Annotated in this window: 46 protein-coding genes and 1 pseudogene (1 of these 47 cut by a window edge); 35 read left to right on the top strand and 12 right to left on the bottom strand. The window is 47.4% G+C overall.

What is annotated here, in order from left to right; translation table 11 throughout:
• The 4 genes from T538_RS0114620 to T538_RS0114605 form a co-directional block, all read left to right on the top strand.
• Nucleotides 1–782: the 3' portion of an AAA family ATPase gene (locus T538_RS0114620; RefSeq protein WP_031534934.1), read on the top strand. 784 nt of this gene lie to the left of the window's left edge; 782 of the gene's 1,566 nt are visible here — the last part of the coding sequence; its start codon lies off the left edge, out of view; its stop codon occupies nt 780–782.
• Entirely contained in the window at nt 769–2,166 is a 1,398-nt protein-coding gene (locus tag T538_RS0114615) for a VWA domain-containing protein (RefSeq protein ID WP_031534932.1), read from the top strand. Before T538_RS0114620 ends, T538_RS0114615 begins: the two co-directional genes overlap by 14 nt.
• A 15-nt stretch (nt 2,167–2,181) precedes the next feature.
• On the top strand, nt 2,182–4,674 hold the full coding sequence (gene hrpB / locus T538_RS0114610; protein WP_031534930.1) for an ATP-dependent helicase HrpB: 2,493 nt from the start codon (nt 2,182–2,184) through the stop codon (nt 4,672–4,674).
• A gap of 181 nt (nt 4,675–4,855) precedes the next feature.
• A complete protein-coding gene (locus T538_RS0114605) occupies nt 4,856–6,541 on the top strand; it encodes a SulP family inorganic anion transporter (RefSeq protein ID WP_031534928.1) in 1,686 nt (561 codons plus the stop codon).
• A gap of 77 nt (nt 6,542–6,618) precedes the next feature.
• On the opposite strand, the gene T538_RS0114600 is transcribed toward T538_RS0114605, so the two are convergent.
• The 3 genes from T538_RS0114600 to T538_RS0114585 all read right to left on the bottom strand — a co-directional run bounded on the left by T538_RS0114600 (nt 6,619) and on the right by T538_RS0114585 (nt 9,364).
• On the bottom strand, nt 6,619–7,827 hold the full coding sequence (locus T538_RS0114600; RefSeq protein WP_031534926.1) for an L-serine ammonia-lyase: 1,209 nt from the start codon (nt 7,825–7,827) through the stop codon (nt 6,619–6,621).
• Nucleotides 7,828–8,176: 349 nt separating this feature from the next.
• Nucleotides 8,177–8,590: a hypothetical protein gene (locus T538_RS0114590; RefSeq protein ID WP_031534924.1), complete on the bottom strand. Its 414-nt coding sequence runs from the start codon at nt 8,588–8,590 to the stop codon at nt 8,177–8,179.
• Between the two features lie 15 nt (nt 8,591–8,605).
• On the bottom strand, nt 8,606–9,364 hold the full coding sequence (locus T538_RS0114585) for a TrmH family RNA methyltransferase (protein WP_031534922.1): 759 nt from the start codon (nt 9,362–9,364) through the stop codon (nt 8,606–8,608).
• Between the two features lie 170 nt (nt 9,365–9,534).
• Here T538_RS0114585 and T538_RS0114580 point away from each other — a divergent pair, with 170 nt between their 5' ends.
• On the top strand, nt 9,535–11,832 hold the full coding sequence (locus T538_RS0114580; RefSeq protein ID WP_031534920.1) for a translocation and assembly module lipoprotein TamL: 2,298 nt from the start codon (nt 9,535–9,537) through the stop codon (nt 11,830–11,832).
• A 287-nt stretch (nt 11,833–12,119) separates the two neighbouring features.
• On the opposite strand, the gene T538_RS0114575 is transcribed toward T538_RS0114580, so the two are convergent.
• Both T538_RS0114575 and T538_RS0114570 read right to left on the bottom strand, forming a co-directional pair.
• Complete coding sequence (locus T538_RS0114575) at nt 12,120–12,917, bottom strand: hypothetical protein (protein ID WP_031541485.1); 798 nt, start codon at nt 12,915–12,917, stop codon at nt 12,120–12,122.
• A gap of 111 nt (nt 12,918–13,028) precedes the next feature.
• Nucleotides 13,029–13,496 carry a hypothetical protein gene (locus T538_RS0114570; RefSeq protein ID WP_031541483.1) on the bottom strand — a complete coding sequence of 156 codons (468 nt, stop codon included), beginning with the start codon at nt 13,494–13,496 and terminating at the stop codon, nt 13,029–13,031.
• A 97-nt stretch (nt 13,497–13,593) separates the two neighbouring features.
• Between T538_RS0114570 and T538_RS0114565 the strand changes: the two genes are divergently transcribed.
• Together T538_RS0114565 and T538_RS0114560 are read left to right on the top strand one after the other, a co-directional pair.
• Entirely contained in the window at nt 13,594–14,394 is an 801-nt protein-coding gene (locus T538_RS0114565) for an MBL fold metallo-hydrolase (RefSeq protein ID WP_031534914.1), read from the top strand.
• 18 nt (nt 14,395–14,412) lie between these two features.
• On the top strand, nt 14,413–14,769 hold the full coding sequence (locus T538_RS0114560) for a hypothetical protein (RefSeq protein ID WP_031534912.1): 357 nt from the start codon (nt 14,413–14,415) through the stop codon (nt 14,767–14,769).
• A 20-nt stretch (nt 14,770–14,789) separates the two neighbouring features.
• On the opposite strand, the gene T538_RS17890 is transcribed toward T538_RS0114560, so the two are convergent.
• Entirely contained in the window at nt 14,790–15,410 is a 621-nt protein-coding gene (locus T538_RS17890) for a hypothetical protein (RefSeq protein WP_051656151.1), read from the bottom strand.
• 108 nt (nt 15,411–15,518) lie between these two features.
• Here T538_RS17890 and T538_RS0114550 point away from each other — a divergent pair, with 108 nt between their 5' ends.
• From T538_RS0114550 to T538_RS0114525, 5 genes are all read left to right on the top strand, one after another.
• Nucleotides 15,519–17,486 (top strand): alpha-L-arabinofuranosidase C-terminal domain-containing protein, encoded by a 1,968-nt coding sequence (locus tag T538_RS0114550; RefSeq protein ID WP_031534908.1) that lies wholly within the window; start codon nt 15,519–15,521, stop codon nt 17,484–17,486.
• A gap of 98 nt (nt 17,487–17,584) precedes the next feature.
• Nucleotides 17,585–19,228, top strand: coding sequence for a DUF2207 family protein (locus T538_RS0114545; RefSeq protein ID WP_031534906.1), 1,644 nt, complete (start codon nt 17,585–17,587; stop codon nt 19,226–19,228).
• 341 nt (nt 19,229–19,569) lie between these two features.
• Nucleotides 19,570–20,850: an SEL1-like repeat protein gene (locus tag T538_RS0114535; protein WP_197028326.1), complete on the top strand. Its 1,281-nt coding sequence runs from the start codon at nt 19,570–19,572 to the stop codon at nt 20,848–20,850.
• A 64-nt stretch (nt 20,851–20,914) separates the two neighbouring features.
• Nucleotides 20,915–22,462, top strand: a complete 1,548-nt coding sequence (locus T538_RS0114530; protein WP_051656149.1) for a tetratricopeptide repeat protein — start codon at nt 20,915–20,917, stop codon at nt 22,460–22,462.
• 236 nt (nt 22,463–22,698) lie between these two features.
• Nucleotides 22,699–23,994: a tetratricopeptide repeat protein gene (locus T538_RS0114525; protein WP_051656148.1), complete on the top strand. Its 1,296-nt coding sequence runs from the start codon at nt 22,699–22,701 to the stop codon at nt 23,992–23,994.
• Between the two features lie 371 nt (nt 23,995–24,365).
• On the opposite strand, the gene T538_RS0114520 is transcribed toward T538_RS0114525, so the two are convergent.
• The 3 genes from T538_RS0114520 to T538_RS0114505 form a co-directional block, all read right to left on the bottom strand.
• Nucleotides 24,366–24,569, bottom strand: a complete 204-nt coding sequence (locus T538_RS0114520; RefSeq protein WP_031541480.1) for a hypothetical protein — start codon at nt 24,567–24,569, stop codon at nt 24,366–24,368.
• 252 nt (nt 24,570–24,821) lie between these two features.
• Entirely contained in the window at nt 24,822–25,028 is a 207-nt protein-coding gene (locus T538_RS0114515) for a hypothetical protein (RefSeq protein ID WP_031534893.1), read from the bottom strand.
• A 672-nt stretch (nt 25,029–25,700) separates the two neighbouring features.
• Entirely contained in the window at nt 25,701–26,606 is a 906-nt protein-coding gene (locus T538_RS0114505; protein WP_031534891.1) for a putative 2-dehydropantoate 2-reductase, read from the bottom strand.
• 229 nt (nt 26,607–26,835) lie between these two features.
• Between T538_RS0114505 and T538_RS0114495 the strand changes: the two genes are divergently transcribed.
• From T538_RS0114495 to T538_RS0114465, 7 genes are all read left to right on the top strand, one after another.
• Complete coding sequence (locus T538_RS0114495; protein ID WP_031541477.1) at nt 26,836–28,428, top strand: zinc ribbon domain-containing protein; 1,593 nt, start codon at nt 26,836–26,838, stop codon at nt 28,426–28,428.
• A complete protein-coding gene (locus T538_RS0114490) occupies nt 28,428–29,168 on the top strand; it encodes a glycoside hydrolase family 25 protein (protein WP_081835017.1) in 741 nt (246 codons plus the stop codon). The genes T538_RS0114495 and T538_RS0114490 overlap by 1 nt, the downstream gene beginning before the upstream one ends.
• A 14-nt stretch (nt 29,169–29,182) precedes the next feature.
• Nucleotides 29,183–30,130 (top strand): aspartate carbamoyltransferase, encoded by a 948-nt coding sequence (gene pyrB, locus T538_RS0114485; RefSeq protein ID WP_031534883.1) that lies wholly within the window; start codon nt 29,183–29,185, stop codon nt 30,128–30,130.
• A 22-nt stretch (nt 30,131–30,152) separates the two neighbouring features.
• A complete protein-coding gene (gene pyrI, locus T538_RS0114480) occupies nt 30,153–30,605 on the top strand; it encodes an aspartate carbamoyltransferase regulatory subunit (RefSeq protein WP_031534881.1) in 453 nt (150 codons plus the stop codon).
• Nucleotides 30,605–31,174 carry a flavin reductase family protein gene (locus T538_RS0114475; RefSeq protein WP_031534879.1) on the top strand — a complete coding sequence of 190 codons (570 nt, stop codon included), beginning with the start codon at nt 30,605–30,607 and terminating at the stop codon, nt 31,172–31,174. Before pyrI ends, T538_RS0114475 begins: the two co-directional genes overlap by 1 nt.
• Before the next feature lie 124 nt (nt 31,175–31,298).
• On the top strand, nt 31,299–32,582 hold the full coding sequence (gene glyA / locus T538_RS0114470) for a serine hydroxymethyltransferase (RefSeq protein WP_031534877.1): 1,284 nt from the start codon (nt 31,299–31,301) through the stop codon (nt 32,580–32,582).
• A gap of 150 nt (nt 32,583–32,732) precedes the next feature.
• Entirely contained in the window at nt 32,733–33,866 is a 1,134-nt protein-coding gene (locus T538_RS0114465) for a hypothetical protein (RefSeq protein ID WP_031534875.1), read from the top strand.
• 399 nt (nt 33,867–34,265) lie between these two features.
• On the opposite strand, the gene T538_RS0114460 is transcribed toward T538_RS0114465, so the two are convergent.
• Nucleotides 34,266–34,610: a hypothetical protein gene (locus tag T538_RS0114460; RefSeq protein WP_031534874.1), complete on the bottom strand. Its 345-nt coding sequence runs from the start codon at nt 34,608–34,610 to the stop codon at nt 34,266–34,268.
• 42 nt (nt 34,611–34,652) lie between these two features.
• Between T538_RS0114460 and T538_RS0114455 the strand changes: the two genes are divergently transcribed.
• Nucleotides 34,653–35,129, top strand: a complete 477-nt coding sequence (locus tag T538_RS0114455; RefSeq protein WP_031541474.1) for a hypothetical protein — start codon at nt 34,653–34,655, stop codon at nt 35,127–35,129.
• Between the two features lie 34 nt (nt 35,130–35,163).
• Here T538_RS0114455 and T538_RS0114450 read toward each other — a convergent pair whose 3' ends face one another.
• Entirely contained in the window at nt 35,164–36,789 is a 1,626-nt protein-coding gene (locus T538_RS0114450; protein WP_031534869.1) for an ABC-F family ATP-binding cassette domain-containing protein, read from the bottom strand.
• A 167-nt stretch (nt 36,790–36,956) separates the two neighbouring features.
• Here T538_RS0114450 and T538_RS0114445 point away from each other — a divergent pair, with 167 nt between their 5' ends.
• The 14 genes and pseudogenes from T538_RS0114445 to T538_RS19250 form a co-directional block, all read left to right on the top strand.
• A complete protein-coding gene (locus T538_RS0114445) occupies nt 36,957–37,553 on the top strand; it encodes a nucleotide exchange factor GrpE (protein ID WP_031534867.1) in 597 nt (198 codons plus the stop codon).
• Between the two features lie 16 nt (nt 37,554–37,569).
• Entirely contained in the window at nt 37,570–38,721 is a 1,152-nt protein-coding gene (dnaJ, locus tag T538_RS0114440; RefSeq protein WP_031534865.1) for a molecular chaperone DnaJ, read from the top strand.
• A complete protein-coding gene (locus T538_RS0114435) occupies nt 38,721–40,007 on the top strand; it encodes a bifunctional folylpolyglutamate synthase/dihydrofolate synthase (protein WP_031534863.1) in 1,287 nt (428 codons plus the stop codon). The genes dnaJ and T538_RS0114435 overlap by 1 nt, the downstream gene beginning before the upstream one ends.
• 138 nt (nt 40,008–40,145) lie before the next feature.
• Nucleotides 40,146–41,231: an aldose epimerase family protein gene (locus T538_RS0114430; protein ID WP_031534860.1), complete on the top strand. Its 1,086-nt coding sequence runs from the start codon at nt 40,146–40,148 to the stop codon at nt 41,229–41,231.
• 51 nt (nt 41,232–41,282) lie between these two features.
• Nucleotides 41,283–42,557: an MFS transporter gene (locus T538_RS0114425; RefSeq protein ID WP_031534858.1), complete on the top strand. Its 1,275-nt coding sequence runs from the start codon at nt 41,283–41,285 to the stop codon at nt 42,555–42,557.
• 36 nt (nt 42,558–42,593) lie between these two features.
• Nucleotides 42,594–43,748 (top strand): galactokinase, encoded by a 1,155-nt coding sequence (galK, locus tag T538_RS0114420; RefSeq protein ID WP_031534856.1) that lies wholly within the window; start codon nt 42,594–42,596, stop codon nt 43,746–43,748.
• A gap of 152 nt (nt 43,749–43,900) precedes the next feature.
• A complete protein-coding gene (locus T538_RS0114415; RefSeq protein ID WP_031534854.1) occupies nt 43,901–45,919 on the top strand; it encodes a transketolase family protein in 2,019 nt (672 codons plus the stop codon).
• 72 nt (nt 45,920–45,991) lie between these two features.
• On the top strand, nt 45,992–47,764 hold the full coding sequence (locus tag T538_RS0114410; protein ID WP_231497125.1) for a glycoside hydrolase family 9 protein: 1,773 nt from the start codon (nt 45,992–45,994) through the stop codon (nt 47,762–47,764).
• A 427-nt stretch (nt 47,765–48,191) separates the two neighbouring features.
• Complete coding sequence (locus T538_RS0114405) at nt 48,192–49,133, top strand: hypothetical protein (protein WP_031534850.1); 942 nt, start codon at nt 48,192–48,194, stop codon at nt 49,131–49,133.
• Nucleotides 49,108–50,046, top strand: coding sequence for a hypothetical protein (locus tag T538_RS0114400; protein ID WP_155993256.1), 939 nt, complete (start codon nt 49,108–49,110; stop codon nt 50,044–50,046). The genes T538_RS0114405 and T538_RS0114400 overlap by 26 nt, the downstream gene beginning before the upstream one ends.
• A 316-nt stretch (nt 50,047–50,362) precedes the next feature.
• Nucleotides 50,363–53,017 carry a KAP family P-loop NTPase fold protein gene (locus T538_RS0114395; protein ID WP_197025801.1) on the top strand — a complete coding sequence of 885 codons (2,655 nt, stop codon included), beginning with the start codon at nt 50,363–50,365 and terminating at the stop codon, nt 53,015–53,017.
• A 1,456-nt stretch (nt 53,018–54,473) separates the two neighbouring features.
• The gene (locus T538_RS0114380) at nt 54,474–54,812 is read left to right on the top strand and encodes a hypothetical protein (protein ID WP_031534843.1); all 339 of its coding nucleotides are present in this window, start codon (nt 54,474–54,476) and stop codon (nt 54,810–54,812) included.
• A 210-nt stretch (nt 54,813–55,022) separates the two neighbouring features.
• Nucleotides 55,023–56,336 (top strand): hypothetical protein, encoded by a 1,314-nt coding sequence (locus T538_RS0114375; RefSeq protein WP_031534841.1) that lies wholly within the window; start codon nt 55,023–55,025, stop codon nt 56,334–56,336.
• Nucleotides 56,329–56,529: pseudogene (locus T538_RS19250) on the top strand (CHC2 zinc finger domain-containing protein); the annotation flags it as partial. The gene T538_RS0114375 and the pseudogene T538_RS19250, both read left to right, overlap by 8 nt.
• A gap of 380 nt (nt 56,530–56,909) precedes the next feature.
• On the opposite strand, the gene T538_RS19055 reads toward T538_RS19250, so the two are convergent.
• Entirely contained in the window at nt 56,910–57,101 is a 192-nt protein-coding gene (locus tag T538_RS19055) for a hypothetical protein (protein WP_231497123.1), read from the bottom strand.
• A 141-nt stretch (nt 57,102–57,242) separates the two neighbouring features.
• On the opposite strand from T538_RS19055, the gene T538_RS0114365 reads away from it, so the two are divergent.
• On the top strand, nt 57,243–57,464 hold the full coding sequence (locus T538_RS0114365; protein ID WP_031534837.1) for a DUF4248 domain-containing protein: 222 nt from the start codon (nt 57,243–57,245) through the stop codon (nt 57,462–57,464).
• Nucleotides 57,465–57,671: the final 207 nt, after the last annotated feature.

Below are 57,671 nucleotides of genomic sequence, written 5' to 3'. Positions count from 1 at the left end.
TCGGGCTGATGCGCACCGCCGCATTCATCAACAACGAAACAAGCATCCATTATGCCGACTGCTCGCTGATGATGTACTGTCTGTGGGACAATCCCGAGCAGCTCGACGACATTGAGGAGATTGTAAACAAAGGCATTCACCAAGGAATGAGAATAGGAATAGGGCTCGAAGGCCTGCGTCAGGAAGTGCTTCGTATTCAAGATGATATGCGTTCGTTTACAAGTGTAAAGGAGATGACCGACCACAGCATAAAGACGGTAAACTCGTTCTTTCACCAGATTAACGGCTACTCAACACGCGGCCGGGTGCTAATCTACGCCGCAGAATACGAGGCTCTGAAGATGAACGAAAGCACGATGTTCTATTTCAGCAAGCCTAAGAACATGACAAACACCTACGTCATGAAGCGATACGACCGCACAAAACTGCTCAACATCGACCCTCGCAACATCATTCAGATAAGCAAGGGCGTGCGCTCCGTAATCATCTCCGGAACATCATATCCGCTTGAACTTGAGCAAGATGCAAAACCTCTCGACCTAAACCATACCGACAAGGACATTGAGAACCGCATCGGAAAATGTATCGACCATTATCAGTTTCTGCTCGACGAATACAAGCGTCTTGAAGCCGAAGAAGCCGACTACATCAACGGCAGTCTGTTCATCGACAACCGCCAGAAACGCGCCCTCAGAAAGGCTTTCAAAGAGATGCGTACCGAAATTACCGACTACAACAACGAGATAAAGGAAATTCAGCAGACGTATTATGGACAAGGCTGACGAACGATTAGCATACGAATATCTGCTGGAACTGTATCGCGACATGCTGATGAGACGCGTGAGAGAAGACGAGAACTCGCTCATCAGCAACGGCATAGCCACCGAGATGGAACTAAAGTCGCAGGCCGACAGTTATTTCGGTCGCACGTGCCAGTCGCTGCAATCGCTCTACTCTAAATATAACGGGCAGTGGAACACGCTGAACCAGTGTGAGTTAAAGAACGACCAAGAAATGCTCATCTTCCTTTCGCAGATGCGCTACAACTTCGTACGCTTCTACGACGTTGAGGAATTCAACATAGACTTCCATCTGCAAAACCTGAAACGATACCGCATCCGTACAGCCGAATTTGCCACCCAACGCAACATTTTCATGCAGAAATGGCGACGGCTCTTGTACGACATGGAGTTCAACTTCCAGATGCAGCACATAAACCGTCTGTGCGACGAATTCTGTGCCGAGCAAGCCCGAATCTACAAGAAAGTCAGACTGAAATTTGCCATCGGAAGCGGCGGAAAGCTGTCGCGGCTGATGTATCTTCTGCGCGACGAGAAGGAAGAGGTCATAGACGAGATTTTCGAGTACAAGCGATATGCCGAGAAGAGCAGCAAGGTCAAGGAGATTGTCGAAAAAATAGGTCGGGAGCAATCAGTAAGAAAGCGTAACCACGCGGCAAAATCGGGCTCTAAAAACGGCTGGACAACTCGCCATGCCACCCACAGCGACATCGTCGGAATTGTAGAAGGCAGCAATATAACATCTTTATTGCCAATAGAATATGCGTTTTTAATCGACAAAGAACTTCAACCGATTTTTATGCGCAAGATGCGCGAGAAAAAATTGCAGGTTTTCGAATACGCAAGCAAGGAACGAGCGCGCCTCGACCGCACAATCCAGAAAGGCAACGAGGCCGAAGAGCCCGAACGCAAAGGTCCTTTTATCATCTGCATAGACACATCGGCATCCATGATGGGCTATGCCGAGGTTATGAGCAAAAGCATAATCCTTGCCATTGCCGAGATGAACGATGCGCGTCAGCGACCGTTCCACATAATCAATTTTTCAGAGAACATTTCTACAATAACAATCCGCAATCTCGAACTTGACTTCAAGAAACTCGTACACTTTCTCTGCATAAGTTTTCACAAAGGCTCGGACATCGCCCCTGCGGTCGAGGATGCCGTGAAGAAGATGGAAGAAGCCGATTTCAACACGGCCGATTTGCTCATCCTCTCCGATTTCCGTCTCGACCCGATGCGCGACGATACTTGGGCACGGCTCAAAAGGCAGAAACAGAAGGGAATGAGAATTTTCGACATCGCCTTCGACCCTCCCGAATCGAACGATTATCTGAAATGTGCCGATGAGATTTTCAACTTGTAAAAGATTATTATACTGATGATTACAATAAAATATGCCGATAATCTGCCAGCCATGCAGATAGCCGGCAAGGTTAACGAAATTCTGAAAACCGACAGTCGCGTTGTGATTACCGCCCCTCCGGGAGCTGGAAAGTCGACTGTTCTGCCGCTCACGATTATGCAAGGTCTGCCCGACGATGGCAAGATTCTGATGCTCGAACCGCGCCGACTGGCTGCAAGACAGATAGCCGCACGAATGTCGCAGATGATTGGCGAGCCTGTGGGCAAGACTGTTGGCTACCGCGTGAGATTCGACAACAAGGTGTCGGATTCTACTCGTATTGAGGTACTTACCGAAGGCATCCTAACCCGAATGATTGTTGCCGACTCAACGCTCGAAGGCGTCTCGGCAATCATCTTCGACGAGTTTCACGAACGCAACTTGGCATCCGACATCGCCCTTGCCCTTTCGCTCGAGGCTCAACAGATTATCCGCCCCGACCTCAAAATCATCATCATGTCGGCAACGATAGATGCCGAGGGCATCAGTCGCACGCTCTGCGCGCCAATCGTCGAGAGTGAAGGCAGAATGTTCCCTGTCGACGTCATCCACAGCACAGACGAGGCAACCGAGCAGAATGCCGCCGAAGCCGTAGCCCACGCCATCAGACAGGCGCACAAGGAGCACAACGGCGACATTCTGGCATTTCTACCGGGCGAAAGCGAGATTCTGAGATGCAAGGAGATGCTTGGCGACTCGCTCGGAAAAACGAGCGTCTACCCTCTCTACGGACTTCTCTCGCAACGCGAGCAGAACCTCGCCATTGCGCCAAGTGCCGAGGGCGAGCGCAAGGTCGTTCTCGCCACGTCGATTGCCGAGACATCGCTCACCATCGAGGGCGTGCGCATCGTCATCGACTCAGGACTGCATCGCACAATGGAGTTCGACCCTCGCAGCGGACTCAGCCACCTCAAAACCAAGCAGATAAGCCTGGATATGGCAAACCAGCGCACCGGTCGCGCCGGCAGAACGGCTCCGGGAGTTTGCTATCGTCTGTGGTCGCTCGCAACCGAACATCGCATGGACGAGAACCGCCTGCCGGAGATTCTTACAGCCGACCTCACACCGATGGTGCTCGACATCACGGCATGGGGCGAGAAGTCGCTCGAAAGCATCGCTTGGCTCACCACTCCGCCCGTAAAGCAAGTTGAGCAGGCGCGCGAACTACTGAAAATGCTTGGCGCGATAGCAGATGACGGCAAGATTACGGCTCACGGACGCAAGATGTCGGCTCTGCCATGCCATCCGCGAATTGCGCAGATGCTCGCCACCGCTGAAACGCCCGAGATGAAGGCTCTCGCCGCCGACATCGCTGCCCTTCTCGAGGAGCGCGACCCTCTTTCTGTACGCAACTCGTCCGCCACCGCCGATGCCGACATCAACACTCGCCTTTCTGCCTTGCGAAGGGCACGGAAAGGCAACGCATCTGGCAAGGTATGGCAGCGCATAATGATGGCAAGCGAGCATTACCGCCACATCGCCAAGACGAAGGAAGACAATGCCGAGCCCGACATCTACGCCACCGGAATGTTGCTTGCATCTGCCTATCCCGAACGCATAGCAATGGCTCTGAAAGGCGAATACAACACATTCATGCTGTCGTGCGGCGACAAAGCCGTAATAGACAAGGATGATGCTCTGTCGGCCTACGACAATCTTGCCGTGGCACAGGTCGTAAACAACAGAATTATTCTTGCTTCTCCACTGAATATTAAAGACTTAAAAAGTTTTGCTAAAGTAAAAGATAATATATCATGGGATAACCGCCAGGGCTGCATCGTGGCACAACGCGAATACAAAATCGGCTGTCTGCTGATAGATTCCAAGCCTATTTCCGACGGAAATTCCGAAGCAATAAAGCAAACCATCTGCAACGCCGCGCAGAAGTACGGCACAAGTATGCTCAACTTCTCGGACGAGGTGCAGAACCTACAGCGGCGCGTGGCGGTAGTGGCAGAATGGCATCCCGAGATGCAATTGCCCGACCTCTCTACCGAGGCGGTTCTAAGGCGAGCCGACGAGTGGCTTCCGTTCTATATCGGCAACAGTACAACCACCGCCGAACTGAAGAAAATAGACCTCTGCGAGGCTCTGTGGTCGCTCCTTGCCTACGAACAGCAGACCGAGGTAGAGCGACTTGCACCTACCCACATTAAAGTGCCGACAGGCAGCCGCATAAAGATTGAGTATCGCGTGGGAGCTGAGTTGCCAATCCTCCGCGTGCGCCTTCAGGAATGTTTCGGGATGGACTCCACACCACGCATAGACGACGGCAAGCGAGCCGTGCTTATGGAACTTCTCTCGCCCGGATTCAAGCCCGTTCAGCTAACGCAAGACCTAAACAGCTTTTGGCAAAACACTTATTTCGAGGTGCGCAAGGAACTGAAACGCCGATACCCAAAGCATTCGTGGCCAGACAATCCGCTCGAATCGGAAGCCGTGCGAGGCGTAAAGCGCAATCGCCAATAATTAACATAAAGCAATAAAACAGCAGTTTAGAGCCAAAATCAAAGTCAAAAATTGGATTTCTGAATTTTATGAAGTATTTTTGCACTTTATTTTTTGCGGCAAATTAAGACTGGAGATAGATAAGAGATAAAAAGAGAAATAATATAAGTGTTTAAAGACAAAAAAAATTAAATTAGGGTAAATGAAAGGTTTTGTATTTAAGCCACGTTTATTTTCGACGTTGCGCAATTACAACAGACAAACATTCATGGCCGACCTCATGGCCGGTATCATTGTGGGTATCGTGGCTTTGCCGCTGGCAATCGCCTTCGGTATTGCATCGGGAGTAACTCCTGAGAAGGGAATCATAACCGCCATCGTAGCCGGTTTCCTTATCTCGGCATTCGGTGGAACGAAAATCCAGATTGGCGGTCCTACCGGCGCGTTCATCGTAATCGTGTACGGAATCATTCAGGAGTACGGAATGAGCGGACTTGCAATAGCCACCTTCATGGCTGGTATCTTCCTTCTTCTGCTTGGTATCTTCCGTCTCGGAACAATAATCAAATACATTCCTTATCCTATCGTTGTGGGCTTTACCAGCGGTATCGCGCTTACAATCTTCACTACTCAGGTGAAGGATTTGTTCGGTCTTACAATCGAAGGCGGAATACCTGCCGACTTTATCGCTAAGTGGGGCGTTTACTTGCAGAATTTCGCAACGATTGACCCTTGGTGTACTGCCGTTGGAATTCTCAGCATCATCATCATCGCCGTTACTCCTAAGTTCTCGAAGGTTATTCCGGGCTCGCTCATCGCCATCGTTGTTATGACAGCTGCCGTATTCTTCCTTAAGCAGAACGGCATGGGAGCAAGCATCGAGACCATCGGCGACCGCTTCAGCATCAGTTCTGAAATTCCTGAGGCTGCGTTGCCAGCCATCAACTGGGAGGTTATAAAGAAACTTATCTCGCCTGCCATTACCATCGCGGTACTCGGCGCAATCGAGAGCCTTTTGTCTGCCGCTGTTGCCGACGGTTGCATTGGCGACCGCCACAACTCAAATCAGGAGCTTATCGGTCAGGGTATTGCAAATATCGTATGTCCTATCATCGGCGGTATTCCTGCAACAGGCGCAATTGCACGAACAATGACCAACATCAACAACGGCGGTAAGACCCCTATTGCCGGAATTGTTCACGCAGTTGTCTTGCTGCTCATCTTCCTGTTCTTGATGCCGCTTGCAAAGTACATCCCGATGAGCTGTCTTGCCGGCGTTTTGGTTATCGTTTCTTACAACATGAGTGGCTGGAGAACATTCCGCGAGATGTTCAACAATCCAAAGTCCGATGTAAGCGTGCTTTTGGCAACATTCCTGCTTACAGTAAATTTCGACCTTACCGTAGCAATTGAAGTTGGATTGGTTCTTGCGTGCCTTCTTTGTATGCGCCGTATGGCAGAGACTACTCAGGTTTCGGTTATTACAGATGAGATTGACCCTAACGCAGACACAGATGCCGATACTCACGAGGAGCATTTGGCTGTTCCAGAAGGCGTTGAGGTTTACGAGATTAACGGTCCTTACTTCTTCGGAATTGCCAACAAGTTTGAGGAGATGATGGCTGATTTGGGCAACGACCGTCCAAAGGTTCGAATCATCAGAATGAGAAAAGTTCCGTTCATCGACTCAACCGGTCTGCACAACCTCGAGAACCTCATCTCTATGAGCAAGAAGGAGAACATCAAGGTTATCCTTTCGGGCGTAAACGAGAAGGTTCAGTCGGTTCTTATCAAGAATCACTTCGATACTAAGATTGGCAACGCCAACATTTGCAGCAACATCAACATAGCTCTTGAGCGTGCAAAAGTTGTTATTGCTGAAGCGTAAATCCTGCCAAATACATAAAAAACTCACAAGTCCGCATCTGGATTTGTGAGTTTTTTTGTATTATGTAAGGAAATTGGCTATATGTCCTCAACGAGCGATGCCATTCCGCCTTGGCTCGTTTCCTTGTAAAGCGACGGAAGGTCGTGCCCCGTCTGCTTCATAACCTTCACAATCTTGTCGTACGACACATGATGATGTCCGTCCGACTGGAGCGCGAACTGAGCCACGTCTATCGCGCGAGAGGCGGCAAAGGCGTTGCGTTCTATGCACGGAATCTGAACCATTCCGCACATCGGGTCGCAGGTCATTCCAAGATGATGCTCCAAACCCATCTCGGCGGCATATTCAATCTGCGACTGACTACCGCCCAGCAACTGACAGGCAGCCGCGGCAGCCATAGCGCAAGCCACTCCCACCTCGCCTTGACAGCCAACCTCTGCTCCGCTTATCGAGGCATTCTGCTTGGCAACGTTTCCGATTAGTCCGCCGGTAGCAAGGGCTCGCAGAATACGAATCTCCGAGAAGCCCTGCGTCTGCTCCAAATGATAGAGCACCGCCGGCATCACTCCGCACGAGCCGCACGTCGGAGCAGTAACCACCGTTCCGCCCGAAGCGTTCTCCTCGCTCACGGCAAGCGCGTAGGCATAGATGAGCGAACGTTCCTGAAGCAGCGGCTTGTAGCTCGTTGCCTTGGTGTAGTAGTTTGCCGCCTTGCGAGGCAGTTTTAGCGGTCCGGGCAGAACGCCCTCGTTAGTAAGACCATTGGAGATGCTCTGCTTCATGGCGTTCCACACCTCGCCCAGATAGTCCCAGATGTTCTTCTGCTCGCACATCTCAACATATTCCCAGTAGTTGCGGCCGTTGTCGTAGCACCATTTCATTATCTCCGTCAGATTGGGATAGGCGTATGTCTCTGCCACGTCGAATTTGTCGAAGCCCTTGCCTTCGGACAGCGCGCCGCCGCCCACGCTGAACACCGTCCAGTCGTTTAGCAGATTCTGCTGCGAGTCGTAAGCCTGAAAGCGCATTCCGTTGGGATGATATGGCAGAAACGTCTGCGGTTCCCAGCGTATTTCGAGCTGTCCGTGACCTTTCAGAACATCGCCAATGGCTTGGTCGGTCATGTGCCCCTTGCCCGTGGCTGCCAGACTGCCGTAAAGCGTTACAACATACTTGGCGGCATCGCTACATCTCTCCAGAAATATCTCTGCCGCATGCTGTGGCCCCATCGTGTGACTGCTCGACGGGCCTCTTCCAATTCTATAAAGTTCTTTCAGAGTTTTCATGGAACAAAGGTATTATAAATACAAAAAATATGCATTATCAGTTGGGGCAATTCTGAATGTTTTGTTCCTTATTCTTTCATAGTAGAGGATATTATCGAGAAAAACTTCTGTTTTGAAAGCCTTTCTTCGGCATTTATAATGAAATGGCAGATAGGCAGATTATGACTTTTTTCAGCGATGATTCATCGTTTTTTCGACGACTTGCTTTGTTATTATTTTTTCTTGCCATATTTTTTGTTTTTAAAGAATTGTTGTATATTTGCGGTATGAAGATGTGAGTTGCATATAGGCACGATAACTTCAAGCTCCGCAGCCGTCTTTAATGATTAGGGTCTTTTTTTCTAAGACCCTATTTTTTTTCCTTATCAACTTTCTTTAATTTCTTTCGTTCTCTTATATAGCAGAATATCAGAACCAAAGGCATGGCAAAAAAAATTAGAGTACAATAATATTCAGAAACAGCCTCATGCGATTCGAACATTGAATCATGTTCTGCATCGTAATATAGCTTGAGCGATTTTATAGAATCAAAACTACAATACGATTTTTTCATATGTACCCTATAAGTTTTCCCATTATAGAAAACTTCTGCATGAGCACGTCTTCTGCCCTTATTAAACTCCTTAACCTCAAAACGCCCCACAGGAATAGGTTCTCCCTGCTCCATTACTTTCTTCTCTTTATTCCAATTATGGAGCCCGATAAAACCTATATACACGCAAAAGCAACAACCAAAAAATACAACCTTTTTACTTAATTCCATAACCGCAAACCAACCTTACCCTCTTCTTCTAAACTCAGCACACACAACGGCAGTGGCGATGGCAACATTTAGGCTCTCGGCACATTCCGAGCCTTCGGGATAGTTCGGGATATAAAGTTTGTGCGACACGCGTTTGCGCATCTCCTCGCTTAACCCCTTGCCCTCGTTGCCCATAACGATAAGTCCGCGTTGCTGAAGGTCTTGTGTGTAGATGTTTCCGCCGTCGAGCAGAGTGCCGTAGACAGGCACGTCGTTGTCGAGCGAATCAACAAGTTCGGGAAGCGATGTATAATGAACACGCACGCGCGCCATTCCGCCCATGGTAGCCTGAACGGTCTTTGGGTTGAAGATATCGGCAGTATCGGCAGAACAGAACACATCGCTGATGCCAAACCAGTCGGCAAGGCGCACGATTGTTCCGAGGTTGCCCGGATTCTGCACGCCATCGAGAGCTATGCACAGATTTTCGGCTATGGTCTTGCGCGCATCAACATCGTAGTCGGGCTGTTCGAACACGGCCACAACCTCTTGCGGCGTTTCCAGAAAACTAATCTTGCGCAACTCGTCTTGCGTGGCATCCTTAACTGTAACGCCGTTGAGCGATGCCTCATTAGCCTCAATCCATTGCTGAAGGGCATAGACGGCGCGCAGTCTGAATGTGCCAATCAGTTCGCCAACAAGTTTCGGTCCTTCGGCAACGAAGGCGTTCTCTTCGCGGCGTTTCTTCTTCAGTTCGAGCGAGTGTACGAATTTTATGTCGTTCTTACTAATCATATCCAATAAAAATAACGGTCGCCGCCGCGCAAAATGAAAATCGGCAAAGCGCACGGACGAAGCCGTCTGAAGGGTTGTCGTTATTAAAATACATGCAAAATTACATAAAATTTTCACAAATCAAAATAATTAAGTACCTTTGCTCTCCGAAACAAATTATTTACTCTAAGATGCGTAGGACAACCCACTATTTCTTGCTTTCGGCACTCGCCACGCTGTGTTCTTGCTCGGTATCCAAGTTCATTCCCGAGGGAGAGCATCTGCTCGACGAGGTAAGCGTCGTTTCGGAAAGCAAGGACGTAAAGGCAGGCAATCTGCACGGATATGTTAGGCAGAACCCTAACGCATCGTGGTTCAGCACTTTCAAAGTGCCGCTGCACATCTATTCGATGTCGGGACTCGACTCAACAAAGTGGAGAAACCGCACGCTGCGCAAGCTGGGCGAGGCTCCGGTAATCTATGATGCCGAACTTGCCGAGCGTTCTGCCAACGACCTCAGGATTGTTATGCAGAACATGGGATACATGGGCGCATCGGTAGATGTAGACACCACTACGAACAAGCACAAGATTAAGGTTAAGTATCTGCTCAAGCCGGGCGAGCTGTATTATGTGCGCAACCTTAACTTCAACATTCCCGACACGGCGGTAGCCCGCGTGCTGCGCAACGACTCGGCAAACTCTCTGCTCAGACCGGGAATGGTATTCAGCATCAACACTCTTGAGCAGGAGCGAAGCAGAGCCGCAACGCATCTGCAAAACTCTGGCTACTATCACTTTAACAAGGAATTCATATCGTTTACAGCCGATACTTGCAGCGGCTCTAAGATGGTAGACCTGACCTTAAACTTGAAGCTGTACAAGCAGACTAACAGTTCGGAACCTACCATGCACCGCAAATATACGGTAAACAGCGTTAATATACTTGCCGATATTGACAACGCGCGTCCGCGCCGCATCGACACGATAAAATACAACGGCTACAACGTTCTGTACGAGAAAGGCAGACTGAGATACCGCCCTAAGGTTCTGACGCGCCACACGCACATCAGACCGCAATATCCGTATCGCGAGAGAGCCGTACAGAGCACATACACGTCGATGGGACGACTTCAGTATCTGAAATATACGACCATCAACTTCCGCGAGAACAGCGCAGACTCCACGCTTCTCGACTGCTACATCAACCTTACGCACGGACGCTCAAAATCGTTCAGTTTCGAGGTTGAGGGAACAAACTCGGCAGGCGACCTTGGAGCGGCATCTGCTGTTACATTCCAGCACCGCAACCTGTTCAAGGGCTCGGAGCTGTTACAGATAAGAGTGCGCGGCGCATACGAGGCTATCAGCGGTCTGGAGGGATACAGCGACAACAACTATACCGAACTTGGCGCTGAGGCTTCAATCCGATTCCCGTCGTTCCTCTGCCCTTTCCTGAAGAACGATTTCCGCCGCAGGGTGAATGCCACATCGGAGCTGAGCCTTCAGTACAACACGCAAAACCGCCCCGAATTCAAGCGCAGGGTGGCAACTGCCGTATGGCGATACCGCTGGAACCAGTACCGCCGAAAGGCGCAGCACAAGGTCGATGTGCTCGACCTGAACTATGTTTACATGCCGTGGATTTCAGAGAAGTTCAAGCACGACTATATCGACAGCCTCGGCAACCAGAACGCCATTCTGAAATACAACTACGAAAATCTGCTCATCACCAAGGCGGGCTACACATACAACTACAACTCGCTCGGAATGGCAAACTCTAACGCGTCTTACGGCACAAACGCCTACAATATACGCTTCAACGTAGAGTCGTCGGGCAACCTGCTGTATGCCGTTACATCAACCTTCAAGACAGCCAAGAACGAGCATGGACAGTACAAGGTGGGCAACATAGCCTATGCGCAGTTTCTGAAGGGCGACTTCGACTTCTCCAAGGGTTTTGTGATAGACAAGAAGAACTCCGTAGCGGTTCACATCGGCTTCGGAATAGCCTATCCTTACGGCAACTCCACGGTTCTTCCGTTCGAGAAACGTTACTTCTCGGGTGGCGCAAACTCGGTTCGCGGATGGTCGGTCAGAACGCTCGGTCCGGGCTCGTATGCCGGAAGGGACAAGACGATAAACTTCATCAACCAGAGCGGCGACGTTAAGCTGGATATGAACATTGAGTACCGCACATTCCTGTTCTGGAAGGTGAACGGCGCGGTATTTATCGATGCCGGAAACATCTGGACTGTGCGCCAGTACGACGACCAGCCGGGCGGTGAATTCAGGCTTAACAAGTTCTACAAGCAGATTGCGGCTTCGTATGGTCTTGGACTGCGTTTCAACTTCGATTATTTCATAGTCCGATTCGATGGCGGCGTAAAGGCTGTCGACCCTCGCGACGGCTACAAGCGATTCCCTATCGCACATCCAAATCTGTCGCGCGACTTTGCCTTCCACTTTGCCGTTGGTCTGCCGTTCTGATGCTTTTCAGACATATCCAAGCCGATTAGTTTTACAAACCACAAATGCAGAAAGCGTCGCCCCACCGTTCAGACGAATTTGCCGTTCGTATGTTCTGCCGAATTTGTCGCTCGACCTATGGTCGCTTGCTACCGAAGGGACGCAAGAATTCCCACCGCTGAAAAAAATCCGTAACGCACAAATACTGCATCCTTACATAACCTCTTGTCGCTGAGCGACAATGCGAGTTACAAACTCGCGTATTTTGAGGCTCACAACTTACTGAATTGAACAAAATCTCCCCTTCTTTAACAGCATCCTCCAGACCTTACTTTTTCAAATAATAACTCTTGTTCATGAATTAAAGCATTATATTTACTTTTCATTTCTCTTTTGCCAAACCTTTGAATTGACTCTAACAGTTCCTTACATTTACATATTCTTTCTACAACTCCGTCTATTTTATTATTACAAAGAAAAAAATCATTTTCTTTCAACAACAAGTCTATTTGCTGAATTGCCTGAATATTTGAATAAATAATTTTCAACGTATATAAATCCTTCTGCAAATTAGGAGAAGACAACAAACGTTCCTTTTCTTGTTCTGGCAAAACTATTAGTTTCTTTATTGAAGATAAAAGTTTATACATCGCATCAACTCGTCCCTTTAACATTGTCAATTTTTCTCCTCTACAAAACTGCCGATTGGACAATTCATCAATATCAAAATCACAAATATCCAACAATTCTTCTGCTTCATGAATTATTCCAAAGAACAAAAGCTCTCGAACTTTAACCAATCGCTGAGATAAAGAATCACATAAGCTTTTAACCTCTTTATGTTCTCTTTTGTATGCCGAAAACCGTTCAACATGTAAATGGTCTCGTTGATCAAGTTTTTTCCCAACTATTTTAGAAGAATTACTAGTAACATGATACCCACCACATATTTCACAATAATAGCTTCTAATAGGAGTCTTGCCTTTTTCTTCCAATATTTCTTGGCTATTAAAACGTATAAAATTATCCGCTTTTGATTGAGATTCAAAAAGCATCTTATATTTTCCCGCTCCACTACAAAAAAAGATGTTTCTTTTGGGCTTCATTTTTATTTTAAGTCTTACGAATTACTAAAAAATATACATTAAATCTCATTTGGGAAACTTGGCATACGAGTATCCACTTCGTTTTCCATTCCACAGGAAAAATTGTCAATTTCACCTCAACTGGTCGAGAAAGTTTTCAAGGTCTACCTTCCATTTGTTGTTCGACTTTACAACCTGAAGTGTTATGTTGCGGCTTGTAAGTCTGCCGTCGACACCTATCGAGTCCCAGTTAAGGAAGTTGCTTACGCGACATCTCACCTCAGCCGCATCAGCCGTTTTATTTACCTTCAGACTCTGTATTGCCACGCTTGCGCCCTCCTTGTCCTGCGCCACAGTTGCCAAATCGTCTTGCGACACGTTCGACGCTATAAACTTAATTACGTTTTTTGAGCGCGGAGTGCAATACTCAACCGCCGCACGATAGCGCATGTTAAAAAACGAGTCTGCAAATGTCTGCGCGCATGCCCTGATGGAATCGTTCCGGGCCTCTATCTCTTTATCTTCCTTAGACTTACACGACGAAAGGCACATGCATCCCATCAGCAAAACCGTTACAAACGAATATATAATCTTGTGCATCTTGATTTTAAATTTGTTATGCAAAGTTAAACAAAAATATAACAAATGTTTGCCATTTCGTATTTTTATATTTATTTTTGCTCAAATTTTTGTCCTTATGTTGAAATTCAAGAGTTTCGGAAGCGGCAGCAGCGGTAACTGTTACTATCTGAGCAACGGCGAAGATGCCCTTTTGATTGATGCAGGAGTGGGCATAAGAGCCCTGAAAAGATACTTCAAAGAGGCACAGCTAAAATTCGACAACGTGCGCGGTGTTCTGATTACACACGACCATGCCGACCATATAAAGGCTGTTGCACATCTTGCCAACGACTATCGCATCCCCGTATATACAACCACTAAGATACACGAAGGCATACGCAAAAGTTATTGCGTTACCGAAAAGATTGAAGCTGAATACGTTAAGCTGCTCGAAAAGGAGCAGGAAACGGAGATTGGATGCTTTAGCGTGTGCTCGTTCGAAGTGCCGCACGACGGAACCGACAACGTGGGCTACCGCATCAGAACCGAAGGCAAGACCTTCTGCGTACTAACCGACATAGGGCATATAACCCCTACCGCCGAGCAGATGATAAAAGATGCCAACTACCTCGTGCTCGAATCGAACTACGACAACAGCATGCTCGAGATGGGACCTTATCCGGCATACCTGAAGGAGCGCATAGGCGGAGAGAACGGCCATCTATGCAACACCGATGCAGCCAAGGCTCTGGCCGAAAACTATCACGAAGGGCTGTCGCACGTCTGGCTCTGCCACCTTAGCGAGGAGAACAACCACCCTACCATCGTAGAGAAGTGCATCGGCGCACACCTGTACGAGATTGGGCTCATCGTCGGAAAAGACATCAGCATCGAGGTTCTTAGACGCAAAGTGCCTTCGGATATGTACGAACTTTAATCACACACAAAAACAGAAATGAGAAGAATTGCCGCGTGCAAACTGTTCATTGCCGGCAAGAACGAGCCTCTGGGCAGGCATATCGTTGAGATTGCAGGCGAGGAAGGACGGATGGTTAACCACTTTCCGCTGGGCGAGGAACTGCCCATGACTGAGTGGCTGGGCGGCGTTCTGCTGGCATCGCCCTGCTGCGAGTGCCACATCACTCATCCGCAAAGTATAGACGAGGTGATGGATGCCCTCGACATGACCAACGGCGACGCGCGATGCCACTACGTCTGGCATCTGTCGAAAATAAACAGCGAGACGCTGGAAATTCTGCCCGACTGCATATTCCAACGTCTCGATGATGAAGAAGATGATGACATCTTCTGATAAATAATTCTTTCTGAAACTTAATCCTGAACAGGACGTACGCTCATAGCCACATTCATAGCGAAATAACTCTTGTAGTTTACGCCCGACTTAAAGTACATAATCTCCGAATTACCCTTAGCCGTGCAGGTTGAGGCTCTGTAATATCCTTCCTTACCGAATCCCTTCTCGGTTGTCTCGCCCTGCTTGCAGCCTGCTGCCGGCAAGAATATGCTGTTTCCGTTAGGACCTGTAACCTTATAGCCAGCAACGCTGTTTATGGTTGTCCATGTCCATAAACATTTCTTAGAACACAGCTCCTCAACCTCACGAGCGGTTGGCATTCTCCACTTGCCGCCCCATCTTGTAGCAGCCACGTCCTTGCCAATCTTGCCGGTAATGCTGTCGGAAGAGGTGTTCAGACCACTTACATCCTTGTCACCCTTAATGTCAGACCACATGAAGTAGCCTCCGTGCTCCTCGGGCGATGCCGCGCCAACGTTATGGTCGGCCCACTTAACGCTCAAGCCAAGGTCTACCGCGTTACCTACCACAACTTCTGCTTCGTTTCCACTTGCGCCGGCTGACTTACTGCCAGAGCCGCCACAGCTTGACATAACGGCAACGGCTGCCGCAAGCAAGCACATAGTAATTTTTCTCATACTAATTTAGATTTTTTACTTTATTTATACATTTGTAAACATAAGTCTGATGCAAAATGCATATATTTGCATTCGACTTTGCAAATATAGTAAAAATTAGTAATATCAATGAAATCACTATTGACAACTTTGGCTTTTGCCACAGCTATCAGCGCATCGGCGCAGAATAATATTACCGTTAATGCCCAAAAACTGGGCGCGCCGATTCCGAAGACTATGTACGGAATCTTCTTCGAGGACATCAACTTTGCTGCCGACGGTGGTCTGTATGCCGAGTTGGTAAAGAACCGCTCGTTCGAATTCCCAAACCATCTACAAGGCTGGACGGCATTCGGAAAGTTCGAGGTACGAAACGATAATCCGGCATACGACCGCAACCCTAACTATGTGCGCCTTATTCCGGTGGGACACCGCCACAAGCGCACAGGTTTGGAGAACAGCGGATTCTTCGGCATCGGTTTGAAAAAGGGCGAGGAATACCGCATCACGTTCACGGCTCGACGTACCGACGACAAGGACGCGACCATTCGCATCCAACTTATCGACCCAAGCAACATGGGCGAGGTTCAGTTTATTCAGGAGAAAGAGGCTAAGATTGCCATCGACTCAAAGGAGTGGAAGAAGTACACGGCTATAATCAAGAGCAAGGCTACGATAGACAAGGCTCACCTGCGCGTGCTTCATGCCGGAGCATCGGCGGTGGATATAGACCATATCTCGCTCTTCCCTGTAGACACTTGGAAGGGGCACGAGAACGGTATGCGAAAAGACCTTGCTCAGGCTCTTGCCGACCTCAAGCCGGGCGTTTTCCGCTTTCCGGGCGGATGTATAGTCGAGGGAACGGAAGAGGGCGACCGCTACAACTGGAAGAACAGCGTGGGCGCGGTTGAGAACCGTCCGCTAAACCTGAACCGCTGGCAATACACCTTCGAGCATCGCTTCTACCCCGACTATTACCAGAGTTACGGACTGGGCTTCTACGAATACTTCCTTCTGAGCGAGGAGATTGGCGCAGAGCCTCTGCCTATCCTTAGTTGCGGACTGGTGTGCCAGTATCAGAACAACGACAAGGTTCACACTCCGGTTGAGGAACTGAAGCCTTACATTCAGGATGCGCTCGACCTCATAGAGTTTGCCAACGGAGCAACAACCACAACGTGGGGAAAACTTCGCGCCGAAATGGGACACCCAGAGCCTTTCAACCTGAAATACATCGGTATTGGCAACGAGCAATGGGGCGACATCTACCCTGCTCACCTAAAGCCGTTTATCGACGCTCTGCGCAAGGCTCATCCCGAGGTTAAGATAGTAGGCTCGTCTGGTCCTGATTCTGAAGGAAAGAAGTTCGACTATCTGTGGCCAGAGATGAAGAAACTGAAGGCTGACTTGGTTGACGAGCATTTCTATCGCCCAGCCGACTGGTTCCTGAAATCGGGCAACCGCTACGACAACTACGACCGCAAAGGTCCTAAGGTCTTTGCAGGCGAATATGCGTGCCACATCAAGGGCAAGAAGTACAACCAATTCTACGCATCGCTACTCGAGGCTGCCTTCATGACTGGTCTTGAGCGCAACGCCGACGTGGTTGAGATGGCTACATACGCTCCGCTGTTTGCACACGTCGAGGGCTGGCAATGGCGTCCGGACCTTATCTGGTTCGACAATCTGCGCAGTTTCCGCTCTTGCAGTTATCTTGTTCAGCAACTTTACAGCCACTACAAGGGCAGCAACGTTGTTAGTCTGACTATGGACAACAAGCCTGTGGCAGGAAACGAGGGTCAGAACGGTCTGTTTGCAAGCGCGGTATTCGACAAGGCTTCATCGAGCTACATCGTGAAGGTTGCAAACACAAGCAAAGAACCTCAGCCTCTGAAGGTTAACTTCAAGTTAAAGAGCAAGAAGCAGAAGCTTGCAGGCGCACACGTCATCACGCTCCAGAGCGACAATCTCGAGGCTGAGAACACGCTCGACGAGCCAAACAAAATCTCTACAAAAGAGAGCAACATGACGATAAGCGGCAACTGTCTCGACACGACAATCGCGCCAGAGACATTCGCAGTCTACATCGTAAAATAATTTTTTATAAGGATTCAGTAAACGGCGTAATAATCTCTTATTATGCCGTTTACTTCTATTTTGCTAAACTTAAAATCTAATCATTCTAAAAAATGCCTTTGCGTATTCTTTTTCTCTACATTTTCCTGTTTGCATCAGCCTTCGCTACGGCCGCTCCGCAACTGCACAAGCTCGACATACGCGTGGTGCTGAGGCATAACGGCGACGCGCTCATTACCGAACGACGCGACATGACGATAGACGACTACGGAACAGAATGTTACATCGGTTTGGGATACATGTCGCCAAGCACGGTGCGCGACCTTCGCGTTACCGATGAGAACGGGCAGGAATACACCAACGTGGGCGAATGGGACGTTAACCGCAGCCGCGAATGGAAAACCGGCAAATGCGGCATCGTTGCCAAATCGGGCGGATACGAGTTGTGCTGGGGTCTGGGTGCGTCGGGCGAACGCACCTACATAACCGAATATGTCGTTACGGGGCTCGTGCGTGCCCACCCCGATGCCGATGCCATACGCCATGTGTTCATGGACACATCGGTCAGCCCCAAGCCCGAAAAGGCTACGTTAACCATCGAGTCAGAAGACTCCGTAATGTTTACAACCGAAAACAGCGGCGCGTGGGGATTCCGCTTTGCTGGCGACATGGTCTTCAGCGAGGGAAAGATAGTGGCAACCAACACCTATGCCTTCGGACAGGAAGGCGGACTGTACATAATGGTGCGCTTCGACAAGGGAATATTCGAGCCGACTATTAAAGATAACGACACCTTCGAGCACAAGAAAGAGCAAGCCTTCGAGGGCAGCGACTATGCCGAAGACTTTTCCGAATGGACAATCGAGGACTGGCTTGGCGTTATCTTCGTAATCATAATCTTTACTTACGGAATAATTGAGATGCTTTGGGGCGGCATCAGTATATGGCTGGCGCGACGCAAGGCTTTCAAGAATCTGATGTGGTATCGCGACATTCCGCTCGGAGGCGACCTTCAGGAAGCCAACAATATCCTCAACGCCTACCGCTACTCCCGAAATAACTACAACAACCTGCTCTCGGCCTGCATCCTAAGGCTCATAAGCATGGGAAGCATAGCCATTGAGCAACGAAGAAACAACGTAGGCAAGAAGATTCCAAAGTTCGTAATACGTCCTTTGCAGAATGCCGACGAAACGCCTCTGCTTCTGCGCAAGGTTCACGAGATATTCCGAAAAGCCGCCGGAAACGATACTGTTCTCGAACCAATAGAACTGCGCGAATATACCGAATCTAAATACAACGCCGGCATCATGGAATCGTTTGCCGGACTGCTACATTCGTCAAGCCCTACGGTATCAAAATACAAAGACCGCCAGACCGAGGTGCGTCAGGTTTTCGGACTGAAGAAATTCCTGAAGGAATTCTCTCTGCTCAACGAGCGCGGCATAAACGAGGTGGCTTTGTGGAAGGAATACATGGTTTACGCCACGCTCTTCGGAATTGCCGATAAGGTAATAGATGAAATGCGCAAGATAAATCCCGAATACTTCAACATGGATGCGATAGCAAATCAGATGGCTGACAAAATTACCATCTCGGCAATCCACTCCACCTTCAGTTCGGGAGCAGCACGCGCGGCAGCCCGAAAGGCATCACGCGAGGCTGCCGCCAGAGCACGCTCGTCGGGCCACGGCGGACATACGTCGAGACGAGGCGGCGGAGGCGGATTCTCCGGTCGCCATGGCGGTGGCGGCGTAAGATAAGCGGCATCATCAGCATAACCATAACGGCTGTCCCATCGCGAATGAGGCAGCCGTTATTCTTTTGGTTCGCACCAGCCCCCAAAAAAATCAAATGAATCTCTTTTCTTTTGCAAAATCAAAGAAAATCCTTTGCTTTTTCAGAAGAGTTTAGCCATAATAATGCCCAACAGCCCATTCCACACCCACAAGAATTTGGCGGTTTATATTATTCTTCTGTTCAAAAACACACAAATCATCTTGTACCATCTGACTTATTTTTATATTTTTGCCAGACAAATTTTAAATTACTTATGGAAAATAATACAAATAAAGAAACTAACGCAGAAACATCAAAACTTCTAATGTTAGGATTTGCCTATTACACAGGCATAGACAGCATGCCTAAAGACTATCATAAAGCAGTAGAATATTTTACAAAGGCTGCCGAACTGGGAGATTTTGAGGCACAATACAATTTAGGCGTTTGCTACGACTATGGACGCGGCGTTGCACAAGACCGCAAAAAAGCTGCAGACTTGTATCAGAAAGCCGCAGATAAAGGTCACTCAATTGCGCAGTTCAATTTGGCCTCGTTGTACGAATCTGGCGATGGCGTTCCACAAGATTTCGTAAAGGCTACTGAGTACTATAAAGCCTCGGCAGAACAAGACAACGATTGTGCCCAGTTTAAATTAGCAAATTGCTATTACGAAGGAAAAGGCATAGCTCAAGACTTCGGGAAGGCTATCGAGTGGTACACAAAAGCAGCAGCACACGGCAACAACGAAGCACAATACAATTTAGCTATATGCCACGCCAATGGCAATGGCGTACCAAAAGACTATCAGCAAGCCCTAAAATGGTACATAGAATCGGCAGAACATGGTAATGCCGAAGCACAGAACAAGATAGGCTCATGCTATAAACTCGGACAATACTTAGAACAAGACACAAAGAAAGCTGTTGAGTTATACACCAAGGCTGCCGAACAAGGACACATTAGCGCCATGGAAAACTTAGGCGACTGCTATTACGAAGGAGAAGGTGTAACACAAGATTTCGCCAAAGCTGCAGAATATTATACCCTACCAGCCGAACAGGGAAACGCCAACGCCCAACTGAAACTTGCCAATTGCTACCTCTTTGCAACAGGCACAAGTCAGAATCGGAAAGAAGCCGCAGAATGGTTCAGAAAGGCAGCCGAACAAGGCAACGATGAAGCTCAATTCCGTTTGGGAGTATGCTACGAGAATGGCGCAGGCGTACCAACAGATTACGAGAAAGCCGTAGAATGGTACACCAAAGCTGCGGAGCAAGGACATGCAAGAGCACAAAACAGCTTAGGTGCATGCTACGTCAACTACGATAATGTAAGCAATCCGCAGAAAGCCCTCGAATGGTTTACAAAATCGGCAGAACAAGGAGATGACGAAGCCCAGTTCAATCTTGGCCTATGTTATTGTAAAGGATACGGCACACCAATAGAGCCAAAGAAAGGCATGGAACTAATATGCATGTCTGCCGAACAAGGAAATGAAAAAGCAATAACGCTTGCAAAAAAGCTATTAGAAGGCTACGAGAGAAAACAAAAATCCATAGGTCAAAGAATCATGGGATTCATTCTGTCGCCATTCAGAAAATAATACTTTTTGCCTTTCAAAAAAATCGACTCGAAAAAACATTTCTCTATAAACACATATTTCACTTATGGACAATAACGAAACAGCCCAAAAACTATTCCTCTCTGGGGTGCAGTATTATAACGGCAATGGCACAGAACAAGACTTCGGGAAAGCCTTCGACCTTTTCAGCCAAGCAGCCGAGATGGGACATGCCGACGCGCAGTTCTTTCTTGCCCTGTGCTATCACAACGGACAAGGCGTTGAACCCGACAACACAAAAGCCATCGAACTGCTTACAAAAGCAGCACAACAAGGACAAAGCGATGCACAGTTCTACTTGGGCATAAGCTACGAATTTGGCAAGGACGTTGAACAAGATTTCAAGAAAGCTGCCGAATGGTACTCAAAGGCTTCTTTGTTGGAAAACGAACGCGCCCAGTTCCGCTTGGGCATCTTATATTTCAACGGTCGCGGCGTTGAGAAGAGCGAAGTCAAGGCTGCCGAATATTACAGAAAGGCAGCAGAGAACGGCGATGTTGCCGGACAATACTATACTGGTCTGTGCTATCACAACGGAAACGGCGTAGAGCAAGACTTTGCCAAGGCTATAGAATGGCTTACCAAGGCTGCAACCCAAGGAGAAGCCAACGCACAATACAACCTCGCCCTCTGCTACCTTAAAGGCGACGGCGTAGAAGAAGATGCCAACAAAGCAGTCGAGTGGCTTGAAAAGTCAGCACAACAAGGAAACCCAAATGCAAAATCTGCGTTGGAAGAGATTCGCAACAACAGCGAAATCTATCACCTTAGAGGAGGCAACAACTTTGCTGAAAAAGCCAAGGAGAACGAAGGCCTTCAGCAAGCACAAAAGCTTTGTCTTTTAGGCATGACATTAGCTCAGGCATACCACAACGGCGAAAAGGGCGAAGATGACCACAAGCAAGCCATAGAGTGGATTAAGCAAGCAGCCGAGATGGGACATGCCGAAGCTCAATTCTGCATATCAAAATGCTACGCCTCGGGCGAGGTGGTAGAGAAAGACATGCAGAAATCCATCGAGATGCTTACAAAAGCGGCAGAGCAAGGACACGACGAGGCTCAATATTTCTTAGGTTTGTTCTACGACGCTGGCAACGGAGTAGAGAAAGACGAAAAGAAAGCATTTGAGTGGCACAAAAAATCGGCAGAACAAGGATTTGCCGACGCACAATACGTATTGGGAGCATGCTACCACGACGGCAACGGCACAGAGCGCGACTCAGCAAAAGCGATAGAATGGTTTAACAAAGCCGCAGAGCAGGAAAATGCCGACGCACAATACGCTCTTGGCTGTATGTATTATAGCGGCGACGGCGTTGACCGCAACTTAGAAGAAGCATTCAAATTGTTCAAGAAAGCTTCCGAGCAGGGACACCCCGAAGCCAAAAAGCAAGTTTGTAATATGCTGGTCGACCTTGATTTCGACATTACAAAAGTCTACCCGCAAAAATCTGCCAAGCCAACCAAGCCTACCGCATCTGCAGCAAATAACGAGGTTAGCAGACAAGCCGTCGCTAACAATCATCAGAATACAGAATCAGGAAAAGGCTTCTTCGGAAGTATCATCTCAGCTATCAAGAATATATTCAGATAACTTACTCCAAACGTGCTGCCCTACTCCAAGCAGGCAGCACGTTTTTCGTTCAAAAAAGCAAGGCGAAAGGTTGTGTTATATTTAATTTTTTTGTTCTTTTGTATCATAGAATAAAACTCCATCAGAGAAAAATGACAAAATCGCAGCATCACGTCTGCACGTCATGATTCAAAAAAAGACATTCAATTTAAATTGGAGAAGCATATAACATCAATATCATCAACATTTTATCACTTATGGAAAATAACGACAAAGCCACATATCTTTATCAGCTCGGAGCAAGATACTACTGTGGCGACGACAATACCGAACGCGACCTTGACAAAGCCATAGAATACTTGCAGAAGGCAGCCGACATGGGGCACGACAACGCGCAAAACCTATTGGGCATCTGCTTCGAGACGGGCGAAGGCGTTGAACAAAACCACGAAAAGGCAATTGAACTATACACCAAGGCATCCAAGCAAGGAAACGAATACGCACCATACAATCTTGCACGCTATTACGAAAAAGGCGAAGGCATTGAACAAGACTACGAGAAGGCCGTAGAACTATACACCGAAGCTGCACGCCGAGGGTACTCAAAAGCTCAACTGTGCTTAGGCACTCTCTATTATTACGCAAACTATGGCGTTGAGCAAGACTATGGCAAAGCGGCAGAATGGTACAAAAAGGCTGCAGAGCAAGGCGATGACGAGGCACAATTCAATATCGGCTACTGCTACGAAAACGGCACAGGCGTTGAGCAAGACTACGAGAAGGCTGTAGAATGGTACGTCAAGGCTTCGGAGCACGACAATACCAATGCACTATACAGACTGGCAGCATGCTACCAAAACGGCACAGGCTTAAAGCAGAACCTACAGAATGCCTTCGAGCTGTTAAAGATAGCTGCCGAACTGGGCAATGCCGACTCACAAACAAAATTGGGCGCATTTTACGAAAATGGCATGGGCGTTAAGAAAGACATCAGTCTGGCAATAGAATGGTACAACAAGGCTGCCGAACAGAACAACGCTAATGGCCAGTACATGCTGGCATTACACTACGACTTCGGAATTGGCATAAACAAGGACAAGAAGAAAGCCATAGAACTATACACATTGTCTGCCAAGCAAGGCTATGCCGACGCACAATATTACCTTGCCCTGTCATATCACAACGGCGACGGCGTAAAAAAGAATTACGCAAAGTCCATAGACTGGTGCACCAAGGCTGCCGAGCAAAACCATGCCGAGGCTCTTTATCACTTGGGCTACTGCTACCACAAAGGCATAGGCGTAAGACAATTCTACAGAAAGGCGGTCGAGCTGTATACCCTATCCGCCGAGCAAGGCTTCGACCTTGCACAGCTGCAACTTGGCAGATGCTACTTCTTTGGCGTTGGCATAAACAAAGATAAGGCAAAAGCAAGAGAATGGTACGCCAAAGCAGCCGAGCAAGGCAACAAAGATGCCCAATATGCCCTCGACTCGCTCAACGGAAAAAGCAATTACTTCTCATGGATAAGAAACTTGTTCAGATTTCGATAAGCCCATATCTTAACAAGAACAAGGCAGTTGTTCGTTTGCAAGAGCATACCAAGATATCATACCCCTCAAAAAAACGAACTGTAACTGTAACGTTGTAACGCCGCAAACATTTTCATTCTGCCGCCAATATCGAAAAGGCGCGCTTAACATCTCTTCTCCCCAAAAAGAGACATGTTCAGATTTCGATAAACCCATATCTTAACAAGAACAAGGCAGTTGTTCGTTTGCAAGAGCATACCAAGATATCATACCCTTCAAAAAAACGAACTGTAACTGTAACGTTGTAACGCTACCCTATTCAATCCTCTCAGCCACAAGAAGATAGAAGATTGCAACGCCCCAATCAACAATCATTACCTAACAAAATTTCGCTAAGAACCTTTGCTATGTTGGCGGCCTGCATCGGGTCTTTCCGTCGGTAGAACCACCATATCTCTTGCGTTCCTTCTCAGCTTCGGTTTCTCTACATCTGCCTTTTCGGCAGCCTTCTTCTGGTATTCAGCGTTTGCTGCATCAAGCTTGCGCTTCTTCTCCACATATTCCTTGGCTTTTTCAAGCGAATGGAAAATGCACATAGGCACACCCTTGTCCCACAATTCGCCTTTCGCTACAAACCCACTAAAGCCTATAGTCTTTGCCTTCTTTGCTTTTTCTTACCCTTTTCTTTCTCGTTCTCAGAAACGTTCGTATCTTTGCCCTCAGAAGACAAGTCTTGCGTACGGCTGGAAAGGCCACCAGCCTCTTCCGAATTACCAGAAGGCAGTATGAGGATGCGGCCGCCCTCACGTTCGGCTTGTCTTTTTATTCGTTCTTACGAATAGTAACTTTTAAATTTTGTCGCCATTCTCAAAGTCAACACCGCCATTATTTCGCTTTCCTTGCGCTCCCCGGTGCTGCTTGTTTACAGCATCGCGCTGCTCTGCTTCGTTCGCAGTTTCGTTTGCAGCCTCCTGCTCCTCTGCTTGCGGTATTAGCCTGTTCCGCCTCACTACGAGCTGTGTTCGGCTCGGCTTGTGCTTCTTTTTCTGTTGCATCGGTGCTTTCTTCTGCCGTTGGCTCGTTCTCCTTCTCCTCACTTTACATAGTGTTTTCAAAACCTTAAAAGCCTACCCAGCCTTCAAAAAAAACATAGCCACATGCAGCAAACACCCTAATAACCACCACATTATCAAAAGCCATGTAGCATTCAGAGTTACACTCTTTCCTCTCCTGACACCTAACAAAACCCAAGCAAAAACGACTGCATTTTTAGGCATCCCAAACGGCAATTATCAGCAAACAACCAATACACATACTGCCAGTCATAAAGCATCTGGGGCTATTCTCAGGCACATTTTAGCACACTTCAATACTGCCTAAATCCAACCTCTTCGGCATAGCCAAACTAAACACAAGCCTTGTAAAGAATATTATTAAGGCAATTTATCTTACAATCAATCAAGCACTTAGCAATAATAAACGTTACAGTTACAGTGGTTACAGTTAGTTTTAAGGGGGGTATAACTCTACTCTAAATTTACTATAAATCTACTATCAATATATAACTATTTATATTTTATAATATATATTATATATAATATATATTATAATTATTATATATATACTAATTAAAGACTATATTCTAAAAAAATATCATACCTCGCAAAAAAGAACTGTAACAACTGTAACTGTAACCTTTTTCTCTAAAAGGCAATCCCACTCAAGCATCACCTTGCATCGCAGAACCTAAGCTGCTGCTCCAGCATCTGCAACTTCGTCATTTCGTAGCCAGCCTTGCGGGCCTCCTCAATCGGACGGGTGTAGAGATAATACACCTCCATCGGACGGCCAAAATCGTAGTCGAGCTTCATCGACGGCGAGTAAGGCGTCATGTCGAGAGTGTTCTGTATCATCTTGTCGGCAAAGTCCTCGCCAATATTCTTCACTCCGCAGGCCTGTGCTGCACGCACAACCTCCATCATCAGGTCCTTTACAAGACATCGGGTAGATGGGTTGGCAAGCAAACGATCGGTCTGCGTGTTCATCACCACCGTCAATCCGTTGAAAGGCATGTTCCATACCGCCTTCTTCCATCGTGCCTCGTTATACTCAACCTCGGTAGCCTTCACGCCAGCCTCGTTAAAGTCGGCAACAACCCTCTGCACAAGCGCGGCATCGCGGCACGAGTAGTTGCCAATGTTTATGTAGCCATAGCACTGGTGGTTAACCCTTGCCGGCTCGGTCTTTGCCGAGCAGATGAAAGCCAGTCCGGCGGCAAGCTGCACATCCGGGAACATCTTCTGCACATCGGCCTCCACGCCTATGCCGTTCTCAATAAGCACCACCAGCGTATTGTCATGCAGAAGCGGAGGCAGCAAGTCGGCAAGCAGACTGTTGTTTACCGATTTCAGACACACCAGCACCACATCGCTCTTTGGCATCTTGTCTGCCGAATCGTAGGCATTTACGTTATCAAGATGAAAACTGCCGTCGCACGAGTCAACCTGCAATCCGCCTGCAACAACATCGTCGTAGTCGCGATGGAACAAGAAATGCACATCCTTTCCGGCCTTGGCGAGTTTTGCGCCGTAATACGCCCCTATCGCCCCGCTGCCAATAATTGAATATATCATAGCCTCAAACTTTTTTTAGATTTTTTAACAATGCCGCAAAAATAATACTTTTTTGCACGCATCCCGAACAAATCCCGAACAAATTCCGAGCAAAAAAAATACCATTTGCCAAAATCCGGCGCAGCAACCCCATTCCAAAGCAATTTTACGAAAAAATAAACAGCACATAATTTTGATTTGTCTTTTGTTTGCATTATATTTGCATAGTTAAACAAACTTCATACCAACAATGTCGATGATTAAATGCCCCGAGTGTGGACACGATGTCTCTACCCACGCTCCAAGCTGTCCGAATTGCGGATGCCGGATAGAACACAACTTAGAGTTATGTTCGTTTTGTGGTTCGTATAACATAAAGCAATACAAGACATGTATTAAGTGCGGACGAAGCCTTAACGGCGATGATGACAAGGTGATTACGTTTAATGCGCCCGAAACAGGCGTTGCCGAAAAGACTGCCGACAACAAGCAGGAAGAAAACGACAACCGAAAGATTCAGGCGGCAATAGCGGCGCAGAAGGTGGCTGAGGAAGAAGAGGCAGCAGCACTTCAGGCAGCAGCCGTGGCAAACCAGATGACCGAGACGGCTCTGGCAGAAGAGGCTACCGAAAAAGATGCCGAAGAATCAGCCGCTACCGAAAACACAGCCTGCAATAACGATTTCAGCAGCAAAGAGATATCATTCTCTACCGAAAGCAATGCTGCAACCCAAGAGACACAAGCCGAGACACCTTCGCAACAACCTGCCGAAGAGCCTTCGGAAACAGTAACCGACGATGAAAAACCAGCCGATACTCCTTCGGCAGAGACAGAAGATACAACTCCTACAAACACCGTCGCACCCGAAACAGCCGCATCGCCACAACCAGCAGACAAGGCACAGCCTGCCGCCCACCCTGAACAGAAGCCTGAAGAAAAGGCAGAAGAAACAGAAAAACCAAAGAAGAAGAGCCACGCCGTGGCATGGATTTGCGTATCATCGCTAATCATCGCAGGCATCGTGGGATTCAAGGTCTACTCAAACTACACGGCGGCAAAGCACGAGGAGGAAATATACTCTCAGGTTATAAAGAATCCTTGCGAGGCAAACATAAAGCAATATCTCGACGAGTTCCCTAACGGAGCACACCGCAACAAGATTTACGAGATGAACCAGAAACTCATAAAGAGCAAGAAGGACTGGCAGAAAATTGCCGAGTCAAGTTCGGCCGAGGACTTCATGCAGTTCATCGACACCCATCCGCACGACGACCTCGTGCCAAGCGCACAGGCAAAAATCGACTCTCTGGCATGGATGAAGGCATCGCTCAACGATACCGAGGACGAATACCTGCGCTATCTGAGCACTCCTGCCAAGTACATCGGCAAGCAGAAGCATCGCGAAGAGGCTGAGAGCGCACTCAACAACATAAACAAGAAGAAGGTCGAGACAGCCGACCGCAGCAAGGTTCGGAGCATCTTCCGCAAGTTCTTCGATGCCATCTGCAACAAAGACGAGGCAACCCTCAAATCTACCGTAGCCGCGCCTGTAAAGAGTTTCCTCAACAAGCCCGACGCTACCGAGAACGACGTGGTTACATTCATGCGCAAGGTAAACACATCAGATGTAAGCAAACTGTCATACGACATGAACGGCTTCATCATCACAAAACAGTTTGTCGAGGGCAAGGAAGAATGTGGCTACTACACCAACTTCACGCTCACGCAGAAGAAAGAGAGCAGCGACCGCAACAAATCGGGCGAGAAGAAGTTTACGGTCATAGCCCGAATAGACACAAACGGAAAAATTACAGAGTTTAACATGAAGAAAGTGGAGCAGTAATGACTCTGAGAAAACCACTATACGCACTACTGGCGGCTGCCGTCTTAACCATGACGGCATGCGGCAACGACAACAAGCAAGTGCCGGCTTCGGCTACACACAACATGAACAACGGCATCGACCTGTCGCACTATCAGGGTGTCATCGACTGGGACGAACTTGCCAACGACCTCGACATCGGCTTCGTTTACATCAAGGCGAGCGAGGGAACGGACATCCGCGACGAGATGTACCACTACAACATGATGAACGCACATCGCGTGGGATTCATCACGGGCAGTTATCACTACTTCATACCAACGGTATCGCCCGTGCTCCAGTTCCGCAACTTCCGCTCTATGGTTGCGCCGAGCGACATCGACATAGTCCCTATCGTAGACGTCGAGACGCGCAACAACCTAAAGCCGCAGGAATTCAGAGACAGCCTACAGATATTCATGGACTCGCTCGAGGTGGCATACGGCAGAAAGCCTATAATTTACACTCTCTGGGCATTCTACCACGACTGCATACAAGGGCATTTCCCAAACTACAAACTGATGATAGCGCGCTATTGCGACCAGATGCCGGTACTAAAAGATACCGCCGACTATCTGATATGGCAACATAAGAGCGACGGCAGCAAAATGGGAATAAAGGGCAACGTAGACCTCAATGTCGTAACGCCTAACCACTCCATCAAGGAGATAATGTTCGACAGGGCTTTGAAAAAATTAGAATCAACAGAAAACAAAAAATAACAATAACACAAGTGATGGAAAATAGAAGTTTGGTAACCATTGCGAACCATACAAGAGAAAAGATTATGTATCTGCTCAACATGGCGCACGAGTTTGAAATGCACCCCAACCGCGAACTGCTCAAAGGCAAGGTGGTGGCAACTTTGTTCTTCGAACCTTCAACACGCACACGTCTCAGTTTCGAGACTGCCGCCAACCGTCTGGGCGCAAAGGTAATTGGCTTTGCCGACCCTAAAATCACAAGCGGAACAAAGGGCGAGACTCTGAAAGATACCATCATGATGGTGAGCAACTATGCCGATGTAATATGCATGAGACACTATCTTGAGGGAGCAGCCAGATACGCAAGCGAGGTTGCACCGGTGCCAATCATCAACGCAGGCGACGGAGCAAACCAGCACCCTTCACAAACCATGCTCGACCTCTACACTATTTACGACACGCAGAAGACTCTCGACAACCTTAACATCTACATGGTTGGCGACCTCAAATACGGACGCACGGTACACTCGCTTCTGATGGCTATGCGACACTTCAACCCTACCTTCCACTTCATCGCGCCAAACGAACTACGTATGCCCGACGAATACAAGGAATACTGCAACGCACACGGCATAAAGTACATAGAGCATCAGGACTTTAACGAAGACACTATTGCCGATGCCGACATCCTGTACATGACGCGAGTTCAGAAAGAACGCTTCAGCGACCTCATGGAATACGAACGCGTAAAAGATGCCTACATCCTCAAGGCCGATATGCTCGGAAAGGCCCGACCTAACATGAAGATTCTGCATCCGCTTCCTCGCGTAAACGAGATTGCGCAGGATGTAGACACAACGCCTCACGCATACTACTTCCAGCAGGCACGCAACGGCTTGTTTGCACGCGAGGCGCTCATCTGCGACGCGCTGGGCATAACCCTCGACGACGTAAAGAACGACAAGACAATTATCGGATAACCCTTTTAAAACATTCAGCAAAATGAAGAAAGAATTAGAAGTGGCTGCCATCGAAAACGGAACAGTCATCGACCACATACCTTCCGAAAAACTATTTACCATCGTGAGCCTTCTGGGGCTTGACAAGATGGAGAACGCCGTTACAATAGGCTTCAACCTTGCCAGCAAGAAAATGGGCAAGAAGAGCCTCATTAAGGTTGCAGGCAAGTTCTTTACCGATGAGGAGATAAACCGCCTCTCGCTCGTTGCGCCTAACGTGGTCCTGAACATCATCAAGAACTACGAGGTTACCGAGAAGAAGACGGCTTCGATGCCCGAGGAAATCCACAACATCATAAAGTGCGGAAACCCTAAGTGCATAACAAACAACGAGCCTATGCCAACCGTATTCAACGTGATAGACAAGGCTCACGGAATACTCAAGTGCAAGTATTGCGAAAAGGCTTTCGACCTGCGCAGCATCAAACTTAAATAATGAAGCAGGACTGGAAGCCGGGAACACTCATATACCCTTTGCCGGCATTACTAATAACCTGCGGAAGCACTCCCGACGAGTACAACGCCATAACCATTGCTTGGGCTGGAACTATATGTACCAACCCGGCAATGTGCTATATATCGGTACGCCCCGAACGGCATTCCTACCCCATCATCAAAAAGAACATGGAGTTCGTTATAAACCTCACAACCGAGGACATGGCAAGGGCTACCGACTGGTGCGGAGTACGCTCGGGCAAGAACTACGACAAGTTCAGGGAGATGGGGCTCACACTTGGCAAGAGCAAGGTTGTACGCGCCCCGTACATCGAGGAGTCGCCACTTTGCATAGAATGCAAGGTAAAGGAGATAATCCGCCTCGGCTCGCACGATATGTTCATAGCCGACGTGGTTAACATCAAGGCCGACGAGAAGTACATGGATGCCGCCCAGCATTGGGACTTGGCGCTGAGCAATCCGCTCGTCTACCTTCACGGAGGCTACTACAAACTTGGCGAGAAAATAGGCAAATTTGGGTGGAGCGTCCAGAAAAACAAAAGGAAATAGCGGCGGTTTTGCAAATATATGTAAGATAAAAACATATTTTACTTTAAATATGTTGGCGAAACCACAAATTATGACTAATTTTGTACGCGAATTTTAGAAATTACAACTAATTATAAAACAACAAATGAAAAGAGACGAAGTCATTTTCGACATCATCGCGAGAGAAAAGCAGCGTCAGCTTAAAGGTATTGAGCTGATTGCTTCTGAGAACTTTGTTAGCGACCAAGTTATGGAAGCCATGGGTTCTGTTCTTACAAACAAGTATGCAGAAGGTTATCCGGGCAAGCGTTACTACGGAGGTTGTCAGGTTGTAGACGAGAGCGAGACTCTCGCTATTGAACGAGTAAAGAAACTGTTCGGTGCTGAATATGCCAACGTACAGCCACACTCTGGCGCACAGGCTAACGCAGCCGTACTGCTTACCGTTCTTAAACCGGGCAACACATTCATGGGTCTTAACCTCGACCACGGTGGCCACCTTTCTCACGGTTCTGCCGTAAATACTTCTGGTATCCTATACAACGCCATCGGCTACGACCTTAACAAGGAGACTGGTCGCGTTGACTACGACAACATGGAGAAGCTCGCTAAGGAGCACAAGCCAAAGCTCATCATCGGCGGTGGCTCTGCTTACAGCCGCGAGTGGGACTACAAGCGTATGCGCGCTATTGCCGACGAGGTTGGCGCACTTCTTATGATTGACATGGCTCACCCAGCCGGTCTTATCGCAGCTGGCTTGCTCGACAACCCTGTCAAGTACGCTCACATCGTAACATCTACTACTCACAAGACTCTTCGCGGTCCTCGTGGCGGTATCATCCTTCTTGGCAAGGACTTCGAGAACCCTTGGGGCTTGAAGACTCCAAAGGGCGAGGTTAAGATGATGAGCCAACTCCTTAACTCAGCCGTATTCCCGGGACAGCAGGGCGGTCCGCTTGAACACGTTATCGCAGCCAAGGCTGTTGCCTTCGGCGAGGCTCTCGACCCATCGTTCAAGGTTTATCAGGAGCAGGTAAAGAAGAACGCTTCTGTTCTTGCTAACGCTCTTATGGAGAGAGGCTTCAACATCGTATCTGGCGGTACTGACAACCACTCTATGCTCGTAGACCTTCGTTCTAAGTACCCAGATTTGACTGGTAAGGTTGCAGAGAAGGCTCTTGTTGCTGCCGACATTACAGCAAACAAGAACATGGTTCCATTCGACAGCCGTTCTGCATTCCAGACTTCAGGTATCCGTCTCGGAACTCCTGCCATCACAACCCGTGGTGCTAAGGAAGATCTTATGGTCGAGATTGCAAACATGATTGAGACTGTCCTCAACGCTCCAGAAGACGAGGCTGTAATCGCAAAGGTTCGTGCTCAGGTAAACGAGATTATGACTGGCTATCCAAAGTTGTTCGCTTGGTAATAAAACAAACAGAATAACATAAACGAGAGGGACGATTTATTGAAGAATCGCCCCTCTTTTCGTTACAAAAGTTAATATTTATTAAATTTATTACCTATTTTCGATTTTACCTACACAATATATTATCTTTGCAACAAAAACAGTCGAAAAATGAAAAAATCACTTAAAACGCTATCTTTTATTCCTTCACTTTTGAAGGCTAAGTGTATGCTTTTGTTGGTTATGTTGTTCACCTTTTCGTTTGCCTACGGACAGACGGATGAGAAAACGCAAAAGGCAAGTGTCTTGCGTAAGGAAGGTATGACTCTTCATGACCAAGGCAGTTACCTTATTTACGGGCGCACTTTAGCTGACGAAGGTGAATATTATAAAGCAATAGCATGCTTCGGAATAAACGCCCTATTGGTTGGCGAAAAGGTTGGAACTCTTGAAGCTGCATTGAAAGAATGGGAAAATAAGAACATCACTCCTAATTCTGGGCCATTATCCACCCTTTCCCTGAACAAAGTTAAGGAGGTGCTAAAGTCTGAGCCTTCTAAGTATGGTAAGTTATACGACATATTTACTACCGTAATTCCTGCTTTATGCCGTGATACCCTTGGCACTCCTGTCCCATTCTCGTATGCTTACGACCTGACAGATGATGGTATCATGCCATTCTTCTCAGAGTTGAAGCGTCAGAAACTATTGGAATGTTTCTTCCATGTGGCTATGAAAAATGCCAAGGTGCAGTATAAATCTAATGCTGAATGGCTTACAGCCCATAAGGGTGAGGAGGAACGCTTGTGGAATACTATCGGTAAACTTGAGGTGTTCAAGAAAGATTTGAAATATGGATATGTCCCTGACCCTGTGGAGTTCAAGACTGCAGAGGCTGCACATCAACATAATATTGACGCTATGGCTGCTTGCAAGTTCTTTATGACACATACATTAGACTCAAAAGGTATGCCTAATGTAAAGAAATATATCGTTACATGGTCTGCGGCTTCACCTGATGTGAATATAACAATAGGAAAGCAGACTATGGATTTGACCATGACTAATGCCGATTATCTTTTAGCTTATATAGCAGGCTGTTCATTCTACGCATTGGCTTCACATCAAAAAGGATGGAATATCGACACTTTTTCAAGCGGAATAACCGAAGTGGTAAAATTGTATGCAGCAAACAAAGATATCCTCGGCAAAAACAAGAATCTTGACAAACTGTTGAAGCTATACCAAAGTGAAGGCGATGGCTATAAGAAATTCATAGAAGAGAGTTTCAAGAAAGAGAAATAAATAGTTTATTATTTAAATCTATTGTTGTCCGATAAAACCATAGCCTCGCTAACATAAGCAAAAGACTATCAACCACATATAAAGGCGAGGGCGACTTTCAGCAAGTTGCCTCGCTTCTTTTTCCTGTCTACAATTTACAAAACAAGGATTAAGAAAATCATCACAAACACAAAAGAGTTACAGTTACAGTTGTTACAGTTAAAAAATGAAGGGTATAATATTAACATTCTTACTATCGCTTGCAGTCTGCTCGCAAAGCCTCTCGGCAAAAGACAAGATTACCAAAGGCACAACCATATTTTCGCAAGGCATAGACAGGGTCGTGTCACATAATTACCAATATCAGAAAAGGCTCGAGCCAAAGGTGGGTGTACTCGTGTACGGCAGTCTGTGCGCCTGCTATGCGTGGGTCAAGATAAATCTTGCCGTCCTTAACAAAGCCGTATGCCTCGCCGTCTGCTGTACGGAGAATGTCTTTGCGTTATTTTTTGTTAAATTATCATAGTGTTTTGTAAGTTCATCAAGATTATTTAGTACCTTTGCACCATCAGCAGTTGAAACGACAGTCAGTGGAGCGTCAGAGGTTTCTGAGAGCGTGGCGGTTTCAGCTGCTCTTTTTTGTGCCTTACTCATAGTAGCATTTTCCCCATTCACTATATCAAGCACACGCAGTCCCTCCTGTTCATCAGCAACAATCTCTATACCTGCACCGCGCATAATATCCACAACGGCATCACGCAACATTGCGTCACGCTCCGACACGCCTTCAGCCGTGCCTTCTGCCTTGTGGAACAGTGCTACAGCTCCGCTTTCCTCGTCTATACGCTCGAGCTATCGGCAAAAGCGGCAAACCACGAGCCGTTTATGATGTTTGGCATCGGAAAAGACTTTATAGTTGTGGCAAAGTCAAAAGAAGGCTACACGCTACACACGTTTGTGCCTTCTGCCGACTCTATAGGCGCATACACGCATACCGAAGAAACGCTTGCCGACCCAAGATGCGACGAGGTTTTCAATACGCCAATCGTGTTCAACCACAAGCAGGTGCAGAACTGCAAATGCCAAGAGCATTACGATTCAAACGATATGTACTTCTACATATCAAATACTCATGGCGAAATGTACGGCATCTGCTTTCCTATAGGCTACACCAACAACGGCAAAGACAAGCACGCCCATTTTATGCTCGACGACAAGATTTTCGGCTTTGCCCTCGGACTATGGCTTGGCAAAACGAACACAAAAAAAGCGCAAGACCAATAGGAATTGCGCTTTATATTGATACCCGAATAATCGGTTAGTTTTCTGTATCGCCGTACATCTTGGCACGAAGCTCCTTGATGTGGTCGTCGGTAATGTAGTCATCGTAATCCATCATCTTGTCGATGATACCGTTTGGAGTAAGCTCGATGATACGGTTTGCAACAGTCTGGATAAACTCGTGGTCGTGGCTCGAGAACAGCACGTTACCCTTATACAACTTCAGGTTGTTGTTAAATGCCTGAATACTCTCAAGGTCGAGGTGGTTGGTTGGAGTATCAAGAATCAGACAGTTGGCATTCTTCAACTGCATACGGGCAATCATACAACGCATCTTCTCACCTCCCGAAAGCACGTTAACCTCTTTCAGAATCTCCTCGCCGCTGAACAACATTCTGCCAAGGAATCCCTTCATGGTAACCTCGTTGCCCTCGCCATACTGGCTAAGCCAGTCAACAAGGTTTAGAGTTGAGTTGAAGTATTTTGTATTATCTACAGGAAGATATGCGGTTGTTATCGTAACGCCCCAGTTGAATGAACCTGCAGCAGCCTTCTCCTCTCCGTTGATAATCTGGAACAACGAAGTCATAGCCTTCGGATTGCGGCTCAGGAACACAATCTTATCGTTCTTCTCAACTTGGAAGTTAACGTTGTCGAACAATACTGTTCCGTCCTCTGTAACCGACTTCAAGCCGCTAACCTCAAGAATCTGGTTGCCCGGCTCGCGGTCCATCTGGAAGATGATGCCCGGATACTTACGGCTCGACGGCTTAATCTCCTCAACATTAAGTTTCTCGAGCATCTTCTTACGGCTTGTTGTCTGCTTGCTCTTTGCAACGTTGGCAGAGAATCGGCGGATAAACTCCTCAAGTTCCTTCTTCTTCTCCTCGGCCTTTGCCTTGGCATTCTGAGCCTGACGCAGAGCCAACTGAGAACTCTCGTACCAGAAGCTGTAGTTACCGGCAAACAGGTTAACCTTTCCGAAGTCGATATCAAGTGTGTGGGTACAAACGCTGTCGAGGAAGTGACGGTCGTGGCTCACAACAAGCACGGTATGCTCAAAGTTTGCCAGATACTCCTCAAGCCATACAACAGTCTCAAGGTCGAGGTCGTTGGTAGGCTCGTCGAGCAGCAGGTTATCAGGATTTCCAAACAAAGCCTGAGCAAGCATCACGCGCACCTTCTCCTTACCGCTAAGTTCCTTCATGTACTTATAGTGAAGTGCCTCCTTGATGCCAAGACCGCTAAGAAGTTGGGCTGCATCGCTCTCGGCATTGTATCCGTCGAGTTCGGCAAACTTCTCTTCAAGTTCGGCAACCTTTATTCCGTCCTCGTCGCTGAAATCCTCCTTCATGTAAAGGGCATTCTTCTCCTGCATAATCTGCCAGAGCACGGTATGTCCCATAAGCACGGTATCAAGAACCGTAAACTCATCAAACTTAAAGTGGTCCTGACTCAATACAGACAGACGCTCGCCCGGGCCCAGAGTAACTGTTCCCTTGTTAGGCTCAAGTTCGCCCGATATTGCCTTCAAAAGTGTAGATTTTCCTGCGCCGTTGGCACCGATAACACCATAGATATTACCATTTGTAAACTTAACATTAACATCTTTATACAGAACGCGCTTGCCAAACTGAATGGCCAAATTTGAAATAGTTATCATCTATAAACCTTAATATTATAATATTATGTTTGCAAAGATAGCATTTTTTTTACATAATTTGTCAAATCGGCAAAAAATAAGTATTTTTGCAGAAAATTTTGTCATAAAATCCACTTTGGCAAAGTGTTTGCAGAGTGCAATTCAAAACGAAAATAACAAAACAATATATGGAATCTAACGAAAACGTAAAGGTAGAAGAGGAAGTAAAGGATACTCCCCTAACCGAAGAGACCAACAATGAAGTAAACAACCCAGAATCGGCTGCCGAGGAGCAGACCGAGGAGAAGGTTCTTACAGAAGAGGAAAAACTTCAGGCTGAACTTGCGGCAGCAAAGGCCGAGATTGACGAGCTGAAGAACCAGATGCTATACAAGCAGGCTGAGTTCGAGAACTTCCGCAAGCGCACACTCAAGGAGAAGGCTGAACTCATCGATACAGCCGGCGGCAGAGTGCTGAAAAACTTCCTTCCGGTAATGGACGACATGGAGCGCGCCATGGCTAACATGGAGAAGGCAGAGGACGTGGCAGCCGTTAAAGAGGGCGTGGCACTTATCATCGACAAGTTCGTGAAGGCTCTCGCAAGCGAAGGCGTGGCAAAAATGGAGGTCGTAGGAAAGGACTTCGACGCCGACCTGCACGAGGCCGTAGCCATGGTTCCGGGTATGGGAGAAGACAACAAAAACAAGGTTATAGACTGCGTACAGACTGGATACATGATTAAGGACAAGGTTCTGCGTCACGCCAAAGTAGCCGTAGGTCAGTAATTAACAATATACACAAATGGCAAAAAGAGATTACTACGAAGTACTTGGTGTTGACAAGAATGCAAGTGCTGATGAGATAAAGAAGGCCTACAAGAAGATGGCTATCAAATACCATCCCGACCGCAACCCTGACGACAAGGAGGCAGAAGCCAAGTTCAAGGAAGCAGCCGAGGCCTACGATGTATTGCGCGATGAGAACAAACGTGCAAGATACGACCAATTCGGACCAGAGGGCGTGAACGGCGCAGGCGGCTTTGGCGGCGGCTTCAGCAGCGAGATGAACATGGACGACATTTTCTCTATGTTCGGCGACATATTCGGCGGCCACTCGGGCTTTGGCGGCTTCGGAAGAGGCGGCGGCGCACGCACGTCAAGAGGCAGCGACCTCCGCGTACGCGTTAAACTCACACTCGAAGAGGTGGCTAACGGATGCACCAAGAAATTCAAGGTAAAAAAGAACGTTACCTGCCCTCATTGTAACGGAACTGGCTCGGAAGACGGACAGACCGAGACTTGCTCAACATGTAAAGGAAGCGGAGTAACATACCGTACAGTAAACAGTTTCTTCGGACAGATGCAGACTCAGTCGGTCTGCCCGACATGTAACGGCGAAGGCAAGATAATCAAGACAAAATGTAAGCAATGTCATGGCGACGGCGTCATCTCTGGCGAGGAGATTGTCGAGGCAAACATCCCTAAGGGTGTTGGCGAGGGCATGATTCTCACCCTTCAGGGCAAGGGCAACGCAGCCAAGCGAAACGGCGTGCCGGGCGACCTTCAGATTATGATTCAGGAAGAGCCGCATCCCGAACTCATCCGCGACGGAAGCGACCTCGTCTACAACCTTCTGCTCAGCGTTCCGCAGGCTACGCTCGGCGCAACAATCGACATTCCTACAATCAGCGGAAAGGCAAAAATCGACATTCCTGCCGGAACACAGCCGGGCAAGGTTCTGCGCCTCAGAGGAAAGGGCTTGCCAACCATCAACAGCTACGGAACAACAACCGGCACGGGCGACATCATCGTAAATGTTTCGGTCTACATTCCTGAAACACTCGACAAGTCGGAAAAGAAGTTCATGGAAGAGGCTCTCAAGAGCGACAGTTTCCAGCCTAACGCAAAGGTTAAAGAATCTATCTTCCAAAAATTCCGTAAACTGTTCGACTAATGGACTATAAAGAGACTATCGAATACCTTTTCAACAGCGCTCCCCTATTCCAGAACATCGGAGCAGGCGCTTACAAAGAAGGTCTCTACAATACAAAGGTGCTGGATGAACATTTTGCTCATCCACACCTTTCTTTTAAGACTATCCATGTGGCAGGAACCAACGGAAAGGGTTCCTGTTCGCATACCATAGCATCGGTTCTGCAAGAAGCAGGATACAAAGTTGGACTTTACACGTCGCCGCACCTCGTAGACTTCCGCGAACGCATAAGGGTAAACGGCAAGCCGATAAGCGAGCAGTACGTTATCGACTTCGTTGAGCACGAAAGAGCGTTCTTCGAGCCGCTCCATCCTTCGTTCTTCGAACTCACAACGGCTATGGCTTTCAAGTTCTTTGCCGACGAGAAGGTCGATGTTGCCGTCATAGAGGTAGGTCTGGGCGGAAGGCTCGACTGCACCAACATCATCACGCCCGACGTGAGCATAATAACCAACATCAGTTTCGACCACGTTCAGTTCCTTGGCGACACTCTTGCCAAGATTGCAAGCGAAAAGGCTGGAATAATCAAACCTAACATTCCCGTCGTTATCGGCGAGACTACTCCCGAGACAAAACCCGTATTCATCTCGAAGGCTGAAGAGCAGAACGCTCCAATCATCTTTGCCGAAGAGCAGGACGAAGTTATGGGCGAATGTCTTCTGGCAAAAGGCGGATTCGACTATCAGACAAAGACTTTCGGACTTATAACTGCCGAACTTGGAGGATTGTGCCAGACCAAGAACACGCGCACAATAATCGAGGCTCTGAAACAACTCATAGGCAAAGGCTACCGAATAACCCGTCAGAACGTGGCAGACGGCTTTGCATCGGTCTGCAAAAACACAGGCCTGATGGGCAGATGGCAGAAACTCTCCGACAAGCCTAAGGTAATATGCGACACCGGCCACAACGTTGGCGGAATCCAGTACATCGTAAAGCAACTCGAACTTCAGGAGTACGACAACCTGCGCATCGTTATGGGAATGGTCAACGACAAGGACATAAGCACAGTCCTTAGCATGATGCCAAAGCATGCCGTTTACTACTTCACTCAGGCAAGCGTAAAGCGCGCCATGCCTTGCCGCGACTTCAAGGCAAAGGCTGCCGGGTACGGACTCGAAGGCGACGCCTACCCTACCGTTCGGCAGGCATACGAGGCAGCCTTGCACGACGCATCGCAAAACGACTTGGTTTTCGTGGGCGGAAGCAGTTTCATCGTAGCCGATTTACTGTCGTTCTTGAAATAATCTTTGGCAGAGAACCTGCGCAAAATGAGATTTATGCCAAAAACGCAATACTTTTATCAAAGAAAGTGTTGCGTTTTTAATATTTTTTACTTTACTTTGCATTAAACAAATATTATAAACTTATTAAATATAATTGCCATGTCAAATACATTTGAGGGAAATGTCTCTGGTCTAAAGAGGGAGAATTTCCAAAAGGAAATCAATGGTAAGAAAACTGACTTGTTCATTTTGAGAAATGCATACAAGAATGAAGTAGCCATAACAAACTATGGCGGTGCTATCGTATCTATAATGGTTCCGGACAAAAACGGAAAACTTGCAAACGTTATTCAGGGACACGATAACATCGACGACGTAATTAACTCGCCAGAGCCATACTTGTCTACACTCATCGGCCGATTCGGCAACCGTATCTGCAAGGGCAGATTCACAATCGGCGGCAAGGAGTATCAGCTGGCTATCAACAACGGTCCTAACGCACTTCATGGCGGACCAACAGGACTGCATGCACAGGTTTGGGACGCATATATGGTTGGCGACCAGACTCTTGTACTCAACATCAAACTACCATACGGTCACGAGGGATTCACCGGAGAGGTTAAAATCTCGGTTGAATTCAACTGGACAGATGATAATGAACTTGTTATCGAATATCTTGCTACGACAAACAAAAAGACTATCATAAACCTGACCCATCACGCATTCTTCTCTCTTCAGGGAATTGCAAACCCAACCCCTACTATCGACGATCAGATTCTGGAAATGAATGCAGACTTCTTCATTCCTATCGACGACACATGCATTCCTACAGGCGAGATTCTGAAGGTTAACGATACTCCGTTCGACTTCCGTATGCCAAAGCCAATCGGCAAGGACATCGATGCCGAGGACGAGCAGATTAAGAACGGCTCAGGCTACGACCATTGCTTCGTGCTTAACAAGAGAGAGGTTGGCGAACTGTCGCTTGCAGCAAGACTGTACGAGCCAGTTTCGGGCAGAATCCTCGAGACATATACAACCGAACCGGGCGTTCAGGTTTATTCAGACAACTGGGCAACTGGCTACGCAGGCCAGCATGGTGCAACATTCCCACGCCGTAGCGGTATCTGCTTTGAGTGCCAGCACTTCCCAGACTCTCCAAACCGCCCATACTTCCCTTCAACCGTATTGAAGCCGGGCGAGAAGTACACACAGAAGACTGTGTACAAGTTTAGTATAAAGTAAAAGTCTAATTATCAATAATTAATAAATTTTATTCAGTAACTATTTACAAAAATGAGCCAGAATAAAAACGGCAACATGATTGCCATAATTACAATGTGCTTCATCTTTGCGATGATTTCATTCGTCACTAATATGGCAGCCCCATTCGGTAACCTTTGGAGTTACACATACAACTGGGCTGGCATGATGGGTAACATGATGAATTTTGCGGCATACTTGTTCATGGGTATTCCAGCAGGTAAGATGCTTGTAAAGTATGGCTACAAGAAGACTGCCTTGATAGCACTTGCTGTCGGCGTTATCGGTCTATTCGTACAGTATCTTTCAAGTACAATGGGTGCAGAAACTGTTGTTACAACAATCAAGGAACAGCCAGTTATGCTAAACCTGTTCATCTACCTTCTCGGAGCATTCATCTGCGGTTTCTGCGTTTGTATGCTTAATACTGTTGTAAACCCAATGCTTAACCTTCTTGGTGGCGGTGGTAATAGAGGCAACCAGTTGCTGCAGATTGGCGGCACGCTAAACTCTCTTACTGGTACGCTCACTCCACTTCTTACAGGTCTGCTTGTAGGCGAGTTGAGCAAAAACACCAGCATGACTGACGTATGCCCTCTGATTTTCATCGGAATGGGCGTATTCGCAACATCATTCGTCATTATTTCGTTCGTGAGCATTCCTGAGCCACAGAGCACAACAACCGAACAGAAGTTTGAGCACAGCCCATGGAGTTTCCGTCATTGTGTTCTCGGCGTTATAGCCATCTTCTTCTATGTTGGTGTCGAAATCGGTATTCCGGGTCAGTTAAATGCCTACCTTTCTAAGTTCGAGGGTGAAGGCTGGGCTGCCGTAGCAGGTTCGTTTGCATCAGCCTACTGGTTTCTTATGATGTGCGGAAGATTCCTGAGTAGTTTCCTCAGCGGAAAGATTTCAACAAAGGTACAGATGGTATCAGTTTCTACACTTGCCATCGCTCTTTTGCTTATCGCAATCTTCCTTCCAACATCAATAACAACAAACATCATGGATCACGATGTTCCTGTAAAGTGCTTCTTTATTGCTGCCTGCGGTATCTGCACATCAATCATGTGGGGTGGTATCTTCAACCTTGCAACTGAAGGACTTGGCAAATATACAGCCGCAGCATCTGGCATCTTCATGATGATGGTTGTTGGCGGTGGCGTAATGCCGCTTATTCAGGACTTCATAGCTCAGAGCGTAAACCCAATCTTCAGTTATTGGCTCGTAGTTGCAATGCTTGCATACATTCTATATTATGCCCTCATCGGCTGCAAGAATGTTAACAAGGACATTCCTGTGGAATAACCAAAAACTAATTTAAACTTTTAATACAATACGATTATGGAAATAGATTTCGTAAGAAGCCGTTTCATCAAGCATTTCGACGGCACAACAGGTTCTATATACGCTTCACCGGGAAGAATCAACCTTATTGGCGAGCACACCGACTATAACGGCGGCTTCGTTTTTCCCGGCGCAGTTGACTGCGGCATGATGGCTGAGATAAAGCCTAATGGAACAAACAAGGTTCGCGCCTACTCTATCGACCTTAAGGACTTGGTAGAGTTCGACTTGAACGACGAGAAAGGTCCTAACGCAAGTTGGGCACGCTACATCTTCGGCGTTTGCAAGGAGATGCAGGCTCGCGGCGTTGAGGTGAAGGGATTCAATACAGCATTTGCAGGCGATGTGCCTCTTGGCGCTGGTATGTCATCATCAGCAGCACTCGAGAGTTGCTTTGCATTCGCCATCAACGATATGTTCGGCGACAACAAGGTTGACAAGTTCGAGTTGGCAAAGGCTGGTCAGGCTACAGAGCACAAATATATAGGCGTTAACTGCGGCATCATGGACCAGTTCGCTTCTGTATTCGGCAAGAAGGGAAGCCTTATCCGTCTCGACTGCCGTTCGCTCGAGTACGAGTACTTCCCATTCAATCCGGTTGGCTACAAACTCGTTCTTCTTAACAGCTGCGTAAAGCACGAGTTGGCATCATCAGCCTACAACGACCGCCGCGCAAGTTGCGAGAACGTGGTTGCCCACATCGCAAAGAAGCACGCAGGCGTTGAGACTCTACGCGATGCCGATTGGGCTATGCTCGAAGAGGTTAAGGGCGAGGTTTCTGAAGAGGACTACAACTGCGCTAAGTACGTAATCGGCGAGAAAGACCGCGTTCTGGCTGTCTGCGACGCGCTTCAGAAGGGCGACTACAAGACTGTTGGCGAGAAGATGTACGAGACGCACGAAGGTCTGAGCAAAGACTACAAGGTTTCTTGCGAGGAACTCGACTTCCTGAACGATATTGCCAAGGAATGCGGCGTTATCGGTTCGAGAGTGATGGGCGGCGGTTTCGGCGGCTGTACAATCAACCTCGTTGCCGAAGACAAGTACGACAACTTCATCGCAACAGCAAAACAAAAATATAACGAAAAGTACGGTAAGGAACCGAAAGTCTATGACGTTGTTATTGGCGACGGTTCGAGAAAAATTTGTTAAGCACACTTTACAAAAAGCACGGGTGGACACGAAATGTCCACCCGTTTTCGTAAATAAACAATATTTTTTTTTGCCGTAAAATCAATATTTCTTATATTTGTTGCAATTGTTTACAAAATGAAATACAACTATTAAAGAAAAAATACAAAAAGATGAATGATTCAAAACTTATGAACCTAGCAGCAAATAATATTCGTATCCTTGCTGCCTCAATGGTTGAAAAGGCTAAGTCTGGTCATCCCGGCGGTGCTATGGGTGGTGCAGACTTTATCAATGTGCTTTATTCTGAGTTTCTTCAGTACGATCCTGCAAACCCAACATGGGTAGGTCGCGACCGTTTCTTCCTCGATCCGGGTCACATGGCTCCAATGCTTTACTCACAGCTTGCACTCATCGGCAAGTTCACTCTCGATGAGTTGGCACAGTTGCGCCAGTGGGGTTCTCCAACAACTGGTCACCCAGAGTTCGAGATTGCCCGTGGTATCGAGAACACATCTGGTCCTCTTGGTCAGGGTCACTCTTATGCAGTAGGTGCAGCCATCGCTGCCAAGTTCCTTGCAGCACACACAGGCAACCCTACATTCGAGAAGGAGACTATCTACGCTTACATCTCAGATGGTGGCGTTCAGGAAGAGATTTCACAGGGTTCTGCACGTATTGCCGGCGTTTTGGGTCTTGACAACCTCATCATGTTCTACGACTCTAACGACATTCAGTTGTCTACAGAGACTAAGGAGGTTATGAACGAGGATACAGCCGCTAAGTACAAGGCTTTGGGCTGGGAAGTTTTCGAAATCAACGGTAACGATGCCGAGCAGATTCGCGAGGCTATCAAGAAGGCACAGGCTGTTAAGGGCAAACCTGCACTCATCATCGGTAAGTGTATCATGGGTAAGGGTGCTATCAAGGCCGACGGTACTTCATACGAGGCTAACTGCAAGACTCACGGTGCTCCTCTTGGCGGCGACGCATACGTTAACACAATAAAGAACCTTGGCGGCGACCCTGAGAATCCATTCCAGATTTTCCCTGAGGTTAAGGAACTTTACGCAAAGCGTGCCGAGGAGTTGAAGAAGATTGCAGCCGACCGCTATGCTGAAGAGAAGGCATGGGCTGCTGCAAATCCAGATAAGGCTGCTGCTCAGGATGAGTGGTTCAGCGGAAAGGCTCCAAAGATTGACTGGAGCAAGTGCGTACAGAAGGACAACGATGCTACACGTTCGGCATCTGCTGCTTGTCTTGGCGTTTTGGCAGAGCAGGTTCCTAACATGATCTGCGCATCAGCCGACCTTTCTAACTCAGACAAGACTGACGGCTTCCTGAAGAAGACTAAGGCATTCACTAAGGGCGATTTCTCAGGCGCATTCTTCCAGGCAGGTGTTGCCGAGCTTACAATGGCTTGCTGCTGTATAGGTATGGCGCTTCACGGAGGTGTTATCCCAGCATGCGGTACTTTCTTCGTATTCTCAGACTACATGAAGCCAGCAGTTCGTATGGCAGCTTTGATGGAGTTGCCAGTTAAGTTCATCTGGACTCACGATGCATTCCGCGTAGGTGAAGACGGTCCTACTCACGAGCCAGTTGAGCAGGAGGCACAGATTCGCTTGATGGAGAAGTTGAAGAACCACCACGGCAAGAACTCAACTCTCGTTCTCCGTCCTGCTGATGCAAAGGAGACAACAGAGGCTTGGGCAATGGCTATGGAGAATACAGACTCTCCTACCGCGCTTATCCTTTCTCGTCAGAACATCAACAACCTTCCTGAGGGCAACGACTACTCACAGGCTAAGAAGGGCGGTTATGTTGTAGCAGGCAGCGATGCTAATCCTGATGTTATCCTCGTTGCTTCTGGTTCTGAGGTTTCAACATTGGTTGCTGGTGCAGAACTTCTGCGCAAGGACGGCAAGAAGGTTGCAATCGTGAGCGTTCCATCAGAGGGCTTGTTCCGCAACCAGAGCAAGGAATATCAGCAGAGCGTACTTCCTGCAGGTGTCAAGAAGTTCGGTCTTACAGCAGGTCTTCCAGTAAACCTTATCGGTCTTGTTCCTGAATCTGAAGGTAAGATTTGGGGCTTGGAGAGCTTCGGTTTCTCTGCTCCTTACAAGGTGCTCGATGAGAAACTTGGCTTCACAGCCGAGAATGTTTACAAGCAGGTGAATTCTATGTTCTAATAAAAAATACCAACGGCTATCTCGCCTTTTTCGGGCGGGGTAGCTTTTTTTATAACCTTTAATTACCAAATAATGAATAACACCTTATTATTTTCATGTTGCTGCATGACAGCAATGGCTTTTGCCGGCTGCAAAAACGCAGGCACGGAGCAACAAAGCGAACTGATTAGGTATAATCAGATAGGCTACTACCCTTCGCAAGAGAAGGTTATCGTCGTTGAAGGCGCATCACCCGACGACGAGTACACAATCACAGACATTCAGACAAAAGAAGAAATTTGGCGAGGAAAGGCGTCGAGAACAGCCACATCGCCATGGAGCGGCAAGGAAAGAGCCGTAGTCGATTTCACATCTGTCTCAAAGCCCGGAAAATACACAATCTCAAGTCCGAGCGGAAAAGTAGAAATCGAGATTAAAGACAACGCCCTGAAACAACTTGCTGATGCATCTGCCAAGGCTTACTACTACCAGCGCACGGGAGTTGCGATAGAAGAGCAGTATGCCGGAAAATGGCACAGACCTGCCGGACATCCCGACACAAAAGTCTACATTCACGAGAGCGCGGCATCTAAATCGCGTCCTGCCGGAACGGAGATCTCATCGCCTTACGGATGGTACGATGCCGGCGACTACAACAAATACATCGTCAACTCGGCATATAGCGTTTCCATGATGCTGCAAGTCTACGCGCAATGTCCCGAATATTTCGCGAAGCAGAATCTCAACATTCCAGAAAGCAAGAACGCCACCCCCGACCTTATCGACGAACTCTATTTCAACCTGAAATGGATGATGACTATGCAAGACCCCGAGGACGGCGGAGTTTACCACAAACTTACAACACCAAACTTCGAGGCCTTCGTAATGCCTTCGGAATGTAAGCAGAAGAGATACGTCGTGGCAAAATCGGTTACGGCAACGCTCGACTTTGCCGCGCTTATGGCTCAGGTTGCACGCAACAGCGACATCTGGGAGAAGGACTACAAGGGATTTGCAGAGCAGGCTCGCAAGGCTGCCGAAAAGGCCTACATATGGGCTATGGCAAACCCTACCAAGACATACAACCAGTCTGAGATGAACAAGACGTTCAAGCCCGAAGTTAATACCGGAACATACGGCGACGAGCACATCGACGACGAAAGATTCTGGGCTGCCACCGAGATGTTTCTGCTTACCTGCAAGGACGAGTACAAGCAAGACATGATTAAGTTTGCGCCAAAACGGTTCACCCTGCCAACATGGGGCAACGTGGCATCTCTCGGCGTTTACGAACTGCTCACCCACACGCCAAGCGAAGGCTGCAAGGACGAGGTTCAGCTATTCGAGAACCAAAAGGCGCAGTTCATCAAATACCTCGATTCGCAACTCGAGAAAGTTCCTACATCATGCTTCAACACCTCGTTCGGAAACAGCGACAAGGATTTCTTCTGGGGCTGTCTTTCCGAAGGTTTTGCCAACGAAGGAATTGCGATGATGTTCGGCTACAAATGCACGGGCGATGCAAAATACAGCACTAATGCCGTCCGCAATGCCGACTATATCTTCGGAATCAACCCATTGTCGTATTGCTACGTTACAGGCTTCGGAACAAAGAGTCCTATGCATCCGCACATGCGTCTGAGCGCAGCCGACGGCATCGAAGCCCCTATCCCGGGATTCCTTGTTGGCGGTCCGAATGCAGGACAGCACGACAAGGAATACGTCAAATATACAACCGACATAGCCGACGAGTGCTATATGGATGTTGAAGGCTCATATGCCCAGAACGAGATTGCCATCAACTGGAACTCAACGCTCGTGGCTCTCACCTCATGGATTGACGCCACCTTCGGCAAAGAAAAATAACAAATTTTAATCTATAACCCAAGGCGCGGTATGTCATAGGATGGCATATCGCGCTTTCTTTTATCTATATGGAGAATTTGCAAAATCGTTCCTTTTTTATCTGACAAAGCAACTCCTCGCCTTGCCCTTCAATTCAGATTTTACCCTCCTTCCAAATGCCGACGCCCCTCCGCCACGACCTCACAAAAACATTATATTTTATCAAAAAGAAGTTTGTCTACATCAAATGATTATACTACTTTTGTGCAATTAAAAACAACAACTAAAATAAAATGTCTAAAAAACTTGAAAATATACTATGCCACGGCTTGCCTAATCCCATTCCGCTATGATGCCGCCATGCCATCATGGAGAGGCGCACAAGCCCCCGCATACACAAACAGTAAACACCCATATCAAGCTTAACCTCATCATAAAAAACTAACAAATGTCTATATATTCCGTTTATACCTTCGAGATTCAGGAAGGCGAAAAGAGCCTTTTCTACAACAACACAAGCCTCAGGACCATCGACAAGGCCAACGCCATAGTCGGAAACATCCTTCACGACGGTCTTACCGTGGTGGGCAAGAAGAAACGCGAGGCCATGCCCCTGCGCAGCATCAACATGACCGAGCGCAACGACGTCTACTCGTGGACGCTCTGCAACGCCAAGGAGATAACCCAGTACGAGGGGCACGACAAGAACGTCATCGAGTCGCATCCGGGAAGCTACATCATAGTAGACAACCGCGAGGACGTATGCCAGATTCTTGTCGAGAGGAACGGAGCGTTCAACTCCGATACCGACAAGGTGATAAGGTTCTTCAAGAACTCCATCAACACAAGGCTGTCCGACTACAGCCTCAGAATTGTGGTAAAGCAGAAGTATCAGGCAGGCAAGTTCAAGGAGCTGATACGCGAGAGGATTGCCAACCACAACGACCATGTAAGAAAGATTGTATGGGAGTTTCCGAACCCCGACAGGGTGAAGGGCGTGGACGCAAGCCGGCAGATGAAGCAGAACCTCGAGGGACTAAGGCTCATAACGCAGGCCACCAACGCCCTCAAGGGCAAGCTCATTCTCAGCGGCTCAAAAGACGAGCCCATGTGCGTAGACGACTCCAAGATCGAGGACATGGCGCAGATTATAGCCCTTAGCGCCCAGAACAACTACAGCCTGTCATACCACTTCTACAACTCGCCTACCGTCTACATGAAAAACGTGGCAAACGCATGCTTCACCATCGACGAGAAGATTATCGACGACTTCAGCCGGGGACAGTCGTTCGTCGACAAGAACGGACAGACCACATACCAGCTCATTTCTGTCCTCGACGACATCCGAAACAAGATTAGCGACTATGACAATAAGATTATTGACGAATGACCAGAGGAAGCTGCTGCGCCAGCAGTTGCGCGACAACGCCGTCTACATAGCCGTAAAGCAGGCCTACAAGAGCCGAGAGACCGACATGGAAAGGCTGCACTTCTCGCCCGAGGAGATATTCGTAAACAGCTTCGTCTGCTTCGACCGCATGCTCCGCGAGCCCGACAGAGCCGAGGCTATAACCGACACTCTTTGGGACGATGTGTTCAACGACCTTCGCAACGATGCCGACGACTGCGGGCGCAGCTACGACCGGCAGGAGATGGAGACGGCAGCCTCGCTCGTGCTCTACACGCTCATGGTGCTTACCGAGGCGAGCCACCGATGGGAGCTGGCACGATACAACGGCTATCTCATGCAGATGCTGGCATGCCACTCCAACCCCGACGACATCTGTCTGCCCATGCAGGCATGCATATCGGGCGAGCTGGCCGAATATGTCGGGGCGTACATCGAGGCCGACGAATATATTAGCGACCGCATAGACAACCAGTCGCCCACCCCCGACCCGGTAAGAAGGATAAGACGAGCCGACCGCAGCAGGATAAAGGAAGGCATACGCAGGCGGCTCGCCTTCATGAAGGGCGTACTGCCTTGCAGCAGCCAGAGCATCATGCGCCCGACCGACTACGACATCATGACCGAATGTGTCGACTATCTCATCGAGAACGGCGTGGTAAGGCGCATGAGGCAGAAGATAACCACCTGCCTCAGCAACGCCCACCTGCGCTACACGTTCTATCTCATCTACCGCAACGAGGGCAGAGACATAGGCCGAAGCCTCTGGCTCGAGTTCCTTGCCGAGACCTTCGCCCAGTTTGGCGACAGCACCTCGTCGCTCGCCAACCACTTCTCCGACAAGCCGCACAACTACGACATGTGTACCGGCAGTCCCTCGCCCGAAGCAGAATGACCACAAAGCAACAAAAGCGTCCGCATCACAAAGAATTTGATACGGACGCTTTTCCCTTTCTCGCTTGTTGTGGGCGATGACAAGAAAACGAATCCCACACTTCCCCATTCCCCCCGAAAGCATTTGTAATGCCACATTTGCAGAAATAGAAAAAAAGTTCGCATAACTATTCCTACCTGCCGTTTTTCTCCAAAAATCAGCCACAAAGCATAAAAAAAGGCTATTTCCGACAAGTTTTATATAAAAAATGACACAATAATAACGTTTTTTCATTATGTTTGCACTAAATATAAATTATGCAAAACTGAATTTTTCTATGATATATTCATTTAAAGAAAAGGCTAAAAAAGCTATAAAGTTGGTTAAAGAAGAAAGTTTGATAATTTACCTGATTCTTTCTCTCTTTATCGCATATATCTTTGTTGCTTACATAGATTGGTATATAGATTGGTATAATGAAAATGTTGTATCAATTCTTAGCCAATTTAAATCAAATATCTGGATGCAACTACTTACTGGAGTCTTGATTGTTATAGCTGTATATGATCTAATATCGAAACTTCGGGTGCGTTATCATTATGACAAGAAAATAATTTTGCCTTTATTTCTTGTATCTATATTATTAGCATATTACCGAATTTTTACTGAAAGATACAACTATATTTATTGGATATGTCCCGTATCCTATGTTGATGTTATATACTTTTTCGGTTTCGTATATTTTTTAGCTGCATCCGTAAATTTATACAGAATGTATCGTAGCAAATGCGAAAGAAATAATTCAACTTGTGAAATATTAAGCGATTACCCTATAGAAGCTAAAGAAGAAGATATATTTAGCTTTGATAATGATGCAAATAAACTTGCAGATAAAATTAATGGTTTAGACAGAAAAAAAACTTGGAGCATTGCAATTACAGCCCCATGGGGAACAGGTAAAACCTCTTTTATGAATCTCGTAATAGAGAATATCAATGAAAATGATTTTGAGATTGTGCGTTTTAATCCTCGCGATTGTAAATCATTCCAAACTATCCAAGAAGATTTTTTTACAACTATTGCGTGTGTATTGTCTAAATACGATTCAAGATGCAGCAATACGATAAAGGATTATATGGCATCTTTGCAGCTAATTGACAATCGTGGCATTATAGAAAAACTCACAAGCTTTTACCAAATATGGAATAAAGTAGAACTTAAAGAATCAATCGAAAAATCCTTTGCTTCTCTCAACAAAAGAGTTCTCGTTATGATAGACGACTTTGACAGACTGTCAAAAGACGAAATTCTTGAAGTATTGAAACTAATAGACAGTAATGCTGCATTTACAAACCTCATATTTCTTACTGCATACGACAAAGAGCAGGTTAACAGAATGTTAGGCGATGATTACAAAACTAAAGATGCTTGCTTTGTCGACAAATTCTTTAACTTTGAATTTGCCATACCTTTACGTCCATATACTTACATTTCACGCTATATTAATGAGAAATTATGTGAATTGTTGAAAGCAGATTCTTCAGAAACAGATGAAATACATGGCACTATCAAATATTGGCAAACCACATTTGAAAAATTTTTGCCAACGCTAAGAGATGCTAAACGCTACATAAATCAGTTTTTACTCGATTACCAAAATGTCAGAGGAGATGTTGTGGTTAAAGACTTTCTGTTAGTACAGCTAATAAAATATCGTTATCCTGAGCAATATAGGTCTTTATATAAAAAAGAATACCTTGATAATTGGTCTTTAAAGAAGAAAAAAGACATAAAAAATATTGAAGATAATGTATATGAAATCTTAGAGAGTTTATTTCCTGAACACAAAACTTCTAATGATGTACACCCACACATATACGAATGGGAAGGTTTTGAAAATTACTTTGATTTTCAAATATCTCTTTCATTAAGATTTAATGAAATTACTAAACTCTTTTCATCGACACCATGGGATGAGGTAACAACAAAGATAGATGAATGGAGTAATAATGATAAAAAATCATACGCCTTCATTTATTATCTTAATAGATTATACAGAAGCAAGTTTAATAATGAAGAGTTCCTCAGATATGCCGAAATGGTTACTTACATAGCATGTAAAAAGCCAGATTCTAATGATGCATACGAGTTATTTACAAAAATAATTTATATTGAATACTTAAAAGCCAACAATATAAAAACAGAATCTGAGCGTACAAATTATAAGAAACGTTTGCTTGAAATAATAGAAGGAAACGACCCTCAATTATTCACTCGTATTCATCTAGATTACAAGACATTACACAAAAAAGAAGGTGAATATCTTATTAAAGATAATGACATTTGGCCTTTGATTAAGGAAAAATTCATCCAAACAACGAAGGATGATTCAGCCGATGATGACAATCTCATTAACTGGCTGCATCGATGTATTGATAATATGGAGGAAACAACAAGAAAAGCTAATTTGGATAAAGAATGTCTTAAAGCGTATCGCCAAAGAGTTGAGAAGAATCCAGATTACTATATTAAAACGTTTGTACGTCTTGGCATGATAACATCAAGCCCCGATTGGAATACCATAGCTTGCGAGCCTTTCTGGGAGCAGATATTTGAAGATGAAAATCAATTTGAAAATTTCTTACTTGAGTGTAAAAATAAAAAAATTGAAAAGTCTGAGCTGGCATGGAACTTCTGGCTATTATACAAGGCAAATGGTTATAAACCTATTGAGTTCGAGAATCAAGGAAATGTTCAAGAAAAAATCGACAACAAGCTTGCAAGAGAAGTCCAAGAACTTAAAAAAATGCAAAATATAGAGACAAACGTTTCTAAAATACCCGACTCTATTTCAGACGAGGTGGAAAGAATAATAAATGAAGAATTATTATCGCAATATAAAAAAGAATTGAACGATATTAAACTCAATATTTCATTAAATGGCAAAATAAGAAAAGCCATTGATGACAAACTAAAAAATTTGAGTAATTAAGAATTTACTCCCCTCACAAGTGAGTCATTCTCGCTTGTGGGGCTATTTGCATTTCGCTTGTGCGGCGGCTACGAGCGCAATATCATAAAAATATAGAGGGTGTGCATACCTCAATATGCACACCCCCTTGTGGAACGGGCAGATGTCGATGATTAGCACCCCCCTTTCCTGATGTTGCAAATATAGCCACAAAATGCACAAAAGCCAAATTTATTTGCAAAAAAAAATTGAACAATCCAACAAAACAGATTCATTTCCTATCACTTGCCGCCCAATTATTCGCCTATAATGCCTATAAATTTGCATCCTTCGCTTGTGTAAAATTTGCAATCCCCCACCATCTCCCAACCAAAACTCCAAGACATTTGCAAAAAAAATTGCAAATCCAAACTGAAAAAAACACTTGCAATAAAAGCCCCCCATACAATCCCCCTCAAAAAACATTGTGATTCCGGGATTTTCAAAATCCCATCAAAAAAAATTACAAAAACTTACATCGCCCAGCACGCAGCCTTACCACCTCACAGCCAGACACTTGACCGCCACAGCCGCGCGCCTTAAGCCACCCCATCGCCAATGGGATTTCGGGCATTAAAAATCCCAATTTGAGTAATTAAGAATTTACGCCCCTCACAAGTGAGTCATTCTCGCTTGTGGGGCAATTTGCATTTCGCTTGTGCGGCGGCTACGAGCGCAATATCATAAAAATATAGAGGGTGTGCATACCTGAATATGCACACCCCCTTGTGGAACGTCAGGCGTCGATGGTTAGCACCCCCCTTTCCTGATGTTGCAAATATAGCCACAAAATGCACAAAAGCCAAATTTATTTGCAGAAAAAAAATTGAACAATCCAACAAAACAGATTCATTTCCTATCACTTACCGCCCAATTATTCGCCTATAATGCCTATAAATTTGCATCCTTCGCTTGTGTAAAATTTGCAATCCCCCACCATCTCCCAACCAAAACTCCAAGACATTTGTAAAAAATTGCAAATCCAAACTGAAAAAAACACTTGCAATAAAAGCCCCCCATACAATCCCCCTCAAAAAAACATTGTGATTCCGGGATTTTCAAAATCCCATCAAAAAAAATTACAAAAAACTTACATCGCCCAGCCACGCAGCCTTACCGCCTCACAGCCAGCCACTTGACCGCCACAGCCGCACGCCTTCAGCCACCCCCTCGCCAATGGGATTTCGGGCATTAAAAATCCCATATTGCTCCCCATTCAATCCCCCCGTTCCTTTGCCGTCGAGAGTTCCTCACATGGGGCTTTCAACAGAAAACATGAAGAGATACAATACTCTCGCGCAAGGGGTCGAAGCACAGTACACCCCTCGCCCTGTCGGAGCTGTCGTCAGACTTATGCTCCACGGTAACTCACCCCTCGCCACAGGCTTCCGCAGGCACATGGCACAAAAGAGAAGCGCGGAGAAAGGAGGAACAACACATGAAAAGTAACGTAAACCTGTGCGTAACGCTCAAGACACACCTGTTCAGCTCCGTACTGCTAACGCTTAACCGCCCATACACAGGCGTGCTGCGACGCAACGGACTCGACCATTTCGACTTTGTCGAAACGCTACGGATATGCAGCTGCAAGCGCAATCCGCACGTCTTCTCGGGACAATACATCACCATCACGCGCAGAGACGACGGCAGCTACCGCCCAAACCTCAGAGCCATGAAAGACTGCCACTCGCTCAATAGCGCCGAGGAGTATGCCAGCGGAGTGTACAAGGAACTCATCAAAGCCTTGTCTGGCCTTGTAGAGAAAAACGGGAATTAACACTTCGGATTGACAAAAAGCGTTTCAGCGTTTCAAGCGTTTCAAGAAACTAAGAGGGGGCGCGTTTCCTTCTTTTATACTTATAACTATTTAATAATTAATAAGTTATATAATAACAAAGAGTCTTTGAAACCCCACTACCCCCCCACTGAAACGCTGAAACGCCGAAACGCCCAACTAATTATTTTTCATCTAAAAAGCAGAATATCAATGAAGTACGATATCACAAAATCAACAGCACCTGCTATGCCAAACCTTGGCAAAGGCACAGAATGTTTAAAATTACTGCTCTCGCAGACAAGTTTTGACATGCACGCCCCTCTCTTGCCTATGCTTTTTCCTGTACTTGGCACAAAAATTTCGAATGCCGAATTTCAATATCCAAGCGGTCATTGGTTCGAAATGTGCGGTCAGCAAGCTGCCTTGGTAGCCGATAGCGCAGGAAACAAGGGACAACTTGGACTGTTGGTTGAAGCCTGCAACCGCGACTTCCGCAAACAAGATGCCGAGCAATTGCAGAAATACCTTCAGTACCAGAAATCATACAAAAAGCGTTCGCAGTCGAAAGAGCGTCCCGAAGAGGTGTTCCCACTACTGAGATTCCTGCCTGCCGACTGCTCAAAGCCCGGCTATCTGAAGGCACAGATGGTTTGCCAGGAACATGGCGGACTGAGCACCTACATCGACCTGAAGGAGATTGAGCAGCTCGACAGCCTTTGCGGCTCTCATAAACAAGTAACCCAGATACTGCGCCTGATGTGGGACAGAGAAGTGTATAATGCACTCAGGGCTACGGTCGACGGCATCACCGGCTCGGCACTTTTAAGAACCAACCTTACCGTCAGCACCACTCCCGTGCGCATAAGGCAGTTCTTTAAGTCAAACCTCTTCGACGGAACGCTGGGACGCATGGTCTTCTCATACAAGCCACGCGCCGGACGCGACGGAAAGATTCCGCGCATCGGCAAATTCAGCGACGAGTTCTACGAGAAACTGGACAACTATCTGGCACGGCTCGACAACTGCAAGGGACGCTATGTCATCAGGCCTCTGAACAAACTAACCGAACGGCTGGCCAACGACATAGCAGAGCTGGGCGACCTCACCGACAACGATTGTCTGTGGGATATGGGCAAGAGAAGCCTGATTGCCGCGTGGAAAGCCGGCTGTATCATGTGGACACTTAACAATATGACTTGGCATCGCTCAATGGCCGACGTAGTTGAATGGCTGATGTTTCACGACCTGTGGAGCAAGTACCAAGTGTTGGGAGATATGCTTAAAGAAGGCGACACAAGCACGGCTGATGCCTCACAGTCAACACCTGCCAACATGTTAGACAACATCAAGGGTGAGTCTTTTTCCGAACAGCAGCTGGATGCGCTTCGCCTGAGCCTTGGCAAGCCAATAGGCAGCGCAACCAAGCGTCAGCTGCGTGTGTGGGTGCATCGCCAACTTATAACCTTCAACGAGGCAACCGGCCTCTACACCAAAACCAAAGAATATCTGAAAGGCAATGGATAAGAACCAGCTCCAACAACTCCGCGAACTCCCCATCGAGGGAGTCGCCGGGCGGCTCGGACTGCACGTTGAGCGGCACAAGAGCCTATGCCCCTTCCACGACGACCGCCACCCCAGCCTCTCGTTCAACGTGGCGCGCAACACCTTCAGGTGCTTCGTCTGCGGAGCGTCGGGAGGAACTATCGACTTGGTTATGCGGCATCTCGGCAAAGACTTCAAAGAGGCATGCCGATGGCTGGCCGACGAGCACAACATCATCCGCCACGAATACAGGCCGCCAGCCGCCACGCAGCCACCGCCGTTCGATGCAGCCCGATACAGCCGCCTCTTCAGCAGCCCCAGCCTTGGCAAGGCGGCACGGCAGTTCCTCTTCGAGCGTCGTATGCTCGACCCTCGGGTGGTGCGTTGGTGCAGGCTCAACTCGTGGCGCGACAGGCAGGGCATAAACTGGCTACAGATACCCTACTTCAACGCCGACGGAACGCTCACAGGCATACAGAACCGCAACCTCGACTACGGCAGCACCCCCGAGGGCATACCGCGATTCATGTTTCCACGAGGCTCGCGTTGCGGCATCTACAACCTGCCCGTGCTGCGGCTGCTGCGCCCCGGCGACGAGCTCTTCATTACCGAAGGCTGCTCCGACTGCTGGGCTATGCTCTCGGCAGGACACAAGGCAATAGCCATACCAAGCGCCACCCTGCTCAGCCACGGCGACGCCGGCATACTGTCCCAGCTGCACGAGCGGCACTCCGTAAGCCTGCACATGTACCCCGACTGCGATGTCCCGGGCGAGAGGCTCTTCTTGCAGCTGCGCGGCATACTGCCCCGTCTGGAGCGCCACCAGCTCCCACCCGGCTGCAAGGACTTCAGCGACTATTATGTCTCATCAAAAAAGCAAAACAACGTATGAACCAATTCAGAATCAAGACCTACGGCAAGTCCGAGCTTGCCATGCTCTACTTTCCAACAGACAGCAACACGCACATATCCGTAAACCGCCTTATGTCGTGGATAAACCGCAACACCACGCTACTTGCAGCCCTCTACACCAGCGGCTACCGCAAGTCGTCCAAGTTCTTCACCCCCCGCCAAGTGCGCCTCATAGTAGAGTACTTAGGCGAGCCATAACCCCCCAAAAAACGAGTTGTGTCCCAGCCTCCGCACATCTGCGCCACGGCCTCGGAACGCAACTCGTTTCTTCGTCTCCCCCCCCTCACAATCTTCAACAAAATCTCAGAAGATGTTGTCATGTGCCATATTTTCTGCTTAAATATTTGAGCAGTAATAATTTCTTTGTATATTTGCCATGCGATACCGCTATTTGGGGCGACCCTC

Source organism: Bacteroides sp. Ga6A2 (assembly GCF_000702225.1).
In the GTDB taxonomy this organism is placed as follows: domain Bacteria; phylum Bacteroidota; class Bacteroidia; order Bacteroidales; family Bacteroidaceae; genus Ga6A1.
The sequence above is the reverse complement of the archived record's forward strand: the minus strand, read 5'-3'. Positions and strand labels throughout refer to the sequence as shown.

Bases quoted from the DNA above. Each gene is read 5' to 3' on its own strand.
- T538_RS0114615 (WP_031534932.1), top strand. From the start codon at position 769: ATGGACAAGGCTGACGAACGATTAGCATACGAATATCTGCTGGAACTG.
- hrpB (WP_031534930.1), top strand. From the start codon at position 2,182: ATGATTACAATAAAATATGCCGATAATCTGCCAGCCATGCAGATAGCC.
- T538_RS0114605 (WP_031534928.1), top strand. From the start codon at position 4,856: ATGAAAGGTTTTGTATTTAAGCCACGTTTATTTTCGACGTTGCGCAAT.
- T538_RS0114600 (WP_031534926.1), bottom strand. From the start codon at position 7,827: ATGAAAACTCTGAAAGAACTTTATAGAATTGGAAGAGGCCCGTCGAGC.
- T538_RS0114590 (WP_031534924.1), bottom strand. From the start codon at position 8,590: ATGGAATTAAGTAAAAAGGTTGTATTTTTTGGTTGTTGCTTTTGCGTG.
- T538_RS0114585 (WP_031534922.1), bottom strand. From the start codon at position 9,364: ATGATTAGTAAGAACGACATAAAATTCGTACACTCGCTCGAACTGAAG.
- T538_RS0114580 (WP_031534920.1), top strand. From the start codon at position 9,535: ATGCGTAGGACAACCCACTATTTCTTGCTTTCGGCACTCGCCACGCTG.
- T538_RS0114575 (WP_031541485.1), bottom strand. From the start codon at position 12,917: ATGAAGCCCAAAAGAAACATCTTTTTTTGTAGTGGAGCGGGAAAATAT.
- T538_RS0114570 (WP_031541483.1), bottom strand. From the start codon at position 13,496: ATGCACAAGATTATATATTCGTTTGTAACGGTTTTGCTGATGGGATGC.
- T538_RS0114565 (WP_031534914.1), top strand. From the start codon at position 13,594: ATGTTGAAATTCAAGAGTTTCGGAAGCGGCAGCAGCGGTAACTGTTAC.
- T538_RS0114560 (WP_031534912.1), top strand. From the start codon at position 14,413: ATGAGAAGAATTGCCGCGTGCAAACTGTTCATTGCCGGCAAGAACGAG.
- T538_RS17890 (WP_051656151.1), bottom strand. From the start codon at position 15,410: ATGAGAAAAATTACTATGTGCTTGCTTGCGGCAGCCGTTGCCGTTATG.
- T538_RS0114550 (WP_031534908.1), top strand. From the start codon at position 15,519: ATGAAATCACTATTGACAACTTTGGCTTTTGCCACAGCTATCAGCGCA.
- T538_RS0114535 (WP_197028326.1), top strand. From the start codon at position 19,570: ATGTTAGGATTTGCCTATTACACAGGCATAGACAGCATGCCTAAAGAC.
- T538_RS0114530 (WP_051656149.1), top strand. From the start codon at position 20,915: ATGGACAATAACGAAACAGCCCAAAAACTATTCCTCTCTGGGGTGCAG.
- T538_RS0114525 (WP_051656148.1), top strand. From the start codon at position 22,699: ATGGAAAATAACGACAAAGCCACATATCTTTATCAGCTCGGAGCAAGA.
- T538_RS0114520 (WP_031541480.1), bottom strand. From the start codon at position 24,569: ATGTGCATTTTCCATTCGCTTGAAAAAGCCAAGGAATATGTGGAGAAG.
- T538_RS0114515 (WP_031534893.1), bottom strand. From the start codon at position 25,028: ATGCAACAGAAAAAGAAGCACAAGCCGAGCCGAACACAGCTCGTAGTG.
- T538_RS0114505 (WP_031534891.1), bottom strand. From the start codon at position 26,606: ATGATATATTCAATTATTGGCAGCGGGGCGATAGGGGCGTATTACGGC.
- T538_RS0114495 (WP_031541477.1), top strand. From the start codon at position 26,836: ATGTCGATGATTAAATGCCCCGAGTGTGGACACGATGTCTCTACCCAC.
- T538_RS0114490 (WP_081835017.1), top strand. From the start codon at position 28,428: ATGACTCTGAGAAAACCACTATACGCACTACTGGCGGCTGCCGTCTTA.
- pyrB (WP_031534883.1), top strand. From the start codon at position 29,183: ATGGAAAATAGAAGTTTGGTAACCATTGCGAACCATACAAGAGAAAAG.
- pyrI (WP_031534881.1), top strand. From the start codon at position 30,153: ATGAAGAAAGAATTAGAAGTGGCTGCCATCGAAAACGGAACAGTCATC.
- T538_RS0114475 (WP_031534879.1), top strand. From the start codon at position 30,605: ATGAAGCAGGACTGGAAGCCGGGAACACTCATATACCCTTTGCCGGCA.
- glyA (WP_031534877.1), top strand. From the start codon at position 31,299: ATGAAAAGAGACGAAGTCATTTTCGACATCATCGCGAGAGAAAAGCAG.
- T538_RS0114465 (WP_031534875.1), top strand. From the start codon at position 32,733: ATGAAAAAATCACTTAAAACGCTATCTTTTATTCCTTCACTTTTGAAG.
- T538_RS0114460 (WP_031534874.1), bottom strand. From the start codon at position 34,610: ATGTTGCGTGATGCCGTTGTGGATATTATGCGCGGTGCAGGTATAGAG.
- T538_RS0114450 (WP_031534869.1), bottom strand. From the start codon at position 36,789: ATGATAACTATTTCAAATTTGGCCATTCAGTTTGGCAAGCGCGTTCTG.
- T538_RS0114445 (WP_031534867.1), top strand. From the start codon at position 36,957: ATGGAATCTAACGAAAACGTAAAGGTAGAAGAGGAAGTAAAGGATACT.
- dnaJ (WP_031534865.1), top strand. From the start codon at position 37,570: ATGGCAAAAAGAGATTACTACGAAGTACTTGGTGTTGACAAGAATGCA.
- T538_RS0114435 (WP_031534863.1), top strand. From the start codon at position 38,721: ATGGACTATAAAGAGACTATCGAATACCTTTTCAACAGCGCTCCCCTA.
- T538_RS0114430 (WP_031534860.1), top strand. From the start codon at position 40,146: ATGTCAAATACATTTGAGGGAAATGTCTCTGGTCTAAAGAGGGAGAAT.
- T538_RS0114425 (WP_031534858.1), top strand. From the start codon at position 41,283: ATGAGCCAGAATAAAAACGGCAACATGATTGCCATAATTACAATGTGC.
- galK (WP_031534856.1), top strand. From the start codon at position 42,594: ATGGAAATAGATTTCGTAAGAAGCCGTTTCATCAAGCATTTCGACGGC.
- T538_RS0114415 (WP_031534854.1), top strand. From the start codon at position 43,901: ATGAATGATTCAAAACTTATGAACCTAGCAGCAAATAATATTCGTATC.
- T538_RS0114410 (WP_231497125.1), top strand. From the start codon at position 45,992: ATGAATAACACCTTATTATTTTCATGTTGCTGCATGACAGCAATGGCT.
- T538_RS0114405 (WP_031534850.1), top strand. From the start codon at position 48,192: ATGTCTATATATTCCGTTTATACCTTCGAGATTCAGGAAGGCGAAAAG.
- T538_RS0114400 (WP_155993256.1), top strand. From the start codon at position 49,108: ATGACAATAAGATTATTGACGAATGACCAGAGGAAGCTGCTGCGCCAG.
- T538_RS0114395 (WP_197025801.1), top strand. From the start codon at position 50,363: ATGATATATTCATTTAAAGAAAAGGCTAAAAAAGCTATAAAGTTGGTT.
- T538_RS0114380 (WP_031534843.1), top strand. From the start codon at position 54,474: ATGAAAAGTAACGTAAACCTGTGCGTAACGCTCAAGACACACCTGTTC.
- T538_RS0114375 (WP_031534841.1), top strand. From the start codon at position 55,023: ATGAAGTACGATATCACAAAATCAACAGCACCTGCTATGCCAAACCTT.
- T538_RS19055 (WP_231497123.1), bottom strand. From the start codon at position 57,101: ATGTGCAGGCTTACGGAGTGCCGCTCGTGCAGCTGGGACAGTATGCCG.
- T538_RS0114365 (WP_031534837.1), top strand. From the start codon at position 57,243: ATGAACCAATTCAGAATCAAGACCTACGGCAAGTCCGAGCTTGCCATG.